47 protein-coding genes and 1 pseudogene (1 of these 48 running past the window's edge) are annotated in these 57,671 nt (G+C 60.3%); 22 read left to right on the top strand and 26 right to left on the bottom strand.

Features of this window, described 5'->3' with window-relative positions:
* The 5 genes from ACPYOI_RS10235 to ACPYOI_RS10215 form a co-directional block, all read left to right on the top strand.
* Positions 1 to 685, top strand: the final stretch of a protein-coding gene (locus ACPYOI_RS10235; protein WP_481417458.1) for a phosphoketolase family protein. 1,772 nt of this gene lie to the left of the window's left edge; 685 of the gene's 2,457 nt are visible here — the last part of the coding sequence; the start codon falls outside the window, past its left edge; its stop codon occupies positions 683 to 685.
* Between the two features lie 165 nt (positions 686 to 850).
* Positions 851 to 2,170, top strand: coding sequence for a glucoamylase family protein (locus tag ACPYOI_RS10230; protein WP_481417462.1), 1,320 nt, complete (start codon positions 851 to 853; stop codon positions 2,168 to 2,170).
* 100 nt (positions 2,171 to 2,270) lie between these two features.
* A complete protein-coding gene (locus tag ACPYOI_RS10225) occupies positions 2,271 to 2,459 on the top strand; it encodes a DUF3008 family protein (protein ID WP_168832428.1) in 189 nt (62 codons plus the stop codon).
* 115 nt (positions 2,460 to 2,574) lie between these two features.
* Positions 2,575 to 2,856 carry a hypothetical protein gene (locus ACPYOI_RS10220; RefSeq protein ID WP_481417457.1) on the top strand — a complete coding sequence of 94 codons (282 nt, stop codon included), beginning with the start codon at positions 2,575 to 2,577 and terminating at the stop codon, positions 2,854 to 2,856.
* 222 nt (positions 2,857 to 3,078) lie between these two features.
* Positions 3,079 to 4,107 (top strand): CorA family divalent cation transporter, encoded by a 1,029-nt coding sequence (locus tag ACPYOI_RS10215; protein ID WP_481417456.1) that lies wholly within the window; start codon positions 3,079 to 3,081, stop codon positions 4,105 to 4,107.
* A gap of 38 nt (positions 4,108 to 4,145) precedes the next feature.
* Here ACPYOI_RS10215 and ACPYOI_RS10210 read toward each other — a convergent pair whose 3' ends face one another.
* From ACPYOI_RS10210 to ACPYOI_RS10200, 3 genes are all read right to left on the bottom strand, one after another.
* The gene (locus ACPYOI_RS10210) at positions 4,146 to 4,625 is read right to left on the bottom strand and encodes an MEKHLA domain-containing protein (protein ID WP_481417455.1); all 480 of its coding nucleotides are present in this window, start codon (positions 4,623 to 4,625) and stop codon (positions 4,146 to 4,148) included.
* Between the two features lie 167 nt (positions 4,626 to 4,792).
* Complete coding sequence (locus ACPYOI_RS10205; RefSeq protein WP_481417454.1) at positions 4,793 to 5,014, bottom strand: hypothetical protein; 222 nt, start codon at positions 5,012 to 5,014, stop codon at positions 4,793 to 4,795.
* A gap of 406 nt (positions 5,015 to 5,420) precedes the next feature.
* Positions 5,421 to 6,059 (bottom strand): response regulator transcription factor, encoded by a 639-nt coding sequence (locus ACPYOI_RS10200; protein WP_481417453.1) that lies wholly within the window; start codon positions 6,057 to 6,059, stop codon positions 5,421 to 5,423.
* Between the two features lie 370 nt (positions 6,060 to 6,429).
* Here ACPYOI_RS10200 and ACPYOI_RS10195 point away from each other — a divergent pair, with 370 nt between their 5' ends.
* Complete coding sequence (locus tag ACPYOI_RS10195) at positions 6,430 to 6,828, top strand: response regulator transcription factor (RefSeq protein ID WP_481417452.1); 399 nt, start codon at positions 6,430 to 6,432, stop codon at positions 6,826 to 6,828.
* Between the two features lie 73 nt (positions 6,829 to 6,901).
* On the opposite strand, the gene ACPYOI_RS10190 is transcribed toward ACPYOI_RS10195, so the two are convergent.
* The 5 genes from ACPYOI_RS10190 to ACPYOI_RS10170 all read right to left on the bottom strand — a co-directional run bounded on the left by ACPYOI_RS10190 (position 6,902) and on the right by ACPYOI_RS10170 (position 13,352).
* Positions 6,902 to 9,589, bottom strand: coding sequence for a PAS domain S-box protein (locus tag ACPYOI_RS10190; protein ID WP_481417451.1), 2,688 nt, complete (start codon positions 9,587 to 9,589; stop codon positions 6,902 to 6,904).
* Between the two features lie 225 nt (positions 9,590 to 9,814).
* Positions 9,815 to 10,696 (bottom strand): substrate-binding periplasmic protein, encoded by an 882-nt coding sequence (locus ACPYOI_RS10185; RefSeq protein WP_481417450.1) that lies wholly within the window; start codon positions 10,694 to 10,696, stop codon positions 9,815 to 9,817.
* A 156-nt stretch (positions 10,697 to 10,852) separates the two neighbouring features.
* Positions 10,853 to 11,740, bottom strand: a complete 888-nt coding sequence (copD, locus tag ACPYOI_RS10180) for a copper homeostasis membrane protein CopD (protein ID WP_481417449.1) — start codon at positions 11,738 to 11,740, stop codon at positions 10,853 to 10,855.
* Positions 11,737 to 12,102 carry a copper homeostasis periplasmic binding protein CopC gene (gene copC, locus ACPYOI_RS10175; protein ID WP_481417448.1) on the bottom strand — a complete coding sequence of 122 codons (366 nt, stop codon included), beginning with the start codon at positions 12,100 to 12,102 and terminating at the stop codon, positions 11,737 to 11,739. Before copC ends, copD begins: the two co-directional genes overlap by 4 nt.
* A gap of 320 nt (positions 12,103 to 12,422) precedes the next feature.
* A complete protein-coding gene (locus ACPYOI_RS10170) occupies positions 12,423 to 13,352 on the bottom strand; it encodes a LysR substrate-binding domain-containing protein (protein WP_481417447.1) in 930 nt (309 codons plus the stop codon).
* A gap of 193 nt (positions 13,353 to 13,545) precedes the next feature.
* On the opposite strand from ACPYOI_RS10170, the gene ACPYOI_RS10165 reads away from it, so the two are divergent.
* A complete protein-coding gene (locus tag ACPYOI_RS10165; protein ID WP_168832440.1) occupies positions 13,546 to 14,013 on the top strand; it encodes an RrF2 family transcriptional regulator in 468 nt (155 codons plus the stop codon).
* On the opposite strand, the gene ACPYOI_RS10160 is transcribed toward ACPYOI_RS10165, so the two are convergent.
* Positions 14,014 to 15,093, bottom strand: coding sequence for an acyl-CoA dehydrogenase family protein (locus tag ACPYOI_RS10160; protein WP_481417446.1), 1,080 nt, complete (start codon positions 15,091 to 15,093; stop codon positions 14,014 to 14,016). It abuts the gene before it with no gap.
* 224 nt (positions 15,094 to 15,317) lie between these two features.
* On the opposite strand from ACPYOI_RS10160, the gene ACPYOI_RS10155 reads away from it, so the two are divergent.
* Positions 15,318 to 16,055, top strand: a complete 738-nt coding sequence (locus tag ACPYOI_RS10155; RefSeq protein WP_481417445.1) for a metallophosphoesterase — start codon at positions 15,318 to 15,320, stop codon at positions 16,053 to 16,055.
* Here the strand turns inward: ACPYOI_RS10155 and ACPYOI_RS10150 are convergent, their stop codons facing one another.
* The 7 genes and pseudogenes from ACPYOI_RS10150 to ACPYOI_RS10120 all read right to left on the bottom strand — a co-directional run bounded on the left by ACPYOI_RS10150 (position 16,056) and on the right by ACPYOI_RS10120 (position 24,489).
* Positions 16,056 to 18,404, bottom strand: a complete 2,349-nt coding sequence (locus ACPYOI_RS10150; protein ID WP_481417444.1) for a polysaccharide biosynthesis tyrosine autokinase — start codon at positions 18,402 to 18,404, stop codon at positions 16,056 to 16,058.
* Positions 18,405 to 18,408: 4 nt separating this feature from the next.
* The gene (locus ACPYOI_RS10145) at positions 18,409 to 19,416 is read right to left on the bottom strand and encodes a glycosyltransferase family 2 protein (protein ID WP_481417443.1); all 1,008 of its coding nucleotides are present in this window, start codon (positions 19,414 to 19,416) and stop codon (positions 18,409 to 18,411) included.
* Positions 19,413 to 20,324 (bottom strand): glycosyltransferase family 2 protein, encoded by a 912-nt coding sequence (locus ACPYOI_RS10140; RefSeq protein WP_481417442.1) that lies wholly within the window; start codon positions 20,322 to 20,324, stop codon positions 19,413 to 19,415. Before ACPYOI_RS10140 ends, ACPYOI_RS10145 begins: the two co-directional genes overlap by 4 nt.
* A 14-nt stretch (positions 20,325 to 20,338) precedes the next feature.
* Positions 20,339 to 21,334 (bottom strand): glycosyltransferase family 2 protein, encoded by a 996-nt coding sequence (locus ACPYOI_RS10135; protein WP_481417461.1) that lies wholly within the window; start codon positions 21,332 to 21,334, stop codon positions 20,339 to 20,341.
* Positions 21,335 to 21,364: 30 nt separating this feature from the next.
* A pseudogene (locus ACPYOI_RS10130) lies at positions 21,365 to 22,534 on the bottom strand (glycosyltransferase family protein); the annotation flags it as partial.
* Positions 22,535 to 22,614: 80 nt separating this feature from the next.
* Complete coding sequence (exoK, locus tag ACPYOI_RS10125; protein ID WP_168832447.1) at positions 22,615 to 23,406, bottom strand: endo-1,3-1,4-beta-glycanase ExoK; 792 nt, start codon at positions 23,404 to 23,406, stop codon at positions 22,615 to 22,617.
* Positions 23,407 to 23,409: 3 nt separating this feature from the next.
* The gene (locus ACPYOI_RS10120) at positions 23,410 to 24,489 is read right to left on the bottom strand and encodes an acyltransferase family protein (protein WP_481422845.1); all 1,080 of its coding nucleotides are present in this window, start codon (positions 24,487 to 24,489) and stop codon (positions 23,410 to 23,412) included.
* Positions 24,490 to 25,059: 570 nt separating this feature from the next.
* Here ACPYOI_RS10120 and ACPYOI_RS10115 point away from each other — a divergent pair.
* Positions 25,060 to 26,019, top strand: coding sequence for a glycosyltransferase family 2 protein (locus tag ACPYOI_RS10115; protein WP_481417440.1), 960 nt, complete (start codon positions 25,060 to 25,062; stop codon positions 26,017 to 26,019).
* A gap of 6 nt (positions 26,020 to 26,025) precedes the next feature.
* On the opposite strand, the gene ACPYOI_RS10110 is transcribed toward ACPYOI_RS10115, so the two are convergent.
* Together ACPYOI_RS10110 and ACPYOI_RS10105 are read right to left on the bottom strand one after the other, a co-directional pair.
* The gene (locus tag ACPYOI_RS10110) at positions 26,026 to 27,036 is read right to left on the bottom strand and encodes a glycosyltransferase family 2 protein (RefSeq protein ID WP_481417439.1); all 1,011 of its coding nucleotides are present in this window, start codon (positions 27,034 to 27,036) and stop codon (positions 26,026 to 26,028) included.
* Between the two features lie 115 nt (positions 27,037 to 27,151).
* Positions 27,152 to 27,430, bottom strand: a complete 279-nt coding sequence (locus tag ACPYOI_RS10105) for an exopolysaccharide production repressor protein (RefSeq protein ID WP_481417438.1) — start codon at positions 27,428 to 27,430, stop codon at positions 27,152 to 27,154.
* A 763-nt stretch (positions 27,431 to 28,193) separates the two neighbouring features.
* Between ACPYOI_RS10105 and ACPYOI_RS10100 the strand changes: the two genes are divergently transcribed.
* From ACPYOI_RS10100 to ACPYOI_RS10085, 4 genes are all read left to right on the top strand, one after another.
* On the top strand, positions 28,194 to 28,874 hold the full coding sequence (locus ACPYOI_RS10100; protein ID WP_481417437.1) for a sugar transferase: 681 nt from the start codon (positions 28,194 to 28,196) through the stop codon (positions 28,872 to 28,874).
* A gap of 121 nt (positions 28,875 to 28,995) precedes the next feature.
* On the top strand, positions 28,996 to 30,216 hold the full coding sequence (locus ACPYOI_RS10095; protein ID WP_481417436.1) for a polysaccharide biosynthesis/export family protein: 1,221 nt from the start codon (positions 28,996 to 28,998) through the stop codon (positions 30,214 to 30,216).
* A gap of 11 nt (positions 30,217 to 30,227) precedes the next feature.
* Positions 30,228 to 31,493, top strand: coding sequence for an O-antigen ligase family protein (locus ACPYOI_RS10090; protein WP_481417435.1), 1,266 nt, complete (start codon positions 30,228 to 30,230; stop codon positions 31,491 to 31,493).
* Positions 31,494 to 31,537: 44 nt separating this feature from the next.
* Positions 31,538 to 32,542 (top strand): acyltransferase family protein, encoded by a 1,005-nt coding sequence (locus ACPYOI_RS10085; RefSeq protein WP_481417434.1) that lies wholly within the window; start codon positions 31,538 to 31,540, stop codon positions 32,540 to 32,542.
* On the opposite strand, the gene ACPYOI_RS10080 is transcribed toward ACPYOI_RS10085, so the two are convergent.
* From ACPYOI_RS10080 to ACPYOI_RS10070, 3 genes are all read right to left on the bottom strand, one after another.
* Positions 32,511 to 35,723, bottom strand: coding sequence for an efflux RND transporter permease subunit (locus ACPYOI_RS10080; RefSeq protein ID WP_481417433.1), 3,213 nt, complete (start codon positions 35,721 to 35,723; stop codon positions 32,511 to 32,513). The genes ACPYOI_RS10085 and ACPYOI_RS10080 overlap by 32 nt on opposite strands.
* On the bottom strand, positions 35,720 to 36,898 hold the full coding sequence (locus ACPYOI_RS10075; RefSeq protein WP_168832457.1) for an efflux RND transporter periplasmic adaptor subunit: 1,179 nt from the start codon (positions 36,896 to 36,898) through the stop codon (positions 35,720 to 35,722). Before ACPYOI_RS10075 ends, ACPYOI_RS10080 begins: the two co-directional genes overlap by 4 nt.
* A 250-nt stretch (positions 36,899 to 37,148) precedes the next feature.
* The gene (locus tag ACPYOI_RS10070; protein WP_481417432.1) at positions 37,149 to 38,690 is read right to left on the bottom strand and encodes a cation:proton antiporter; all 1,542 of its coding nucleotides are present in this window, start codon (positions 38,688 to 38,690) and stop codon (positions 37,149 to 37,151) included.
* Between the two features lie 288 nt (positions 38,691 to 38,978).
* On the opposite strand from ACPYOI_RS10070, the gene ACPYOI_RS10065 reads away from it, so the two are divergent.
* Positions 38,979 to 40,205 (top strand): HlyD family secretion protein, encoded by a 1,227-nt coding sequence (locus tag ACPYOI_RS10065; protein WP_481417431.1) that lies wholly within the window; start codon positions 38,979 to 38,981, stop codon positions 40,203 to 40,205.
* Positions 40,198 to 41,745: a DHA2 family efflux MFS transporter permease subunit gene (locus ACPYOI_RS10060; protein ID WP_481417430.1), complete on the top strand. Its 1,548-nt coding sequence runs from the start codon at positions 40,198 to 40,200 to the stop codon at positions 41,743 to 41,745. The genes ACPYOI_RS10065 and ACPYOI_RS10060 overlap by 8 nt, the downstream gene beginning before the upstream one ends.
* A 60-nt stretch (positions 41,746 to 41,805) precedes the next feature.
* On the opposite strand, the gene ACPYOI_RS10055 is transcribed toward ACPYOI_RS10060, so the two are convergent.
* The gene (locus tag ACPYOI_RS10055; protein ID WP_481417429.1) at positions 41,806 to 42,393 is read right to left on the bottom strand and encodes a DNA-3-methyladenine glycosylase; all 588 of its coding nucleotides are present in this window, start codon (positions 42,391 to 42,393) and stop codon (positions 41,806 to 41,808) included.
* Between the two features lie 50 nt (positions 42,394 to 42,443).
* Entirely contained in the window at positions 42,444 to 43,346 is a 903-nt protein-coding gene (locus ACPYOI_RS10050) for a LysR family transcriptional regulator (RefSeq protein ID WP_481417428.1), read from the bottom strand.
* A gap of 122 nt (positions 43,347 to 43,468) precedes the next feature.
* On the opposite strand from ACPYOI_RS10050, the gene ACPYOI_RS10045 reads away from it, so the two are divergent.
* Together ACPYOI_RS10045 and ACPYOI_RS10040 are read left to right on the top strand one after the other, a co-directional pair.
* The gene (locus ACPYOI_RS10045) at positions 43,469 to 44,209 is read left to right on the top strand and encodes an SDR family oxidoreductase (RefSeq protein WP_481417427.1); all 741 of its coding nucleotides are present in this window, start codon (positions 43,469 to 43,471) and stop codon (positions 44,207 to 44,209) included.
* A 79-nt stretch (positions 44,210 to 44,288) separates the two neighbouring features.
* Positions 44,289 to 45,191, top strand: a complete 903-nt coding sequence (locus tag ACPYOI_RS10040; RefSeq protein WP_481422844.1) for an SDR family oxidoreductase — start codon at positions 44,289 to 44,291, stop codon at positions 45,189 to 45,191.
* A 235-nt stretch (positions 45,192 to 45,426) separates the two neighbouring features.
* Here ACPYOI_RS10040 and ACPYOI_RS10035 read toward each other — a convergent pair whose 3' ends face one another.
* Positions 45,427 to 46,338, bottom strand: a complete 912-nt coding sequence (locus ACPYOI_RS10035) for a LysR family transcriptional regulator (protein WP_168832465.1) — start codon at positions 46,336 to 46,338, stop codon at positions 45,427 to 45,429.
* 154 nt (positions 46,339 to 46,492) lie between these two features.
* On the opposite strand from ACPYOI_RS10035, the gene ACPYOI_RS10030 reads away from it, so the two are divergent.
* The 5 genes from ACPYOI_RS10030 to ACPYOI_RS10010 all read left to right on the top strand — a co-directional run bounded on the left by ACPYOI_RS10030 (position 46,493) and on the right by ACPYOI_RS10010 (position 55,824).
* Positions 46,493 to 47,305, top strand: coding sequence for an alpha/beta hydrolase fold domain-containing protein (locus ACPYOI_RS10030; RefSeq protein WP_481417460.1), 813 nt, complete (start codon positions 46,493 to 46,495; stop codon positions 47,303 to 47,305).
* Between the two features lie 45 nt (positions 47,306 to 47,350).
* Positions 47,351 to 48,538, top strand: coding sequence for an efflux RND transporter periplasmic adaptor subunit (locus ACPYOI_RS10025; protein WP_481417425.1), 1,188 nt, complete (start codon positions 47,351 to 47,353; stop codon positions 48,536 to 48,538).
* A gap of 255 nt (positions 48,539 to 48,793) precedes the next feature.
* Entirely contained in the window at positions 48,794 to 51,991 is a 3,198-nt protein-coding gene (locus tag ACPYOI_RS10020) for an efflux RND transporter permease subunit (protein ID WP_481417424.1), read from the top strand.
* A gap of 138 nt (positions 51,992 to 52,129) precedes the next feature.
* Positions 52,130 to 53,914 (top strand): IlvD/Edd family dehydratase, encoded by a 1,785-nt coding sequence (locus ACPYOI_RS10015; protein WP_481422843.1) that lies wholly within the window; start codon positions 52,130 to 52,132, stop codon positions 53,912 to 53,914.
* 125 nt (positions 53,915 to 54,039) lie between these two features.
* Complete coding sequence (locus ACPYOI_RS10010; RefSeq protein ID WP_481422842.1) at positions 54,040 to 55,824, top strand: putative bifunctional diguanylate cyclase/phosphodiesterase; 1,785 nt, start codon at positions 54,040 to 54,042, stop codon at positions 55,822 to 55,824.
* Between the two features lie 3 nt (positions 55,825 to 55,827).
* Here the strand turns inward: ACPYOI_RS10010 and ACPYOI_RS10005 are convergent, their stop codons facing one another.
* Positions 55,828 to 56,844, bottom strand: coding sequence for an NAD-dependent epimerase (locus ACPYOI_RS10005; protein ID WP_481420179.1), 1,017 nt, complete (start codon positions 56,842 to 56,844; stop codon positions 55,828 to 55,830).
* 3 nt (positions 56,845 to 56,847) lie between these two features.
* Positions 56,848 to 57,671 (bottom strand): UDP-glucose dehydrogenase family protein (locus tag ACPYOI_RS10000; RefSeq protein WP_481422841.1); only part of this gene is annotated, 824 nt, incomplete at its 5' end.

Here is a 57,671-nt window from a genome sequence, read left to right as displayed (position 1 = left end):
GAATGTCGTCGTGGCCGGCAAGCAGCCGGCTCCGCAATGGCTGACCATGGATGAGGCGATCAAGCACTGTGCCCAAGGCCTCGGCATTTGGGAGTGGGCCAGCAACGATCGAGGTTCGGAGCCGGACGTCGTCATGGCGTGCTGTGGCGACGTGCCGACGCTGGAGACGCTGGCGGCCGTGCAATTGATCCGCGAACATATTCCGGAGCTGAAGGTGCGCGTGATCAATATCGTCAATCTCATGAAGCTGCAGCCGTCAAGCGAGCACCCGCATGGGCTTTCCGATCGCGATTTCGACGCGCTGTTTACCAAGGACAAGCCGATCATCTTCGCGTTCCATGGATATCCCTGGCTTATTCACCGTCTGACCTACCGTCGCACCAACCACGACAATCTGCATGTTCGAGGATACAAGGAGGAGGGAACGACCACGACGCCGTTCGACATGGTCGTTCTGAACCAGCTCGATCGCTTCCATCTCGTCGAAGACGTCATTGATCGGCTGCCGCAACTCGGCGCTCGCGCGGCCTACTTCAAGCAGGCGATCCGCGACAAGCTGATCGAGCATCGGCAGTACATCCAGGAGCACGGCGATGACATGCCTGAGATCAGCGGCTGGAAATGGGGTGTCCGAGGACAGTCAGCCAGCCCGCGAGGGACGTCGACGGAAGGCGACAACACGTGAGCCGCCCAGTCGGCTGCTGAGGGGGCGGCTAGGCTGAGTTGCGATGAAACCAGTGCTGATACGCAAGTCACGCCTGACGACGCTCAGGCCGTCATTTGCGTGTTGGCACGGTGACTAGCTGTGTGAAGGCAAAATGGATCGCGAAGCTGTGGAATGGGTGAAGTCATGATCGAGATACCCCCCATCGCGCCACATATGGAGTCCGCGCCGAGCGACCAGGACTTGGCGCGATTGCAGTTAATGACCCTGCTGTACTACCTGCAATGCACCAATCCGGACAATGGGCTGGTGCGCGACAAGACGCAGGACGGTGCGCCGGCGAGCATCGCTGCGATCGGTATGGCGCTTGCCACCATTCCCGTCGTCGTGGAACGCGGCGTCATCATTCGCGAGTTTGCCGTCAAGATCGCCCGGCGTCGGTTGGAATTCCTGATGCATTGCCATCAGGGACCGGAACCTGACGCCTCCGGTTACAAGGGCTTCTTCTACCATTTCCTCGACATCGAGACGGGGCGGCGGGTCTGGCAGTGCGAATTGTCGACGATCGACTCGGCCTTTCTGTTTGCCGGCGCTTTGACGGCCGCTACCTATTTCGATGGGGATACCGAGGACGAGGTGAAAGTCAGGCATCTTGCTGCCTCGCTCTACGAACGGGCAGACTGGAACTGGGCGCGTGACCATGGTGCGACGCTGACGCATGGCTGGCGACCGGAGAACGGCTTCATTCCCTATCGCTGGCGTGGCTATGACGAGGGCCTGCTTCTCTACATACTGGGGCTTGGATCGCCGACCTATCCGCTGCCGCCGGAAAGCTATGCGGCCTATAGGGAGAGCTACGAGTGGCGTAACATCTTCGGGCGTGAACTGCTCTATTCCGGTCCGCTCTTTACGCATCAGCTTTCGCATATGTGGATCGATTTCCGCGACATCCGCGACGAATTCATGGAAGAGCACGACAGCGACTATTTTCAGAACAGCCGCCAGGCCACCTTCGTGCAGCAGGAATATGCGATCCGAAATCCGATGGAATTCGAAGGATATGGCGAACACTGCTGGGGATTTACTGCGTGCGACGGCCCCGGCTGGCGGACTCTAGAAACTGGCGGATTGCGCCGCGAGTTCTTCGATTACATCGCGCGCGGCGCACCGTTTGGCCCTGACGACGGGACAGTAGCGCCCTGGGTCGTCGTGGCATCGCTGCCTTTTGCGCCCGAGATCGTCATTCCAACCGTCCGCAATTTCGCGGGCATGAGTCTGGGGATGAAGCGGCTTTACGGGTTCAAGCCATCCTTCAATCAGACCTTCAAGGATGCGAGCAGTCCGACAGGGTGGTGGATCAGCCCCTATCATTTCGGAATCGATCAGGGGCCGGTGGCGCTCATGATCGAAAACTACCGCACTGGCTTCCTCTGGAATCTGATGCGCAATTGCGAACCCATCGTCCGCGGATTGCGCAGGGCCGGGTTTACCGGCGGCTGGCTGTAACAAAGGATGCGTGAAGGAAGCTCCCGGTGTCGCCAGGCAGCTGGAACATTTTGCCCGTAAGAATGGTTCAGCCCTCGTAGAAAACAGGGGAGTATTTCCTATGCCGGCGAAATCGAAATCACAGCAGAAGGCTGCGGGCGCTGCTCTCGCCGCCAAGCGTGGAGACATAAAAAAGAGCGAGCTGAAGGGCGCTTCAAAGGGCATGGCTGAGTCCATGAGCGAGAAGGAGCTGCACGACATGGCGTCGACCAAACGTAAAGGCAAACCGGAGCATGCCTCGAAATCGTGAGTGAGCGTCGCCATTGCACGCCCATCAAAGCTTGACCGATACAGCTTCAGGAAACGTCCGTCGTTGGGCAGAGGCGAACCATAGGTGTGGCGTACAATTTAGACAGGAGCACACTTTGAACACGGCCAATCTTCAACTCGAAGGCCTCGTCATGGCAATCGCAGCCATGGCGGATGTCATTGTCGACAAGGGCCTGATTAGTCGCCAGGACCTCAATGCCGCCTTGGAAGCGACGGAGAGAGCGATCGCGGAGGACGGCAAGCGCGAACTATCCGATGCCAACCGTGCGGCGGCGCTGTTTCCGATCCGCGTCCTCCTGCTCGCCGGCCAAGATGCTCAGCGGGCGAAACGGTTCACCTTCTCGGATTATGCTGAACTCGTCGGCAGGTCGAGGTGAACACCGGATGTTGACGTATTCACGCCGGCATCGCCGGCTGAATAGCCATTCGCTGCCGGTTGCAAGCGCTGCTTATTCAGCAGTCGTTGCGACAGTATCGGCAAGCGAGATGGCTAATCGGCTTGCCTTGCAGCTTTAACCCAAGCTGATAGAGTGAATTGTATAAGCGCCACGCATTGTGCTGCCTGCATTTTTGTCACCATTTGAATGTGTTGAGGCACAATGGAAGCATTGAAGACTGCGAGTGTCAGCTATGGTGCCGAACCTGGATTGCGCTTTGCCCTGCTGCTTGACGGACAAGGTGGGTGCAGGCAACTGGACATGGCGCAGCTCTGCGCTTGGAGGCCGGAAGAAGGCGTCCTCTGGCTTCATCTGGAGCGCGATCACCCCGCCGCCGCTTCCTGGATTACGCACAAAAGCGCCCTCGATCCGTTTGTGGTCGAGGCGCTTCTGGAAGAAGAGTCCCGCCCTCGCGTCGAACCTGTCGACGATGGACTGTTGATTATCCTGCGCGGCGTGTGCGCCACGTCGCCGGAGGACGCGAAGGAGGCACCGGCGGATATCGACCTTGTGCCCCTGCATCTTTGGGTCGACACAAATCGCATCGTCTCGCTGCGCGACAGCGGTCATTACATTACCGCACTCCGCGACATCCGTTTGTCGCTGGAGAAGAACAAAGGCCCCCAGCGTACCGGCGACCTGCTTGCCCTGATCGGCGACAAACTGGTGCGCGATCTCGAAGCCGTGCTCGACGCCATGGACGAGGAAGTGGACGAACTCGACGAGATGATATTTCACGGTGAGGCGAGCCAGGTGCGCGAGCGCCTCAAGCTGCTGCGTCGGCGCGCCGTGCAACTTCGCCGCTATCTTGCGCCCCAGCGCGATGCGCTCAATCGGATAGAGCATGACGACGCACCCTGGTTGGCCGAGCGCGACAAGCTTCGCATGCGCGAGGTCATCGACAAGCTGATGCGCTTCATCGAATATCTCGATGCGATACGCGATCGCACGAGTATCCTGCACGACGACCTTTCGACCGTTATCAGCGAACGCATCGCCCGTAACTCCAACCGCCTGGCTGCGCTTGCGGCCCTGCTGTTGCCGCCGAGCGTGATTGCCGGCCTTTTCGGCATGAATGTTGGTGGCATTCCCGGCGTCAACGACACATGGGCCTTTGTGATCATCGTTGCATTCGTGACGATCATGGCGGTCGTGACACTGTGGATGCTGAAGCGCATCAACTGGCTCTAGGATCAGACACGAGCTGCATGCCAGCCCGGCCCGGCGCTTTACTCGACGCTGACATCTTTCCAGGTATCGAACGTCGCGGCCTGGCCGAGGCGCCGTCCCTGCCGATCGATGAGTTCCCAGACAATGGCATTTTCGATCCAGAAACGGCGGCCTGATTTGGCAATACGAAGGCCACGGTAGTCGGCAATAAAACCGTTGACTGTCACGGCATTGAGCAATCTTTCGCGCTCGGCCCGATCCGGCGCTTCAGCCGAAAGACGGGACGGCAAGGTAATGAACTCCGCCCATGTATATCCAAAGCAGGCCTGGGCGGCGCGGTTTGCATAGATGAAACGCGGATCGGCTTCACTATTGTGGGCAAGAACCACAGCCGGAGACTGGTTGTACAGCCACTCGGCACCTTGGCCCTCGGGTGTCAGAGGTCGTCCTACGCGGCGTTCAAAGCTCTCGGCCATCAGCGTGTAAAATGCCGGATCGGAGGACAAGTCGAGTCCTGCCATGTTGTAGTCGAATATCATGCCATGCATCCTTCAGCGACGACGAAAGTCGCTCCTTATGCCTGTCTTTTGTGAATTGGAGTCGAAAATGAGGCGCCCATTACCCGATATTGACGGCAGGAGCTGCCGGACGTGGCTTCATGAGGCAATGAGTTGGCCGGCCGGCATGGGCCGACCGCTGGATGCCGTTACCATTGAGCATTCGAGGCCGCTTCGATGGGCGCAGAGGGGGTATCTCCGAAAAGCTCCTGTGGTCTGTGGCCCGGTGAAAACTCGCCACCAAACGGGCCATGCGGTGTGACGAAAGCAAGATAGATCGCGATGGCAAATAGCGAAATCAGATACATGCCGAGCGGGAAGGCGAGGCTGAGGGATTGCGACTTCTGATCCCTATGCTGATGGCGCGTCATTTTTGAGTGCTCCGTGGAACGTCGGGCGTAACAAAAAGTTCTGCAGCGCTTTCCCGTTCGGGTCGGCTAGAGCGGTCGGGGAAAATCTCCCCCTTGGTCCTCGTCGCTTCGGGAAGACCGCCCAGGGCGGCTGGGCGGTCTTGCGGGATCCTGGGACCCGCGAAGCTTCGGGAGGGGATGCCGAAGCTCATTGGTAGCAGGAGAGAAGAGCTTGCTACCCGCCTCTCTTGAGGCTGGAAAAAGTCTAGTGCCAGGCGTGACGAAAGAGAATTATACAGTCGTCTTGTCTCGTCATACCTTCGGATGCGGCAGGAGACTCGTCCAGGAACTGGGCACGCTGCGGTGAAACCTTCGCGAGGCTGAAAACGGATAGTACCGGCTTGGGCTTTTCTTGGCCCTAGAGCCTTTATACGTGCCTCGGCGGCTCTCCAAGCGGCAGCTTCAGCTTGTCCGCCATGCGGGCGAGCTCCGGCAGGGAGGCAGCACGCATCTTCTGCATGACCTGGCTGCGGTGAACCTTCACGGTAATCTCGCTAACGCCCAGATCTCCGGCGATCTGCTTGTTGAGCCGGCCGGTTACTACCAGAGCCATTACCTCGCGCTCTCGCGGGGTCAAGCTATCGAACCGCACGCGCAACGTCTCCAGTGCCTTTTCATTTTCAAGCCATACGCGGTCGCGCGCCAGGCCGACGTAAACGGCATCGAGCAAATCCTGATCGCGGAACGGTTTCGTCAGGAACTCGATCGCGCCCTCCTTCATTGCCTGGACGGACATCGGAATGTCGCCATGCCCAGTGATGAAGACGATCGGGAGCTGCATGTTCGCCTGCGACAGCTGCCGTTGAAAATCAAGGCCGCTTTGCCCTGGTAGCCGGACATCAAGCACGAGGCAGGTCGGCCCGGCTGGCCGCCCAGAATTGAGGAAATCGCCCACCGAGGCGAGGAGCTTCACGTCAAAACCGACGGATCGAAGGAGACTGCCGAGCGCCTCGCGGATCGCCGGATCGTCATCGATGACAATAACGGTTGCTGGCGCCTCGGTCATCGTGAGCGCTCCCAAAGCTGAGCGAGCTCTCGTCGCGCGCTATCTGCGCCCATTATGGCAGCAGGCCGAGGCGGACTCGAAACGCTATAACGCCAAGGTGAACAGAACACTCCCCCTCTCTCCCTCCCGAGTTCCGGCACGCTAGAATGCCCCCTAATTACTTAAGCCACAAGGGCAAATGCGATGTGACCAGTCCGCCGGGTCAGCCGCTTTGCGCCTCCTCGTTGTGATGGTGCCGGCGTTAAACAACCTATACCATCGTATAGGCTCCGATGACTTTGTCGTCACTGCACGCTGTTGTATGTTGTCGCAGACGCTACAACGCTAGAATGCTTCACAACACCAAACGGCGAATTTTGGGGAGGCGGCAGTGCCAACCGTCAAGCCTCTGATTGCGATCGTCGATGACGACGTGTCGATGCGCGAGGCTATCGAAGGACTCATGAGATCGCTGGGATTTGACGCCGAGGCCTTTTCATCCGCGGACGATTTTCTGAGGTTTCCCGATCTCAATCGCACCGCTTGTCTGGTCACGGATATCCATATGCCCGGACTGAGCGGGCTTGATCTGCACCGCCACCTCGTTGCGCTGGGCAAGAATATTCCGACCGTTCTGATTACCGCCTATCCGGACGAAAATGCGCGCGCGCGGGGGTTCGGCCCGGGTATCGTCGGCTATCTGACAAAACCCTTTGGCGAGCAGGATCTCCTTGATTGCATCCGTTCCGCGCTGCCGCCTGGTAGCGACGACGGAGAGATCGATTTATGACTTGAGAGGAAGGCACCCCAGTCGTACAGCCCGGCCATGCTCCGACGAATAAAGCGCCTTCAGCAAGCTGTCGTCAGCTGCTGAACTCCTCCCGTTCCGAAGGCAGGGTGAACTGAAATACCGCCCCGTGAGGCTCATTCGCGCTTGCCCACAACCGCCCTCCATGGGCCTCTATGATCAGCCGGCAGATCGACAGGCCAAGTCCAAGTCCCTCCGCCTTCGTCGTGTAGAACGGCACGAACAGCTCCGCACTTTGCGGGTCGAGCCCGGTGCCGGTATCCCTGACGGCGACGAGCACCGCCGCGGATGCCTCAAGCCGGGAGGTGATCAGCAGCTCGCGCGGCCGGTCCGTCACCCCGCTCATTGCCTCGATGCCGTTCATCATCAGGTTGAGGATCACCTGCTGCAACTGCACGCGATCCCCCGCCACCGGCGGCAAGTCTTCCGCCAGCTCGGTGTGCAGCAGGATGCGCTGGCGGCGCAGTTCGCCTTGAAGCAGACCTACCGTATCCTCGATGAGGGCATTCAGTTCCACGCGCGTCGTGGCTGTTTCCGTCTTCCTGAGCAGCGAGCGCACCCGCCCGATCACCTCGCCGGCGCGGTGACCGTCCCGGACGATGCGCCCAAGCGCTTCCCTGGCTTCGCCGATGTTGGAGGGCTGGCTGGCAAGCCAGCGTAGGGCCGCATTGGCATTGGTGACGATGGCTCCCAGCGGCTGGTTGACCTCGTGCGCGATGGACGAGGTCAGCGCTCCCATCGTCGTCACCCGCGCTACATGCGCGAGTTCCGCCTGCGCCTTCTGCAATGCCTCCTCGGTCCGCCTGCGGTCTTCGATGTCGACGAGGAATCCGTACCATTTAAGGATATTGCCCCCTTCATCCCTGAGTGGCACGGCGCTTTCAAACAGCAAGCGATATTCGCCATCAGCCGCGCGGCGGATGCGCATCTCGGCTTCGAAAGGCTGGCCCGTGGCCAGAGATGCATGCCAGTTTGCGAGGTAAGCTTCGATGTCTTCCGGGTGAAATGGGGCTTCTGCTTCCCAGCTCCATCCCAGGGTTTCATCGAGGGACAAGCCTGTGAACTCCCGCCACCGCCGATTGATGAAATCGACGTGGCCATCGGGCAAGGCGGTCCAAACCATAGCGGGCACAGTCTCGATGACCTGACGAAGCTCTTCTTCACTCCGCCGGGCCGCCTCTTCGGCGCGTTTGCGTTCGGTGATGTCCTCACAGACGATCAGGAGCACGGTGCGCTTCTTCACCACCATCGCCCGGGCCGTCTCGCGGACGCAGAGCATCGAGCCGTCCTTGCGGATCTTGCGCAGTTCCCAGCTCATGGCCCGGCCAAGATGTTCGAGACAAGCGGCCGCATTCCTCTGGACGGCGTCCCGGTCTTCCTCGTGGAAGATGTCCCGTACGGGGCGGCCGATCAATTCGTCGACGGTGTATCCAAGCTGTTCTGCGCCAAAGGGATTGACGGACAGGATGGTGCCTGTGTCGTCGATCATGAAGTACATCGTCGGATTGTTCTCGAAGACCGCTCTCCATTGCTCCTCGCTCTCACGCAGCGCCTCTTCCGCCTGCTTGCGCTCCGTCAGATCAATCACGAAGGCGACGCCTTGATTATCGCTTTCTTCAAAGGTTGCCGCGCCGATCATCACCGGCACGCGGCTGCCGTCCTTTCGAAAGTACTCCTTCTCGATCGGTGGCCGGCTTCCGGTCAGTTTGTGCTCTTGTAACCACTGGACATCGCGCCCGTGCCAGTCCGGCGGTGTCAAGTCGGCCCAGCTCAAGCGCCCGGCGACAAGATCTTCACGCTGGTAGCCCACAATCTGGAGAAAGGCGTCATTGGCCTCGATTATCCGGCCTTCGAAGTCCCAGATGAAAATGCCGATGATATTGGCTTCGACCAAGCGCCGGATACGGGCCTCCCTCTCCCGCAGGACGGCCTCTATTTCGCTGCGGACTGCAACGTCTCGGGCAAGCTGAACATTGGCATTACAAAGACCGTGATAGGCTGTCTGAAGGTCGTCGGACAGCAGATTGAAGGCGGTCACCAGCCGCTCCAGTTCGTCCTCGTGCCGAGGGGGACGCCGCCGCAGCCGTAAATGCGGCGGCGGATCACTGATGCAGTAGGTGCTAACAAAGTTCGCGATAGCAAACAGATGACGCGTGATGAGATAATGAAAAATGTAAATGATGAACAATGATAGCAGTAATATTGTTGCTGCCTGCCCAAGGAAGATTGTCCATGCTCTATTCAGCAGCATACGATATATGCCGGCAAGCGTGGCTTCGATATGAAGTGTGCCGATCGTTTTCTCCTGTCCCTCCACATTGCGGCGTAGCGGATATTCCTGTGCGATGACGGATGAATCGGATGATTTCGCTCCAACCTGCACGGTAAACGGATTTCCGGTCGCGGTAGTCTCGCGGACCTCCACGGCGCTGATATCAGGAAGCTGGAGAATTCCGGTGAGTTGCAGCCGCAGCTGCGTTTGGTCCAAGGTCCAGAGACTTTCAGCCAGGCTGCCGAGATAGCTATTGCTGATCTGCTCAAGCCGTGACTCGAGGGCCGAAACATCGCGCCGGTAATCGATATAGAGCTGAAGCAGCGTCAAGATGAGCGTGATGGACACGCTAAAGAGGAGGACGCTGATCAGAAGGCGCAGCCCCAGGCTGTGGCGTATGCTGGCGGGCACCGCCAAACGTCCGCGCGTATGGGCTGCAAGTGCTCCGAGGACACCCGAATACCGTTTCAAGCGCTCACCATCCTTCGCTCCAGCGGCTCAATCGCCGACGCCCAAAAGGTCAAACGCTATTTCGTGGCGCGCTTAGTGCCCCTGGTTCCAACGGTGGCAGACTGAAGATAGCCGCATTCTTCCCTCGCACGCCGAGTAACGACCGCCGCTGGGCCGGGATCAGTCCGGCCTCTGACAGTATGGCCCTGTTTCCCTTGCTGTAACCGATGAAGATGATCGTCCACGTCAACGATTTTGTACGCTATCACTTGAGCGCCACTCAAGGCGAGGAATCTTTGCCCAGCCCGGCAGGGAAGGGTTCTCGAGCTCGATGACCGTTCGCTGTGAGAAGCGAAACTCGGCAATCGTCCGGGCAAAGTACTTTTCGAAATAACGGTCAAAGCTGCCATCCTTTTGCATTTCCTGTAGCCCGTAGCGGATTCGTTCCGCCAAGCGCGGTGCGGACTTCGAAACATAGGCGTACTGCGCGTAAGGGAAGTGTATGAGCAGATGCTGGTCGGTCGCCAGGTTCGGGTAAGCCTTTGCATCTTCATCATGTATTGCAGCAACCACGGTTGCACCGCGTGGAATCAGGTCGAAGCGTCCGCGTTCCAGCATTAGCATCAGCAACTTGGGATCTGTGGCAGTCACGACCTCCATGCCGTTGTGGCGAAATATCGCCGCCGTCGTCTCGCCTGACGCCCCGATCCGTAATTGCCTGAGGTCGGCGATATCTCGCACCTTTGCCACCCGGCCCTGATCGCTGGCGCGGATAGAGGCGATGCGATAGCCAAAAAGACCCTTGTCCAGCGGGATATCGATCGGGATCAAGTCCTCGTTCAGCGGTTCGAGGACCACGAGATTGATCAGATCACCTTTCACGGCCTCGCGCCTGAGCCTGGCGGTGCTCAGCTCCGTCATGGCAGGTTCGACTCGGTACGGCCCGTAGCGGGCAACGCTGCGTTCCAGCGCGGCATCCAAAAGCTCGTAGGTGTATCTTCGGCTAATCAGTTGCCGTTCGAACTCACTGCGGCGCACCACATCCTGGACCGGAGCCGCTGGCTCCGTGGCCATCACCCGCCACCCGCCTGCTGCAAGACAGCACAGCGCCAACAGCAGGGTGCTCACTAGGCTCGTCATTCGACGATGTGCAACCATGCCGGAACCCTCGGTCGGGGATCGCCAAGCCGCCTGGGCAAGTTCAGTCAAGGAATGCGGAGGCGGACAAGTTGCTAATATACATGAAAGCTTTAACCGGAACAATTTTGGCCGACGCGGGCTGAGTTACGGATATGGCTCAAGCATGCCGAACCACGCGACGAGGCCGATGACGAACAGTCCGAGGATAATCTCGGCTGCGGTCCCGACGGTTAATGCCGAAGTGGAACGGGATCTGCGTGCCAATCGAGGCACGAACACGTAGCGGTTCAAAATCGCCGTCAGCGTCATCATGGCGACCAGCCCGATTTTGATTGCCAGCAGCCGCTGATAGTCGATGGTCCAGTCAGTGGGTAGGCGGCCAAGAATTAGAAGCATGTTGGCGACCCCCGAGAGGACGACGATAGTCACGGCGACATGCCCGGCTGTCGAGAAGCGGATGAGCGCCGTTCTGGCCTCTTGTCTCTTTGAAGGGTCGGCCGACGGCCGCAGGATGATGAGCAAAGGCAGCAGCGCGCCGAGCCAGGCTCCTCCGGCAAGTATGTGGACGATGTCATTTGCCTGATGAAGGGTTCGCAGCCAGCCTTCGTTCATGGCAGCATGCCCCGTCACCGCTTGACTGCAGAGGAGCAAGGCGCACGTCGCTGCAGTTGCAGAAAGTCGGTGGCGAGGCGGCAGGGCGCCCGTGGCAAGAAGCAGCAAAGTAGCGACCACCTGGCACACCCAAGCGGTTCCGACGGTCGTCTCCGATGCGACGCTGGCCAGCATCTCGAAGCTGATCGCGTCCTGCCAGCCTTCTCCGATCGTGGCGGCACGCAACGGAAGTGTGGCGGCGGTCGCGATCGTCACGCACACGATAGCGGTTGTTCGGAATGGATAAAGGCGCGCCCAAACGTTCGACCGCAAACCGCTCGGCACGAGCGTGCACAAATAGACACTGGTGCCCCACAGCAAGAGCGTGGCAGCGTCGAAGAGAAACCGGCAAAGGATGAGCGCGGCGCCGGGACCGATCACGGCTTGACGGTGAAGTTGTAGGAGCCGCTGGTCTTGTGGCCGTCGGTCGAAAGCACGTGCCAGTCGACGATGTAAGCGCCGGGCTTCAGCGGGTCGGAGATGGGTACCATCAATGTCTTGTCGCCGTCCATCAACTTACTGTCGCCAAGCTTGACATCCTGCTGGTCAGGCCCGGTCACCTTGATGCCTGAGAATTTGAGGTTTAGCCCCTCGGTGAAGATCAGGTCAATCTCGCTCGGTGCTGCAACGGAAGCGTTGTCGGCCGGTACGGAGGACGTCAGGTGCGCGTGGGCGAAAGCCTGGCCCGCAAGCACCGCGCTCGCGATTGCGGCATAGGAGAGAAGGCGGGTAAGTCGTGGCATTGGGATGTGCCTTTCGGTTGAGGTTGGGACATGCGATGAACGCCCCGGTATTCCGGCGGCCGCGAATATGACCATCGGAAATGGTAGACATTCGCGGATCGGATTTATTCCGCGGCGTGTAGTCAAATCGCCTTGCCCCGAGTACGGTCGCGGCCTTCGCTGCCTGGAATACCGAGATCGAGCGCGACAGGACCGATGCCGTGGCGTCGGTTTTCCTAGTTGACGAGATCGAGAATCCCAAGCGAATTCCGCTCTGAAATGGCGCTTGCGGCGGATAGGCGCACCAGCACCACTGATACGATCGCGGCGCCGTTGAGGCCTCAATCCGGGCTGCCGGCAAAGCGGGCGGCTAACTTTCTCTTTCGGAACTCCTCGGTAACGAAATCCACGAAAGCGCGGGTCTTTGCGGGCAGGAGCGAACGGGTCGCGTAGTAAAGCGAGATTGGCCCGGCATCGGCGTACCAGTGCGGAACGAGACGGACGAGCTCGCCGCTGTCGAGGTAGGGCAGCGCGTCAGGTTTAGCGATCAACGTCACGCCGAGACCGAGCACCGCGGCGCGGCACATGGCAGCCGGATCGTTGACGACGATCTTTTCCTGAAGCTCGGCCGCCACCTCCTCGCCGGCGGCATTGCGCATCAGCCAGCGGCGAATACGGCCGGTATGCATCGAGCGCATCACGATGCCGTCGAGGCCCGCCAAGCCGGCTGGATCGGCAGGTGGCGTGCGGCTCTGCATGTAGGAGGGGGAGGCGACTGCGATCAGATGCGCGGGGGCAAGCGTGCGGGCGATAACGCCCGGCGTCAGCTCGAAGCCGCCGCCGATCGCCGCGTCATAACCTTCCGCGATCAGATCGACCGGACGGTTCTCGAAGGTCCATTCCGGCCGGATGTGAGGATAACGCGCGATGAAGTCCGGCAGCAGCGGCAAAAGATAAGCGATACCAAAAGTCGGGCTCAGGCTAACCTTCAGGATGCCGGAAGGCTCACCACGATCTGTGGAAATATCCGCGATCGCATCCTGCAGACGCTCCAGGTGGTCGCGGATTGCAAAAAGGAAGCGCTCGCCGGCTTCCGTCAATGTCAGTTTGCGAGTGCTGCGCTGGAAAAGCCGGACGCCGATATTGGTTTCGAGTGTTGCGACATTCCGGCTGACCGCGGCCGGTGTAATCGTCAGCCGGCGCGCCGCAGCCGAGAAGCTGCCGAGTTCGGCGCTGCGCACGAAGGACTCAAGATTCGCAAGCGTTTCCATCGCTTATTTTCAATCCTTGTTGAAGCGATCACGAACTCTTGGGTTGTAACACAAGACTCCGATTTTTGAGGAGAGCCAAAAAGGCGGACTTAAGCTATATAAATCCTAGGTATTTCTTGCTCATTCGTGCTTTCGGCGCTATTTGCATATTAGAGGACAGCAGGGCGCGCGGAGCCCTGTAGGGCAGTCGATAATGTTAACAAAAAAAGGCAAATATGGATTGAAGGCACTGGTCGATCTGGCGCGTCTCGCTCCAGGTGAAACCGCCTTCATCAACGATGTCGCCGCGCGCAACAATATCCCCAAAAAGTTTCTCGACGCGATCCTTCTGGAACTGCGCAATGTCGGCATCCTGCGCTCGAAGAAAGGGCCTGGCGGCGGATATTCGCTGTCGCGGCCCGCATCGGAAATTCGCATCGGTCATGTCATCCGCACGCTCGATGGCCCGCTTGCTCCCATTCGCTGCGCCAGCCGTACGGCATACGAAGCCTGCGACGACTGTTCGGATCCGGAAACCTGCCACGTCCGCAGGTCGATGACCGAGGTGCGGGATGCGATCGCCGATATTCTCGACAGCATGACGCTCGAACAATTCGTCGCAAAGGGCGGCAAAGTTGAAGGCCACGACGACGAAAAGGTCCCGGTTTCCGCCGCGAGTTGATCAGCGATTCTTCCGCAAGTGGTGGGTCGCGGCGCGGCGATGAAGGACATCGAGTGGGGTTCCCAAAGCTCGGATGCGAGCGTTTCGCCAGTGACGATCGAGGTTGAGGCCGATGCTCGCGGTATTTTTCCCGGCCAGTTCGAAAACCAGGCTTGAGGCATTCAACGCTAGTTCGCTCGCTACGGCCCGCGCGGCGGTCGCGGAGAAGTAGGCATCTTCGGCAGCCTGGCCAACGATGTTGATCTGGGCCATGTCGAGCTGGCGGCCGGCCCTTTCGAGAAGAGCGGATGCAGCCTCTGCGCTGATCGCCAGTTTGCCGACGTCACTTTCCTGCGTGGTGCTGACACCCGACGAAAGAACCGCGCGCGCGATCCCCAGATCGACAGCGGCATGCAGCAGTTCGCCGATCGCCGAGGGTGTTTTCGCAGCAGGAGCGATCGCATCCGCATTGACATGCACCTCGTTGGCAACGATCGCGGCCGTGCCATTGGTGCGCTGGCCAAAGCCGTCCCAATCATCGACCAGTTGAAGGCCGTCGCTGTCGCGTGGCACGTAGAGCGTGCTCTGATCACTTCGGATCGCGATCCAATCGACGAAGAGGACGGCAGGAGAAGATGTGCTGCGACCGTTCAGTCGGTGTCCGAGATCATTGGCGCTGGTTGCTGCGGTGTCTGGAAATGAAGCCGCTGCAAGGCGATCGCCGGCAAGTACGCGAGCGAAAAGCAAGCGCTTCAGCTCTTCGCTCGCGTGCTGCCGCAACCCTTCGAGCACGGTAAAGTGGACTTCGAGAAATTCACCGATCGAGGGGTCGCCTTCGGCGATAATCGCAACGATTTCGGCGAGCAGCGAATTGGTGACGTCCAGCCCCTCATATTCGGCAGGGACGGAGAGGGCGGCAAGGCCGGATTGCGAGAGCGCATCGATTTCCTGGTAAGGCAGGATGCGGTTGATGTCCCGCTCGCTCGCTTGCTGTTGAAAGGCGGCGGCAAGGCTGCGGGCCGTATTGATCGCCTCTTCCTCGCTTTCGATGCGCTGTGCAACCGGCCTCGTACGGTCGTGAAATTGCGATACGGTTCCCATCGGTCGGTCTCGTGTTCAGAGATGACAGGAGTGGAGGATTGCCGCCGGAATGATAAGGCCGGCTTTTCTACAAAATTAGTATGGTTTGAATTTTCTTACCAGGTTAAGAGGAAAGGCCACGCTCAACTCCTCACAAACCTGGCATTTCGCACCGCAGCAGCTTTCAGCCGTGCGCGGAATTGATTATGGCTCATGCGTCAGTACCCGCCAAGAGGTTTCCCATAATGCTATCGTCTGCCCGGCAACGCCTTCAGCTCGATTGCGGCGATATGCCTATTTATGCCATCGGGGACATTCACGGGCGTCATGACCTGCTGCAGATGGCCGAACACACGATTGTCAAGGATGCGGCGCGTCTGCCGGGCCGCAAGCTCATCATCGCACTTGGCGACTACATTGATCGCGGTCCCTCGTCGGCGCAGGTGATCTCGCATCTGATGTCGCCGCCGCCGGAGAATTTCGACCGCATCTGTCTGACCGGCAATCATGAAATGATGATGCTCGACTATATCGACGGGAATCTTTCATTTTCCGAATGGATGCGCATGGGCGCCGACGCGCTGCTGCGCTCCTACGGTCTCGATGCCGAGCATCTGCCGCTGATCTTTCCGACGGCTGCGAAACTCGACGGCTTCATCCGGCAGTCGTTGCCGCGCCAGCATATCGATTTCATGCGGGCAATGCCGATCCTGGTCGATACGCAGGACGCGTTGTTCGTGCATGCCGGGATCGACCCCGCCTTCACGCTCTCCGAACAGACGGACGAGGATCTCGTCTTCATCCGCGACCGCTTCTTCAACAGCAGCAGCTTGCTACCGAAGCTCGTCGTTCATGGCCATACGCCGGGTGACGAACCGGAGGTGCAGCCGAAGCGGCTCAATCTTGATACGCGTGCATTCAAAAGCGGAAGGCTGACCGTCGCCCGCCTGTGGCGGGGACGGGTTCACCTCTTTTCGACCTGATCAGGCCTCAGCAGCCTGGCGCTTCTGCGGAACTTCTTCCGTGTAGTAGCTGACATATTTGTGGTGGTAGCGTTCCGTGCCGCCGAAATTGCTGAACTTGCCGAGTTCGGCCATATCCGTCTTGTTGAGGATGACGCCGAGGATCTTCTGCTTGATCTGCGGTTCGGCATTCACGATGTCGCGGACGATGCTCGTCGGTGTCTGGCCCCATTCGGTCACGAACAGGAAGCCATCCACCTGCGGTGCAAAGGCCTTGGCGTCGACGACCGGGCCGAGCGGCGCAAGGTCGACTACAATGTAGTCGAACATCTTCCGGGCATTTTCCATCAGGTTGAACATGCCTTGCGAGGCAAGAAGTTCGCTGGTGTGCATCAGGTGGTCGTTCGTGACGACCGGCAGGATCGCAAGCTTGGTGCGACTGTCGACCTTGACGGCGCTTGCCCACGGCACCTCACCGAGGACTGCTTCCACAAGACCCTGCTGCGGCGGTGACTTCAGCATCTGCGTCAGGCCTGGATTGCGAAGGTCGGCGTCGATCAGCAAAGTGCGCTTGCCGCTGGACGCGAGCAGGGCTGCGAAGTTCGCCGCTGTGGTCGACTTGCCTTCGCCGGGCAGGGCGGAGACGACGCCGATGACACGATCGCTCTTGCCCTGGAACATGACGTCGCTCGCAAGCTTGGCATTGCGCAGCGTTTCGGCAAAGACCGAGCGGGGCGCTTCGAGAACAATACGCATGATGCGTTCGAAGCTTGCGCCATCATCCGGTGCCTCGGCGGTCTGAGGGAGCGGATCCTTACGCGGCTGGAAGACCTTGCGTTCGCGCGGCGGCTTTCCGACCAGCGGCAGATAGCCGAGGAACTTCAGGCCCAAGATGCTGCGCACATCGCCCTCGACACGGAAGAAGCGTTCGCGGAATTCCTGGAACGCGGTCAGCGCACCGCCGGCCATCAGGCCGAGAACGATGGCGAGACCGAGCGTCATCGTTTTCTTCGGGCTCGACGGCGACGTGGGGATACCCGCTTCGGAAATCACGCGTGCCTTCGCGATGGGGAAGGACTGCTGCTGCGAAGCCTCTTCGTAACGGCCGAGATAGGATTCGTAGAGTGTCTTCAAGGCGGTTGCCCGCTGCTCGAGATCGTTGAGCTGTACGATCGACTTGTCCGATTCCGAATTTTTGCCGGTCAGATGCCGGATGTTTTCGCGCAGCGACTGTTCACGCGATTGAGCAACCTCAAACTCGTTGCGATAGCTGGAGGTGAGCTGCTTGAGTTCCTGGAAGATCTGACGTGTCAGGTCTTCCTTCTCACCGCGAAGCTGCACCGCTTGCGGATGGTCGGCGCCGTAGTTGGTGGTGATCTCCTGCTCGCGGCGGCTGACCGACAGATAACGCGTGCGAAGGTCCTGGATGACGGAGTTATCCGTTTGGCCGGAGGAGATTGCGGCGTTGTTGACCGCCGCTTCCGGGCCTTGATCGACGATCGACTTGAACTGGTTGTAGCGAGCCGAGGCGCTTGCGGTATCGGCCTGTGCGACGATGAGCTGCTTGTTGAGGTCGGCAAGCTGCTGGTCAGACATAAGCTCGCCGTTTGCCGAAGTCAGGCCATTCGCGGCCTTGAAATTCGCGACGTCGAGCGCCGCCTGCTGCGAACGGTTGCGGAGATCGGTAAGGCGTTCCTGCAACCAGACCGAGGCGCGTTCGGTTGCGTCGAAATTCGCGTTGAGCTGGTCGTTCAGATAAGCGTCGGCATATGCCTTGGTGATCCTTGCAGCCAGCATCCTATCGGTCGAGCGATAGGAGACCGCGATAACGGAGCTGCGGGAAACGCGCTCCACCCCCAGTGCCTGCTGCAGCATGGCTGCGGCTTTCTGGCGGCGGCCGTTAAGGGCATCTGCTTCGGAGACCGGCGGGCCGCCCGGTGTCAGGGCACTGGCAATAAGCTTTATGCCGGACTTCACGAGGTCGACCGGCGACTGGCCGGCGTCGAGGACTGTGTCGTTATCCGCGAGCTTCTGAGAGTCGACGACCCGCAGCGCGAGTTCGCTCGATTTCAGAATTTCGACGGCACTGGCGATCTGCGTATCCATCTGCTGGGCGTTGGCGGCCGGCGGCTGATCCTCGGCATATTTGGTCATGCTGTCGTCGAGCAGGATTTGCGTCATCGACGTATAGACGGGTGTCGCAAGAAACAGATAGACGGCAGCGAGAGCCACGAACGCAACGACGCAAAGCACGATCGAGCCTTTGCGGCGCAAGAGGATCGCGATCAGCCGATCGATATCGATGAAGCTGTCGGAATCGTCGCCCGCTTTCGGTACGGCGCTGTGCAGGGTCAGGTTTCGTTGATTCATGAGCTCATCCTTTGGGCGAACGCGGTGCGCCGCCGAACGTTGGAATGTCTGTCTTTTGTCCGGCGAGATTGCGGAATGCCGCCGCCATTCTGTTGAGGCGTGCGGCGATCGGCATCTTGAGGTGGCGAAGGGCAGCAGGATCGCGCCATGCCACCCTGATCGCGCCGGAGATCGATCTGTTTTTGATGTTTTCCACCAGGATCAGGAACGACGCCGCCCGTCGCAGACTCTGTGCCCGGAATTTCTGTGCAGCCATGGCATCCGCATCGAGGGTGTGTTTCCCGAGAAAGACCCTGTCTCCCTCCACCATCGCCTCGATATGCCGGAGTTCCAGCACCCGCGAGATGGAGCCCTCGCGGATATTGTAGTTATAGCCGGGGATCGGCTCGATGACGCAGCGCGCACCGAGCGCCAGCGCCGAAGCGAGGAAAACATAATCCTCGCCGATCCGCAGGTTCTCGTCGAAGCGTAGCGCATGCTTCTCGATGAAGGTGCGCTCGAAAACAGGCTTCAGATAACCAAAATTATGTGTCGTTTCGAAAAGCGCGTTGGAGCGAATGAAGTCGGGCAGCGTCAATTCCGGCATGGCCGCCAGAGCGCTTTCGGCAAACATCGTTTCCGGGGGCGAGCCATCGGCGCGGATCACCCGAAGATTATCGACCGCAATCTGTGCACCTGAGCCTTCGGCAAGGGCGATCAGTCGCGCAAGCCGGCCCGGCTCGATGGTGTCGTCGGAATCGAGCACGGCAATCCAGCGGCCGCTCGCCGTGGCTATGGCGGCATTGCGTGCTACGGCCGGCCCGCCATTCTTCTCAAGCGTCAGCAGCCGGACGTTTTTATCCGCGTAACCTCGCGCCACCTCGCCGGTTTCATCGGTCGAGCAGTCGTCAGCAACGATGACCTCGACGGTCACGCCGGTCTGCGCCAGCGCACTGTCGATCGCTTTCGCGAGCGTTTCGGCTGCATTGTAGGCAGCCATGATGAAGCTGATGTCCGGCGGCGCTTTCGTCATGCAGTCCCCTCCGCCGCGCCGTATTGGCGGATCTCGCGCACACCTAGCAGGCCGCTGACGACACCGAGGTGCATCATGCCGCGAAGCGCGTAGCGATAACGCGGGACCGGAACGAGGATGCAGACGAAGGCGACGCCGAGGCAATAACCGGCCTTTGCCGTCGCAAGACCGATCTGCTTCAGACGGTTGAGGCCCTTGTGCTTCTCCTGCAGCAGCCGGCCGTGCGTCTGGCCGAAGCGGAAGCGGCGCTTCGCAAGCCACGAAAGCTCCGCCCGGTTTTCCGGTACCGATTCATAGACGTGCGCTTCGGGGGCATAGGCAATGCGCCCGCCATCCCGGTGCATGTGGCTGAAGAACTCGGTGTCTTCGCCGCCCGTCTTTCCGAGTGCCAGGTTGAAGCGGCGGTTCTTGACATGCGGCGAGCCGAGGCGAAGCAGCACATTGCAGGTGTAGCCGGTGCGGATTTCGCCGCCGACCCAGACCGGCAGGGTCGAATGAAAATCGCCTTCCCGCATCCAGCTTGGCGCCGTCTGGGAGTAGACGCTGCGGACCGGTCCAAGGACGGCGTCTGCTTCCGTCTTCTCAGCCGCACTCAGCAATTCGACAAGCCAGTTTTCCGAGGCATCCTCGTCATCGTCGATGAAGGCCAGGAAGTCGCCGGTCGCGTTTTCGAGACAGGCATTGCGGGCGATCGAAATGTTTGACGCCGGGCAGTGCACATAGGCGATTACGTGCGGGACCCTTGAGCGGAGAGCGTCAACGCGCTCTCGTGCGCTCGGCGTCGCGTCATTGTCGGCAACGATGATGCGCAGTTTTACGTTTTCGGGAACCGCAAGACCGGCAAGCGAAAGCAGCGCCTCATCCAATGAGGCGCGGCGATAGGTGCAAACGCCGATATCGATCTGCATGCGTTGGTCCTTCATCAGGAAGCCTTGCGGTTGCGGAAGCTTAGAAGCTCCATCCAAAAACCTGCCGACCAGGCGAAATGCATCACCATGGCCGAGAGTGCGGCAAGCGGGCCGTACGGGTTGCGCTGGCCGACGGCCATCCAGAAGCCGTAGCCGACGCAGGCGACCGCCCAGAGGCTGAATGGTATGACGGCGATCCAATTCAGCACGGCCAGGAACGCGCCGATAAACAGCGGCACTACGGCAAGCGGCAACATCTGACGAAGCTTCGGCATGCTGCCGTGCTTGAGGATGTTCTTCGCGCGGCCCCGACCATAGCCAAGATATTGGCGGAAAAGCGTCCGGACCGTTGATCTTGGGTAATAGATCATCCGCGTCTTGTCGGTCATCCAGATACCGAACCCAGCCTTTTTCAGGCGGTAATCCAGTTCCGCGTCCTCATTATGGCTAAATGTCTCATCGTATCCGCCGACGGACTCGAAGGCTGCGATGCGCATCAGCGCATGGTGGCCATGATCGGCCCAATGGCCCTTGGCACCCTCGCGGTGCTTGGAGCCGCCATTGCCAAGCTTGGAGTTCTGCGCGAAGGCCGTTGCCTTCTGGAAAATGCCGTGTCCAATCGTCTCCATCGCGACGACGACCGAATCCGCCTGGACCAGCTCGGCTTCTTCGACAAGCCGCTGGCAATAATCCTCCGGATAGTCGCCGTGGGCGTCGATCCGGATCAGGTATTCGTAGTCGCGTCCAAAGGTTTTGACCGCCAGGTTGACGGCCGCGCTTTGAATCCGGCGGGGGTTGTCGAGAAGGATGACGCGGGGGTCGGCTTCGCTGATCCGCGCGACGATGTCACGGGTGCCGTCGGTGCTGCCGCCGTCGGCGACGACGATGCGGGCATTCAATTGATCGAGGGCCGGCCCCAGTCTCTCGATCAGGGGGCCAATGTGCTTTTCTTCATTCAGGCAGGGGATGACGATAAGGCTGGCGACGCTGGAACAAACATCAGTCTTCATTGCAGTCAAACCCTCTTGAGCTGCGGTTGCGGGAGCATAGGAAGCGGTGGACGCCTCTGCGGCGGAGGATACAAGGCGGGACAAGTTATCGACCAAGGCGCGGCAATCGCTGCGATCGGCGAACCAGCTTCTGCGATCCTCGGCTGCGACGGCCGCCGCAAGGGCGCCGTAACGTTCGCCGGTGAGGCCGTCGAAGAGCGCCTCGAGGCTTTCAGGAGAGGCGTCGTGCAGCGTCAGGCCAATGTCCTTGGCGGAGAGGAAGCGGGCTGTTTCGGTGCCGGCGAGCGTGATCGGCACGCTTGCGTAAAGGCAGCCTTCGTAGAGCCGGTTGGGAAGCAGCCAGTTGGAATTGAGACCCTCCTCGAAGAAGTCGATGGCCCAGGAGAAATGGACGTCGCCGTAGATCGCTGAGAGATCTTCCGGGTTCTTGTACGGCCCCTCGAAGCTCAGATAGGGCTCGTTGGCGACAAAGGTGTCGAAATCCTCGAACTCGGAATAGGCGGGCCGGCCGCGCAGCACGATGTTGACGCGACCATCCATGCAGCGGGAGAAATCGGCAAGCAGTTTTAGTGACTTGCGGCAACGGAGCGCCCCGAACCAACCGATCTTCCAGGGCTCGCCGTCCTGCGGCGGCAAGCGGAACGGCTTGGCTTCCGGCATCCCGTCCAGCGCGAGCACCTTGTTTTCGACAAGCATGATCGGCGCCTTGAGAGCAGAGCGCGGAACGAAGTAGTTGGCGATAAAGGCCGGCGAACTGGTCAGGATCAGTTTGGCGTCGCGTCCGAAATGGGCTTCCGCACGGCGGATGGCCTTGCCGGCTACACCGTCGCTCACGAGAAGGCGATGGATGTCGAGGCATTCGTAAACGACGGGCACGCCGCCGAAGAGCCGGCTTGCGCGGTCAGCGACGGCGAGCGATTCCAGATTGCGCCCGATAATCACGTGAGGGCGCTCGACGCCCCTGAGCAGGCGGCGCAGTCCGGCAACGGCCTTTGCGACGGCGGCCATGCGCTGGCCGAATCTGCTGTCGGCGGTCCGCCCGAGCTCGATCGGCGTAAGGCCATCGACGGCGGCGAGGGCATTCTCACCGCGCCGGAAGCCGGCCAGCGTCACCGCCGCGCCGCCCTCCCTCAGCATCAGCACGCGGCGGCGCACAGCCGGATCGGCAAGGTCGTGCGCCAGGTAGAGGACTTTAAGCATCAATACTCCTTTGCGTAGACCGGAATTCACCGGAGTCCGTTCGGTTGGTGCTGTGCAGTGTCTTGGCAGGTTCTGCACGCTCAGTTGAGCGTGCAGGCGATCGAACCCTGGAACTGGCATTTATCGCCGGGCGCCGTGTAGGCGAACCGGTCGATTTCCATCGTCGTGGGTTGTGTGTAGGCAAACTTGCCCATCCAGTTCGCCAGCGTGTCCGATCCCCAGAGGCTGAAGAAAATCTTCTGCGGGCTCTGAGGGATCTTGGATGGATCGGTGACCTCCTGAACGAGTTTGCCGTTCAGGTAATAGCGAAGCCGGGCCGGCTCCCAGACAAAGGCATAGTCGTTGAAACCCTGGTCGGCAGCCTGGCCGACCGGCACGAGCTTTTCGTTACCGCCCTTCGCCTTGATGTACTGGTTCAGCTGAACGGTCGACGTGTCCTTGCCAAGCACTTCGAAATCGATTTCATCGTGCTGCTGTTTGTCGGCCGGGCCGATATAGGTGAAGAAGGCGGAGTTCAGGCCCGGGCCGGTTGCCGCCTTGATCCGCGCTTCATAGGTGCCGTAGCTGAAGCGCTTCTTCGTCTGGATCTCGCCGCAGAGATAATTCCGGTCCTTGGACTTACCCTCCGTGAAGCCTAGGCCCAGCATGCCGCCCTCAGCTTTCACCTCGTTCTTCGACCAGGTGCAGTTCTGGTGAGCGCCATTGTTCCAGCCGTCGGATACGAACCAGACGCTGCGATCGATCTTGTCGAAATCGTCGACGAAGGATTTGCCCGTTGCCTGCTGGGCATGGGCGGGAAGGGCGCCCAGAAACAGGGCGCCGATTGTCAAGCTTTGGCAAAGCAGTCGCGCATGGGCGATTTTAGCCGTCATGTGTCACCTTTGCTGTGGAATGAATTCTGCCGGGATTTCCCGGCGCGAAGCGGGCGAAGACCCTTTCTTCGACCGGCCACCGGTCAGTACGGCGTAGAGACGCGGAGCGGTGTTGCGGACGAGGTTGTTGGAAACCGCAAGCACCGGGAAGAGAACCAGTAGCGAGCCGCAGAAGAAGAGCGGATAGAAATCGATCCCCATCTTTCCCCAGACCATCCAAAGAAAGACGAGCAGCGGATAATGGGCGCAGAAGATCCAGAAGCTCAGGCTCCCGGTTTTCGAAAGACGCTGGCCCAGACGGGTTTTGATGAGCAGGGCAGACAACATCCAGAAACCCGCAGCTCCGCCGATCGCCAGGGCGTTGCGGGAAAGTTCGACCCACGAGGGCATCAATGGACCGGTCGTGTAGATCGCAGTGGCAAGCAGCGCTGAGGCGATAAAGAGAACCGCGACGCCGAGCGGGGCGAAGCGATCAAGCGCCTTGATGTCGAGCTTGTAGAGGCTTGCATAGATGCCGAACGTGAAGCTGAAGAGAATCGAGCGCTTGATCACGATGTAGAGCGACAATTCCGGAATGAGCGCGAGAAGCAGCAGCGCCGACAGCGTCAGCAGCGGAACGCGACGGATGAGCCAGGCAAGCAGCGGCGAAAGCAGGATGCAGACGAAGAGGTCGCGCAGGAAATAGAGCGGGATGTTTGCCGGGAAATCCTCGAGCGCGAACAGCTGGCTGAGAAGCCCACGGACCGATGCTGTCCAAGGACTGATGACGTAGCCATCGCCGATGCCGACACTCAGCATTGCCAGCACGGCGATGAAGAATGCCGTATTCCAGAGGAGAAATGGCAGGAAAACGGTTTGCGCCTTCGTTCGCACGGTCTTCAAGTAATCGAACCCCTCCATGCCGCCACGAAACAGCAGATAGCCGGAAATGGCGCTGAGGCAGGGAACCCCAACACGGAAGAGCGCTTCGCTCAGGAACACCCGCAGCCAGTCGAAGAAACCGTAGTTTCCGTTGAACGGCGTGTTGGCAGGATCAAATGGTATATGGACGAACACGATGCCCGAAATGAGCACGATGCGCATCAGGTTGATCCGAGAGGATATGTTTGTGTCTACGTTCACGTTATCAGTCACCCCTATTCGGCCGCACCTCCCCTTACGGCCGTTTCAACGAGACAGACTCCAGCCCGCGATCCAAAAGCTAGAGTGTTTTCACGGAAGAAAATATGGCGCTGCAGCAAAAATGATCGGGTGTCCCGTCTTGACACAGCCGAGGAAGCTCCGCATCGGCAGCCGGTTTTGTCGCGCACCGGCTTAGAGAAGCGGCTGAACGCCCCATACGACAATGTATTTCGGAATATGATAATAAAGCAGGATTGGGCCGGGCCTGGAGCACGCGTGCAAGAAAAGTTTTTCGCGCTTGGTGAAAGATGTCAGCGGTTTCCGGGGCCACGCAGTCCCGAATTGCGGCGAGAATGTGATTTTTGATATCCTTGGTGCGCCTTTTCAGCACATGCCTCTCTCGAGGCCAAACTATTGGGCTTTGACAAATTTCGGCCCGAATGACCTTCATCATTTCGCACTGCAGCAACTTGTTCGGTGCAGCTCTCGGCTCTATGTGCTCGATCACCGGACGGTCCTTCAGGAGAAAGAATGGCGACCTTCACGATCATCATCCCCTTCTACCAGCGCGAAGACGGCATCCTTCGCCGCGCATTGGCTTCGGTCTTTGCGCAGAGCTTTCAGGACTTCGATGTGATCGTTGTCGATGACCAGTCACCCTATGCGGCCGAAGACGAATTGAAGCCGCTCACCCAAGACCAGCGGGCGCGGATTACGATCGTCAAGCAGCTGAATGCAGGCCCGGGCGGAGCGCGCAATACCGGCCTGGACAACGTTCCGGCCGCTACGCGCTTCGCAGCCTTTCTGGATTCCGATGATCTCTGGACGCCGGCGCATCTGCAAAATGCCCATGATGCCCTGCAGAAGTTCGATGCCGACTGTTACTGGGCGTCAATCCACGGCGGCGAAGAGTTCGATTACCATTTCGGGATCGCCGATCTGGAGAGGAGCGAAAAGGCGTTGCGCCTTTCCGACCATCCGCTGCTGCTCGAGATTCCGGACCTTGCAGGCGTGATGCTGAAGAACTGGGCCTTCCTGCACATGTCATGCATGGTCATCGGCCGGCCGCTGATCGAGAAGGTTCGCTTCGACGCGGCACTTCGGCTCGCGGCGGAAGACGTTCTGTTTTTCTGCGACTGCATGCTCGCGGCGCGGCGGATCGTTCTTTGCGGGGAGGCGGGTGCGCTTCGCGGGGAGGGGATCAACATTTTCCACGGCGTCGACAACGCCTCGCCGGAGTTCCTCAAGCAGCAGTTCATAACCTGGATGGCGCTCGACCGGCTCGAAAGCCGTTTCTCCAAGCGTCCGCAGGAAATCGAAACGATCAAGGCCTACAAGAGCCGGGCACGGAAACAGGCGCTCTGGAGCCAGGCCGGCCTTGTGCGCAGGCGACGGATGCCGGACTTCCGGCTGCTGGCACGATGGGCCTGGCGCGATCCGGCCTTGCTCACGAGCGTGCTTCAGCTCGCCGGCGGAAAACTTTCGAAATAGACAGGCTTACTCCGCAGGCGACGGCAAAAGATATCTGAGGCCACCGGCTCCCTTGGTCGCGATGTCGACGCCGCCGGGGCTGCGGAAGCGTTCCGTCTTGTCCATGAAGATGCCGCCGGCGATTGCGGGGATGGCCAGGGGATGGGTCAGGGCATAGCCCAGGGCTGCACCGGCGCCGGACTGCTTCTTCACATCGAGGAAGTGGCGAAGCTCGTATTTGCCGCGAACGTGGCTCTCGTGCCGGCGCACGGCTGCGGCGGCTTCTGAAGACAGCTTGCAATTGGTCAGAATCGCCTGGTCCGCTTCATAGAGCCTGCGGATATCTTCCGTCCGGTGGCTTCCGCTCAAGGAGTTGCCTCGCACGACGGCGCCATACCCGCAGCTATGGATCACCTTGTAGCGTGCGCCGTTAGCCAGCGCGCGGACGTAGAGATCGTAGTCCTCGCCGAGGCGCATCTCCTCGCGATAGCGCAGCTTGTAAGCATCAAGAAACGCACGCCGCATGACCGGCTTCAGGAAGCCGATTTCCCCGCGCCGCACCCCGCGCTTCGAGATATTGCCCTCGACAAAGCTCACCAAGTCAAGAAACAGCGGACGATCGGGGAAATGGTCGAGTTGCTGCGGCGCGCGCGTGACAGTCTCGGCTTCCACGAAAGCGATGTTATCGGCCACCAGATCCCAATCGTCTTCCGCAAGCATCCGGCTGAAGCGGCCTTCGAAGAAGAAGTCGTCGGCATCGAGAATGCTGATCAGCGGCGCGGAGGAGACCTCGATCGCATGGTTGCGGGCGGCGGACGGACCCCTGTTCTTCTCGAACGAGACGACATTCAAGCGATTGCTGCCGTCATCGGCAGTCCTGGCGACATCGGCCGTTCCATCGGTGGATCCGTCGTCGATCACGACGACTTCGGCCACTTGCTTTTCCCGCAAGGCCGAAGCGATCGCCATACCGATCGTATCGGCCGCGTTCTTGGCGGCAATGATTACGCATATGCTTGCCGTAGCCGTCTCAACCACGTCGTACCCTCCGTTGTTTCGCGCAACAGTTAGGACGTCGCCGCTTCGACGGCAATGCAAAAGACCTTCAAAAGATATTACGAGGCCCGGGGCGTCACGTGCCGGAAGCGTGCTTTCACTGGTTGAAAGGCTCGGAACTTTTGAACGGCGTAACGACAAGCGTTTCCTTGTCGTCGCGAGCCGGCGACATCACCGCAGTCCCCTTGGCGTTACGCGCCTTGCTTTCTTTCCAGACGAGGAAAAGCACGCCGCCAAAGTAGCCGATCTGCAAAAGTACCGCGCTGATTGCTGTGTCGGTCAGCGTATCGACGAGAGAACCGTTTAGGTAATAGGTCGCAATCGCAAAGACCGCCAAAGCGCCGAGCATGCTGACGAAAACACGAGGTGCGTACATAATCCTGCCTCCCCTAAGGAGGTCGTTCAATGAACATTCATTGAATTCGGGCTGCCTCCCTGGGACCCTTTACTTTGTATATTTTAGATAGCCTGTGGTTTCAACCGAACAGAAGCATTCTTTCGTTATCCGTTGCTCGTTTTCTACAGTATTCGGATTAAGGTTTCGTTCCGGCCTTGGATAAAATCGGCGAATGCTCGTTAAGGATTAACTCCGGCCTCCTTCCTTGCGCTCATCCTACCTGAGATTGCGGAAAATTTGGCGTTGCACCTTGTGCGAAGCGCCATATTTCCACATGGTGACTAACGCAGGAGAGGTCAATGCGTTCAACTTTTATTACAAAGTTTTCATCTAAAACGATTTGAGTGTGCGGCGCAAAATCCATGGTGCGTCGCAATAAAATCGGCAATAAGGCAATATAGTTGACCTATTCCCAGTAGTGCCGGGGCTGCATAACCAAATTCGGCGGCAAATCGGCAGAAGGGGTTATTCTTCAATCTTTTTGCGCCGCAAAGCAAACACCAAGATCTTTAGTGCCGCGCAACGAGACTATTCGAAAACATTGCAGGCTCTGCATCTGCACTTAAGTGATGGCTCATAAACGAAAAAGCGCTTGCGGCGCTCCAAAAACGGCCCGTTACACAATCGCCATGAAATTGTGGCTTAAAAAAACAAAATCGGCCCATACACTCCGAACTCGTCAACGCCAGCCTATCGGCCTTGGCATACCGACCAAACGGCAAACATAAGTGGAGTTAACTCTATGAAGTCTGCGACGAGATCGGACAGTACGCCATTCTTTGGCGTGGTTCATGCGAATGTCTTTCCGCCGACCGGCGGGATAATCAAGCGAGCATTCGATATCTCAGCTGCCGCGCTCGGGCTCATTTTCCTGAGCCCGGTGTTTCTAATGGTGATGCTGCTCGTAAAGCTCTCCGACAGGGGACCAGCTTTCTACGGACATCGCCGTATCGGCCACAACGGCCAGGAGTTTCGTTGCCTGAAGTTCCGAACCATGGTCGTCGATGGCGACAAGGTTCTGCAGGAGCATCTGCGCAACAATCCGAAGGCAATGGAAGAGTGGCGTTCAACGCGCAAGCTTCAGGACGATCCGCGGGTCACCGCTGTCGGAAGCGTGCTGCGCAAGCTCAGCCTTGATGAACTGCCGCAACTCATCAACATCCTTCGCGGCGAAATGAGCGTCGTCGGGCCGCGGCCGGTGGTGCATGACGAACTGGAACTCTATGAGTCTTCCGCCGTCTACTATCTTCAGGCTCGCCCTGGGCTTACCGGCCTTTGGCAGATCAGCGGACGTAATGACGTGTCCTATGCCACGCGCGTTGCTTTCGACACCCACTATGTCGAAAACTGGTCGCTCACCCGCGACGTTATGATCATTGCCCGGACGATCCCCGCCGTCTGCATGCAGCGCGGCAGCTACTGAGAACGCCGCTTCCAAATACACCAGTGACGTACGGTATAGCTTTTGGCTTGCCGTGCCGATTTATGGGAAAGACTGAATGAGAGAAATCCTGTTACGCCGTAACCTGCTTGGAAACTCCTTTATGACTGGCCTCGCTTTCGTTGCGGGGTTTGGCATATTGGTCGGCTCTTCTAGCTTTGCAAAGGCTGATGACTACAAGCTGGGCACGATGGACAAGTTGCGCATCCGCGTTGCCGAATGGCAGACGGCGGAAGGATCGATCCGCGACTGGTCGGTGGTCAGCGGCGACTATACGGTCGGCCCCGCAGGCAATCTCTCGCTTCCGTTCGTAGGCGACCTCCCAGCCTCCGGAAAGACGGCGGATGCGATCGCGCAGGAGATCGGTGTCGCGCTGCAGAAGCAGTTCGGCCTGAAGGACCGGCCCTCCGCATCCGTCGAACTTGCCGAATTCCGGCCCGTCTTCCTGACAGGCGACGTCGACAAGCCGGGCGAATATCCTTTCGCACCGAATCTCACCGTCGTGAAGGCTGTCAGCCTCGCCGGCGGGCTTCACCGCGCAGACGCCGGCCAGCGCTTTGCCCGCGATTTCATCAACGCCAAGGGTGATGCAGTCGTCTACACGACGGAAAAGAATCGCCTGCTCGCCCGCAAGGCACGGCTGCAGGCCGAGATCGCCGGCCAGGAGACGATCGACATGCCGAAGGAGCTGAAGGATCTGCCGGAGGCAAAGGCGCTGCTTGCCAGCGAAACAGCATTGATGTCGACGCGCAAGAAGCGGCTCACGCTGCAGCTCCAGGGGCTCGAGGACTTGAGATCTCTGCTGCAAGCCGAAATTGAGTCTCTCGCCAAGAAGACAGAGACGCAGACACGCCAGCTCGAGCTTGCCAAGGAAGACCGCGATAAAGTGGAAAACCTTGCCGAGAAGGGGCTTGCGCTCAGCGCCCGCAAGATGGCATCCGAACAGCGCGCAGCCGATATCGAGGCCACTCTTCTCGACATCGACACCAATTCGCTGCAGGCCAAGCAGGACATCAACAAGGCCAATCAGGACGAGATTACGCTCCGCAACGACTGGGACGCCACGCTGGCGCAGGAACTGCAGGACACCGAAAGCGATCTGGATACGCACAACCTGAAGCTTGCGACCAGCGATGCGCTGATGTCGGAAGCTCTGGCGCAATCGAATGATGCCGCACGGTTCGACCCGGACAATAGTGCCAGCATCAGCTACTCGATCGTGCGGGAAGTCGACGGCCAGTCGAAGGAAATTCCGGTGCAGGAAAACACCGCACTGCAGCCCGGCGACCTGATCAAGGTCACCGCCGGGGTCGCAATGAGATAGCGGAGACCCGCATGCGGATCGCCAAATCGGTGCTGATAAAACCAGCTGAGAACGAAATCTACGCCATTCCGGCGGTAGCGCTTTCGCTCTTCTGCTTCGCCTATTCGCTCCGTTTCGGACAGCCGGCGATCCTGCTTTACTATGCGTTGTGGTTGCCGCTCATCGCAGTCGATTATCGTAAGGTGCTGGGCAGCTACAGCCGGTTCATCTGGATTTTTGCCTTTGCCGGTTTCGCATTTCTTTCCGTCTTCTGGTCGCAGGTCCCGAGCGTCTCGATGCGGGCGAGCATCCAATTACTGACACAGGTGGCCTGCGCGCTGATCGCCGTTCGCGTGGTCGACGTCCGGACCCTGACGCTTGGGATGGTGGCAGGCACTGCCATTGTGCTCCTTTATTCGATCCTCTTCGGCTTCTACGAATATGACCCGATCGACGGGACCTACAGTTTCGTCGGTGCTTTCGCGTCCAAGAACCAGCTTGCCTTCTACGCATCCCTGGGCATCATTTTCGCATATGCCGCCGTCTTCATCTACGGCGAACGCCGTCTGTGGATGATAGCCTCCGTCATCGCCGGCCTTATGTCCGCCTATTGCCTGCACGCCGCGCAATCCGCGACCTCGGTCATCACGACGGCAGCTATCGTCGCCCTGCTGATTGGCTTACGCGTCGTGCTCATGCTGTCGCCGGATAATCGTAAACTACTGGTCGTCGGTGGCGGGGTTGCGGCAATCGTGCTCGCCGTCGCGGGTGTCTATCTCGGTGCCGTCGATGCGGTCCTCGGCCTTTTCGGCAAGGATTCGACCCTGACCGGGCGTACCTATCTGTGGCAGCAGGGTATTGCCGCAGCGACGCAACACCCGGCCTTCGGTGTCGGCTACCAGGCTTATTGGGTGCAAGGTTTTTCCGAGCCGGAGCGGCTATGGAAGGAATTCTTTATCGGCTCGAGAAGCGGCTTCCATTTTCATAACACCTACATCGAGACGGCAGTCGAACTCGGCCTGACCGGTGTGCTCATTCTGGCCGCCACAATCATCGCAACGCTGTGGGGGCATCTGCGCCGGCTGCTGGAGGATGTGCGCAACGATGAATCCTATCTGCTGTTCGGCATCATCGTGCTGCTTCTGTTCCGCTCGTTCGTGGAAATCGATATTCTGACACCTTATAACGTCGGTACGTTCCTTCTTTACTTCACCGCGGGAAAACTTGTCGGCGCGCGACAACGTTCGGCGATGGCCGCCCTGCGACGTTATCAATCCGTTTCGCCTGTCAATTCCTGATCATCTGCATCTACGCCGCGGGAGCGGAGTAAACGGGGAAATGCATGAAGACCCTCTACGGGATCCAGTATTTGCGTGCCTTCGCGGCACTTGCCGTCGTCGTTTTTCATGCGGCGGAGAGAAGTAGCGAGCATTTCGTCATCGGCGCTGCCGGCGTCGATGTCTTCTTCGTCATCAGCGGATTCATCATGTGGGTGATCAGCGAGCGCAAGCCGTTGACGCCGCAGCGCTTCCTGCTCGACCGAGTCCGCCGCATCGCCCCCTCATATTGGCTCGTGACCATGATCATGATCGCCGGCGCACTGGCAGGGCTGTTTCCAAACCTGCGGCTTGCTGCCGGCCACGTCCTGGGTTCGCTCTTCTTCATTCCTGTGCATTCGCCGAGCACGGGCGAGATTTGGCCAGTCCTGGTTCAGGGCTGGACGCTGCAATTCGAGATGTTCTTCTATGTCGTTTTTGCCGGTGCGTTGTTCCTGCCGCGCCAGTGGCGGCTGCTCTTTCTCGCAGCGGCGTTCGGGCTTTTCGTCGTCATCGGCGCGATCTGGCATCCGTCCTCGCCGATGCTCGCCACCTACACCCGCCCGATCATCCTGGAATTCCTGGGCGGTGTATTCATCGCCGAACTGTGGCTGCGCCGCTGGATCGCGGGTCACAGCCTCGGGCTCGCCTTCGTCGGCGCAGCACTCTGCGGCTTTGCGGTGATCTATCTGAGCGGAGCGGAATTCGACGAGTTCATCTGCGGCCCGCTGGCGATGGCGCTGGTGTACGGGATGGTGTCGCTGGAGGCGGACGGCAGCATCGGCCGCGTGCCGGTGCTCACCTATTTCGGCGACGCTTCCTACTCCATCTACCTCTGGCACACGCTGGCGGTGTCGGTTGTCATCAAGGCCTCCGGACTTGCCGGGATCCCTGATACTCTTACCGTGGTTGCGGCCACTTGCGCGGGAACGCTCCTGGGAGTCGCCGCCTACGAGATGATCGAAAAGCCGATGCGCAAGCTGCTGTCGGGCGACACGTTCAAGCGCCGCCCGCTCGAACGTCCTTCGTAGTCTCAGCGTCCAGTTCATCGACAGACGCTTGCTCCGCAACCGCCGTCTTACGCCAGCGGGCGCGCAGCACGACGTAAAAGACCGGAGTCAGGAACAGGCCAAAAAGCGTGACGCCGAGCATGCCGGAGAAGACGGCCGTGCCAAGCGCCTGGCGCATCTCCGCGCCTGGGCCTGTTGCGATCATCAGCGGCACGACGCCGAAGATGAAGGCGAATGCCGTCATCAGAATGGGGCGAAGGCGCAAATGGCTGGCTTCAATCGCCGCTTCCACCGGCGTCTTGCCTCCCTCTTCCGCCTGTCTCGCGAATTCCACGATCAGGATTGCGTTCTTCGCCGCAAGTCCGATCAGCACGATGAGGCCGATCTGCGTCAGGATGTTGTTGTCCATGCCGCGGAAATGGACGCCAAGCAGGGCCGCGAGAATGGCGAGCGGCACGATCAGGATGATGGCGAGCGGCAGCACCCAGCTTTCATACTGGGCGGCCAGTGCCAGGAATACGAAGATGACCGACAGCGCGAAGATATAGATCGCGGTGTTGCCGGTGCCGCGCTCTTGGAAGGCGAGCTCGGTCCAGTTGAACGTCGTTCCGGGGGGCAGTACCGAGGCTGCGATCTTCTCCATGCTATCGAGGGCGGTGCCGGTCGACACACCCGGCGCCGGATTGCCCTGCAGCGGTACCGAGACATACATATTGTAGTGCTGGACGAGCGCCGGCCCGCTCCTGTCCTGAACTTCGATGAGCGTTCCCAGCGGCACCAGCGCGCCGGTCGCCGAACGGACCTTCAGGGCAAGGATATCGTCCCGTTCGAGGCGGAATTCCTGGTCGGCCTGCGCTCGCACCTGATAAACCCTGCCGAAAGCATTGAAGTCGTTGACATAGGACGTGCCGAGGTTGATCGAGAGCGTATCGAATATGTTCGAGATCGGGACGTTCAGCATACGGGCCTTGTCGCGATCGATATTGAGGAAGAATTGCGGGCTGGATACAGAGAAGGTGGTGAAGACGCCTGTCAGCCCCGGCGTCTGGTTGGCGGTGCCCATCATCTGATAGGCAAGGGCCAGAACCCGCCGCATGTCGCCGCTTTCGAGGTCCATCAACTGCATTTTGAAGCCCCCGGAATTGCCAATACCCCTGACGGAGGGGGGCGGGATGGCAATGATGAAGGCTTCCTGGATGCCCTGCAGGTTCTGGTAGAGCTGACCGATGATCCGGCCGGCGCTCAGACCCTGCTCAAGCCTGTGTTCGAACGTGTCAAAGGGTGCGAAGACAACGCCTTGATTGGACGCGTTGGTGAAGGTGGCACCGCTGAAGCCTGCAAAGGCCACCGAGTGAGAGACGCCAGGCGTTTTGCCGATGATTTCCGCCGCCTGCTGCACGACGGCGTCGGTTCGGTTGAGCGAGGCGCCCTCGGGCAATTGAATGACGACGATTGCGTAGCCCTGGTCCATGTTAGGGATAAAGCCGCTTGGGACGATTCGGCCCATGTAGTAGGTCGACGCCAGCAGTGCCGCAAATACCAGCAGCGCACAAAACACGGCGGTCCTTGTCCCAACGATGTGGCGAACAAGCCATGAGTAGCCGTGGCTCATCCGGTCGAAGCCGCGATTGAAGCCGTTGGCGAGGCCGCGGCCCAGTCGCGTGAGCGGATTTCGCGTCTCTTTCGCATGTTCTTCGTGCGGCCGCAGCACGAGCGCGGCGATCGCTGGCGACAATGTCAGCGAGTTGATCGCCGAAATCGCCGTTGCGACCGAGATCGTCACCGCGAACTGCCGGTAAAACTGGCCGGTAATGCCGGGGATGAAGGTTGTCGGGACGAAGACGGCGATGAGGACAAGGGAAATGGCGATGACCGCCGTTCCGACCTCGTCCATGGTGACATGCGCCGCTTCCCTCGGCGTCATGCCCTTGGCCAAGTTTCGTTCGACGTTCTCGACGACGACGATCGCATCGTCCACCACGATGCCGATGGCGAGCACGAGCCCGAAGAGCGTCAGCATGTTGAGCGAGAAGCCGAACGCGAGCAGCAAAGCGAAAGTGCCGATCAGCGACACGGGGATCGCCACGATGGGGATGATGGCCGTGCGCCAGGATTGCAGAAAGACCAGCACGACAATTGCGACCAGCAGGGCTGCTTCGAAAATGGTCTTGTAGACCTCTGATATGGACTCCGAAATGAACTCGGTCGGATTGTAGACGATGTTATAAGCCAGCCCCGGAGGAAAGTCCTTGGCGAGCCGTTCCATGGCCGCCTTGATTTCGGCGGCGCCAGCCAGCGCATTCGTGCCTGGACGTGAGAAGATGCCGAGCGCCACCGCCGGCTTGCCGTCGAGGTAGCTGTTGGTGACGTATTGCTTGGCGCCGAGTTCGATGCGGGCAACGTCTTGCAATTGTACGAGGCGGCCGTCCGCTGTCGCTTTCACGATGACGTAGCGGAACTGCCGCGCATCGGAGAACCGGCCCTGCGTCGTCACGGTGTATTGGAATGCATTTGTGCCGGCCGCCGGCGGGCCGCCGATCGAGCCGCCGGAAACCTGCACGTTCTGCTCGCGCAAGGCAGCCACCACATCGTTCGGGGTCATGCTATAGGACGCCAGCCTCTGCGGATCGAGCCAGATGCGCAGGGCATACTCGCGCTCGCCGAAGATGGTGAGATCGCCGACGCCGTCAAGGCGCACGAGCACATCGCGGATGCGGCTACGGGCATAGTTCGAGACGTAAAGCTGATCGTAGCGGCTGTTTGGAGAGAGGATGTGCACGACCATCATAAGATCGGGCGAACTCTTCGTGGTGGTGACCCCGGTGCGGCGAACCTCCTCGGGCAGCCGCGGTTCGGCGATTGCTACGCGGTTTTGGACGAGAACCTGTGCCTGATCCAGGTCGGTGCCGAGCTTGAAGGTGATCGTCAGGGACATCGACCCGTCGTCTGTCGCATAGGAGGACATGTAGAGCATGTTCTCGACGCCGTTGATCTCTTGTTCGATCGGCGTTGCGACCGTGTCGGCGACGGTCTGGGCGTCGGCGCCGGGATAGTTGGTGCGCACGACGATGGTGGGCGGTGCTATTTCGGGAAACTGCGCCACCGGCAGCTGGAAATAGGCGAGACCGCCGAGAATGAGCAGAACTATGGAGAGAACGGACGCGAAGATCGGCCGGTCCACGAAGAAGTGCGCAAACCTCATTGGGCCAGCTCCATGCTTGCAGCTTCCGGCGGGATATCCTCGCGGCTCTGCGGCAGTTCTGTCATCTGCGGCGTGACCTTGCTGCCCGGGCGGGCGCGCATCAGGCCGTTGACGACGATCGTCTCGTTGCCGTCCATGCCTTCGCGGATGGCGCGGTAGCCGTAAAGCCGCGGACCAGTTCGGACCGGTTTCGTCGAAATGGTGCCGTCTTTGCCGACGACATAGACGACGCGCTGGTTCTGGTCGGAGCCGATTGCGTCGTCCGGCACGAGAATGGCCCTATAGACGTTCGACGCCTCCACTTGCACCCGGCCGAAGAGACCGGGCTGAAGCACGAATTTCGGATTGTCAAAGCGGGCGCGGACCCGCATCGTGCCGGTCTGGCTATCGACCCGGTTCTCGGCGAAGTCGAGTTTGCCTGTGAACGGCTTATCGTTGGAATCCGTGATGCGGACCTTAACTTCGAGACCGCCGCCACCCTGCTGAAGCTCGCTGCCGCGTTCACGCGCAGTCTGCGCGAAGTTCAGGAGCCGGCGTTCATCGACGTCAAAATAGAAATCGATCGGGTCGAGTGAAACGATGGTCGTCAAAACCGATTGATCGGCCTGAACGAGATTGCCCACGGAAATCAGCCGGCGGTCGATGCGGCCGCTGATCGGGGCGGTAATCGTCGTATATTCCAGATCGAGCTTTGCGCGGTCGGCCGTTGCTTGAGCGCCTCGGAGATTGGCTTGAGCGGAATCCCATTGGCTGCGACGTTCTTCGAGCAAGGAAATCGACTGGCTGCCGCTGGTCGAGAGCGATGCCGTTCGCTTGTACTGCGCATCGGCATACGTCAGCGTCGATTTCGCCACTTCCAGCGCAGCATTCGCTTGGTTCAGGGCAGTGATGAACGGCCGCTGGTCGATGACGAACAGCAGGTCGCCTTTCTTGACCAGAGAGCCGTCGGTGAAGTGCACCTCCTGCAGGTAGCCGCCGACGCGCGATCGCACGGAGACCTCGTCGACGGGCTCGAAGCGGCCGATGAATTCGTCATTATCGACCACGTCCCGGACGACGGGCTTGGCGACCGTGACGGACGGGGGAGCCGGAGGGGCTTGCTGTGCCATTGCAACGATCGGCGCAAGCGCTGCAAAGCCAACAAATGTCAGGATGTTACGAAAAGAGTAAGGCATAGCAACCCCCGCTGCTGGGCGGCCGTTATACCGCCGATCTTACACTGTAACGATGCGATTCATATCTGCTGATTTGGAACCCGGTTTCCCGTGCTCGTCTTCCTGTCTCGTCACGCGGCTGGTCGCCGCGCCTGGTTTTTCGAAGAGGCAGAGGTTCGTCCCGGGCAAACCTCTGGCATAGGAATATAGACGCCAGTGGACGAAAATTGCAAACGCCAACCGCTCGCCGTTTTGAGATTTGCGTGAGGCCTTAACCCTCGACGATCTGCTCGCTCTCGGGCGACGACGCAGCGAGCTCGGCCCAATCGAGTTCCTGCTCCAGGATGTGGAACATATCGTCGTCGATGGCGTCGGCACGGCGCATTTCGGCGAGTTTTTCCCGCTTGGCAGCGATGATGTTCCGCCGCAGTTCGTCCATTTCACCCACCTCTCGCGGATGCTCGCCACTGCGCGCGATCTCGCGCTCCGAAGCGTAGACATCGCGCAGGATTTTTGCCGACTTTCCCTGCTTGGTTTCGAGTTCCTTGAGCGCGGTTTCGATCAGTTCGACGCGGGCCTGCGACAGATCTTTCCCCCATGAATGGTCGGGCTCGAAGCGGAGAAAATGGATAAGCGGGCCGAGCGTAAGACCCTGTATGATCAAGGTGCCGAGAACGACGGCGAGCGCGGCAAGCAGAATGATATCGCGGGACGGAAAGTCGAAGGGCAGAGCAAGCGCGGTCGCCAGAGTCACCAGCCCGCGCATGCCGCACCAGCCGGCAACGAGGCTCATGGCCAGCGTCGGCGCCTGCTTCGTGGCATGGCGCGACGGGAAGAGAGCCATCGTGCGGTTATAGAGGAGTTCCCAGAGCATGCGTACGACGACGACGGTAATGAAGACGGCAATGGCGACGGTTATCGCGAATGTCAGCCGGTCCGGTTCCATTTCGAGGAATATCTGCCGGGCCTGAAGGCCCATGAGCAGGAATGCCAGGACGTTCAGAAGGAAAACCGCTGCCTCCCAGACGGAATAGGAGTGAATGCGATGACGGGCGCTTTGGCGCTCCGGCATGTAACGGGCAATGACCATCGCATAAGCGACGATCGCCAGGATCGCCGAGAGATGCAGATGTTCGGCGATGATCCAGGTGCCGAAGGTGGCGACGAATTCCAGCAGCGTCCCGCCGAGCGTGCCTGCGAGCTTGATGCCGATCAGCATGTAGGCGCGGCCTGCGAGATAACCGAAGATGAGTCCGCCGGGAACGGCAAATGCAAGCAGCGGCAGGACGCTCGCGAAGAAACTGGGGCTGGCGGCGGCCGCGACTGCGGCGCTGAAGATGAGCAGCGAGACCGCGTCGTTCAGCAGGCTTTCGCCTTTGAGAACGACGTAGGTTTGGCGCGGCAGGTTGAACCTTTCAAGCATCGCTGTCGCGGCCGCCGCGTCGGGCGGGGCGACGATGGCACCGAGCGCGATCGCTGCTGCGAGCGGAAGGCCCGCGACCGTCACACCGACGAAGGCGACTGCGGCCGTGGTCAGCATGACCGCGATAGCGGCGAGCGAAACGAGCGGCAGCCAGTTCTGCCTCAAGGTTCTCGGCGGCAGATCATAGGCCGCGTCGAAGAGAACAGGGGCAATGAACAGGGCGAGCGCCAGCTGAGGGTCGATGCCGATTTCCGGCGCCCAGGGAACAGCGGCGACGATGACCCCGGCGATCGCAAGCATGGTCGGATAGGGGATCAGAAATTTCCGCGAGAACTGCAAGAACACGATCGCGACCAGCAACAGGCTCAGCATGCTCTCGAAAAACGCCATCGATTTCCCCATCGCCATCAGTGTTTGAACAAGAACTAGCGCGGCGGCGGCGCTTGCATACGGCGCCCTGGTGCTCGAGAAGCGAATGCTTAACTATGGCCTGCGACATTTTGGCCGCAGTCGCAGAATTTCCGGCGGCTGATCTTGTTCCGCGAACGGTCAGAACGTATTTGCAAGATCATAAGTATGCTTATAAATAGCTGGCATATCTTGAGTGCCCATCCTATCTCATGAAGTCAAACCTAGTGCAGGCGTGCCCGACACCGGTCGCCGAGAATGAGCTGAACCATGGCTGACAAATCCTCCCTGCGCGTCGTTGGTGACGCCAGTGCAAAGAACCTCACCGAAGACAAGAAGATCTCCGAAACCCAAGAAACGGTAGCCGAAGCGCCTTCATCCAATCCAGCGCCGGTTGCCGCCGTGGCTGCGCCCGACGGTACCAAGGTCCGCCGTCGGCGCAGCCTCACACGTCCCGTGCTGTTCGCGCTCCTGCCTGTCGCCCTCGTAGTCGGCGGCTATTACTACGTGAACGGCGGACAGGTGATGTCGACCGACAACGCCTATATCCAGGCCGATATGGTTGGCCTGACGACGGACGTTTCCGGCATCGTCGACCAGATCAACGTACACGAGAACGAAGCCGTCAAAGCGGGGCAGGTGCTCTTCAGCCTGAAGCCTGACAGCTTCCGGATCGCGCTCGACGGCGCAAAGGCGCAGCTCGGCGCGCAGCGCAACCAGATCGAAAACCTGAAGGCCAGCTATCAGCAGTCGCTCGCGGAAATCACGCAGGCGGAGGCAGACATCCCATATTACCAGGCGCAGTTCGCCCGTCAGCAGAATCTCATTAACAGTTCCGCGGCGACGCGTTCGGCTTATGACGAGGCAAAGCACGACCTCGATGCCGCGCTTCAGAAGGTTGCCGTCGCCAAAGCGCAAGCCGCGGCCACGCTCGCCCAGCTCGGCGGCGACGCCGGCCAACCGGTCGAGCAGAACCCGCTCTATCTCGAGGCCAAGTCGAAGGTGGACGATGCGCAGCGCGAACTCGACCACAGCGTCGTCAAGGCACCGTTCGATGGCATCGTCACCAACGTCAACGCGCTGCAGGTTGGCTCGTACCTGCAGGCCTCCCAGCAGGCTTTCTCGCTGGTCGCCACCAACCATCTGTGGATCGCCGCAAGCCCGAAAGAGACCGAGCTTACCTATGTGAAGCCGGGCCAGGAGGCGGCCATCTATGTCGATACCTATCCGGGCGTTGAATGGAAGGGCCAGGTCGAGAGCATCAGTCCGGCATCCGGTTCCAGCTTCTCGCTGCTGCCGGCGCAGAACACCACCGGCAACTGGGTAAAGGTCGTCCAGCGCATTCCGATCCGCGTCAGCATCGAGGATGCTGCCGGTAAGCCGCCGCTGCGCGTCGGCATGAGCACGATCGTCGATGTCGATACAGGCCACGCCCGTGGGCTGCCTGATTTCGTCAATAATCTGTTGGGCCGTTCCGGCGGCAAGGACCATGAGTAACGCTGCAGCATCTCCGGCCGCGCCCGTTGCCAATCGCGGCGCGATCACGGCCTGCGTCATTCTCGCCGTTATCATGCAGGCGTTGGACACCACCATCGCCAACGTGGCGCTGCCCTATGTGCAGGGCAGCGTTGCGGCGAGTGCCGACCAGATCAATTGGGTTTTGACCTCCTATATCGTCGCGGCTGCCATCATGACGCCGCCGTCGGGCTTCCTGGCTGCCAAGTTCGGCCGCAAGAACGTCCTGCTGACGGCGATCGTCGGCTTCGTCGTGGCATCGGTCCTTTGCGGACTGGCGCAATCGCTGAACCAAATCGTTGCGTTCCGCCTGTTGCAGGGCCTGTTCGGCGCCGCTCTCGTTCCACTCTCTCAGGGTATCCTCCTCGACATCTATACGGTCGAGGAGCGCGGCTCGGCTATGGCCTTATTCGGCGTCTCGGTCATGGTCGGGCCGGTCCTGGGCCCGGTCATCGGCGGTTGGCTGACGGACAACATCAGCTGGCGGTGGGTGTTCTACATAAACGTGCCGATCGGTGCGCTGGCGTTTGCCGGGATTGTCATCTTCGTGGCGGAAACGAAGCGGGATGCTCTGGCGAAACTCGACTGGTTCGGCTTCGGCATGATGAGCCTCTTCATCGCCGCGCTGCAGCTGTTTCTCGATCGCGGCGAGCAGCTCGACTGGTTCTCGTCCTGCGAAATCATGATCGAGGCGATCGTCTGCGCGGCTGCCTTCTATCTGCTCTTGGTGCATACGCTGACGGCCGAGAAATCCTTCGTGAATCCACGATTGTTTCTCGACCAGAACTTTGCGGTCAGCATGGTGTTCATCTTCGTGGTCGGCGTCACCTATCTCGCTTCGCTGGCGCTGATGACGCCCTATCTGCAGACGCTGATGGGTTATCCGGTGACAACCGCCGGGATCGTCATGGGCCCGCGCGGCATCGGCACCATGCTCTGCATGTTCATCGTTGGCCGCCTAATCGGCAAGGTCGATACCCGCTGGCTGCTTCTGGCGGGCCTCGGCCTGACCGCATGGGCGATGTATGACATGACGGGCTGGACGCCGGACGTTTCGCAATGGACGATCGTTTCCGTCGGCTTCATCCAGGGTGCGGGTCTCGGCTTCCTCTTCGTGCCGTTGACGACGATCGCCTTTTCGACGCTGCCAGCGCATATGCGCGGCGATGGTACGGGCCTCTACAACCTGTCCCGCAACATCGGCTCCAGCGTGGGCATTTCGATCGTCTCGGCGCTGATCGTCGAGAATACCCAGAGCAATCACGAGTCGATCGCCGCCTATGTCACGCCGTTCAACCGGGCCTTCGATGCCGCCGCTGCACAGTCGCTCAGCCCGCTCACCGCGGCAGGCCGGGCGTCGCTCAATGAGCTCGTCACGCTGCAATCGACGATCATCGCCTATATGGACGACTTCAAGCTCCTGATGCTGATGTCCGTGGCCGTGATGCCGCTGGTGCTGCTGCTGCGCAAGCCCAAGGCCGCTTCCGCCGCCCCATCCGATCACAGCGCCGTCATGGAATGAGGTTCCGGGCGTTCGCGCCATTCCGGACGGAAGGCCGCTTGGTACGTTTCCGGAATTGCTCTAGCGGAACGGCTTGCTCAGATACCGCGAACCCTGAATGCCGAAGCGCCACGGCGCTTCGGCATTTTTCGTGATCCCGATCCTTGTGCCCGCGACGATCGGAACCGGCGCGGAGGGTGAGATGGAATAAGGCGGGTGATCGAGCAGCCGATCGTTGAGTGCGATATCGATGCCGAGCGCCTGGCAGAGCTTGCCCGGGCCGCTGCAAAGCCGGGTCAGAACATCGGTACCGCGACGCTCGGTCATCGCAGCGATCCCGCTTTCTGGTTCGAGGGCGCGGATCAACACGGCTGAGCCGGGCGTGCAGACGAAGTTCAGGCACCAGTACATGCCGTAGATACGGTAGATATAGACGTTGCCCGGCGGGCCGAACATTGCGCCGTTCCGTTTCGTCGGGCCGCGGAAACTGTGCGAGGCCTCGTCGTGCGGGAAATAAGCCTCTGTCTCGGTGATCCGCCCGCCCGCACCGTTGACGAGCAGATGGCATCCGATGAGATCGCGGGCGACGGCGATCGCATCGCGCTCGAAGAAGCTTCGAAGTTCATTGCCGGTCAAAGGACCGCTTCCGATGGCGCCCGTGTTCGTCATTCAAATCCCGTTCTCTGATTTCGGCCGATATCACCGCGTGCCGGGCGCCGCTACCCGAAACTTGGCGGCTGCTGTGCGAAGACTTTCACCAGCCAGTCTATGAAGACGCGAACACGGGGCGAGAGCTGGCGGTTGCGTGGATAGAGGAGCGAAACCGGCGTTTCGGTCAGCGGAAAATCCGGCAGCACATGAATAAGGGTGCCAGCGGCCAGGTCCTTTTCGGCGTGGTAGCGCGGCACCTGTATCAAGCCCAGGCCGAGGCGGGCGGCCGACATGAAGCTCTCGGCGGCGTTGACGGTGACCGTCGCGGGCAGGGTGACATTGCGGATGCTGCCGTCGACCAGGAATTCCAGTGGCATTACGCCGCCGGTCGCGGTCGAACGGAAGCCGACCATGCGGTGGCCGTCCAGCTTGTCCGGATGTTCGGGAATGCCATGGCGCTCGAGATAAGCGGGCGAGGCGAGGGTGATCTCCTCCAGCATGGCCACACGCCTTGCGATCATGTCGCTATCCTGCGGAATGCCGACCCGCAGCACACAATCGATGCCCTCGCGCACCAGGTCGACCAGCCGGTCGCCTTCGCTCATGTAGAATTCGATATCCGGGTACGTCTCCAGAAATGACGGCAGGCTTGGCAGGACGAAATGCCGGGCAAGCGTGCCGTGCACGTCCACCCGAAGCGTGCCTTTCGGCTTGGCGCCGGCAAAGGCGCCTTCGGCATCCTCGATGTCGGCGAGGATCGACAGGCAGCGCTGGTAATAGGCTTCCCCGTCGAGAGTCGGGCTGACATGGCGCGTGGTGCGCTGAAGCAGGCGAACGCCAAGCCGGGCTTCCAGCTGTTTCACGGCGTCGGTTACCGTCGAGCGCGGCAATCCTATATCTTCGGCTGCAAGGGTGAAGCTGCGCCTCTCCACAACGCGGGAGAAAACCCGCATGGCATCGAACCTGTCCATCGTATTTGTTCGTCATTTCCGCATAGTGATGCCGAAGAATGCATGATTATCCGCAAAGTGAAAAGGGGCATCTTCTTCTCATAGGAACGCGCTGCGGCGCAAATGACTGAAGGAGAAAGAAAATGGCTAACAATAACGATAAGGTTGCTCTTGTCACCGGCGCTTCCCGCGGCATCGGGGCGGCTGTCGCCGAGCGTCTCGCCCAGGACGGCTTTACCGTCGTCATCAACTACTCCGGAAATGCCGCTCCCGCGGAAGAATTGGCTCGGAAGATCGAGCAGTCCGGCGGCAAGGCTCTGACGGCGAAAGCCGACGTCAGCGACGCGGAAGCCGTGCGCCGCATGTTCGATGCCGCAGAAGCAGCGTTTGGCGGCGTGGATGTGCTCGTCAACAATGCCGGCATCATGATGCTTTCGCCGATCGCCGACGCGGACGATGCCCATTTCGACCGTCACATCAGCGTCAACCTGAAGGGTACCTTCAATACGCTGCGCCAAGCCGCCAAGCGCCTTCGTGATGGTGGCCGGATCATCAATTTCTCGACGAGTGTCGTCGGCCTCAAGCTCGAGACCTATGGCGTCTATGCCGCTACCAAGGCTGCCGTGGAGACGCTGACGGCGATCATGTCGAAGGAAATGCGCGGCCGGAATATCACCGTCAACGCAATCGCCCCCGGCCCAACCGCCACAGACCTCTTCCTCAGCGGCAAGTCCGAGGAACTGATCGGCCGTATGGCGAAGATGAACCCGCTGGAGCGTCTCGGCACGCCGGAAGACATCGCCGCCGCGGTCGCCTTCCTCGCCGGTCCAGACGGCAGCTGGATCAACGGCCAAGTGCTGCGTGCCAACGGCGGCATGATCTGACGTCCAGCCGGGAGGCGGTCATCCGTCTCCCCTTTCTCCCCGAATATTCACCGATCTGATTTGAAGAAGGAGCAGCACAATGAGCAAGCAAGTTATCGTCGTCACGGGTGCATCGAGCGGCTTCGGTGCGATGACCGCACGCGCCCTCGCAAAAGCAGGCCATACCGTTTATGCCGGCATCCGCGCCACGCAAAGCCGCAATGCCAAGGCCGTTGCCGATGCGGCAGCGTTCGCTAAGGAAAACAACGCCGATCTGCGCAGCATAGAGCTGGATGTCACCGATAATGTCTCGATCGAGCAGGCGGTCGAAAAGATCGTTGCCGAAAACGGCCACCTCGACGTCATCGTCCACAATGCCGGTCATATGTCCTTCGGCCCGGCCGAGGCCTTTACGCCGGAGCAATATGCGGAACTCTTCGATATCAACGTGCTCTCCACGCAGCGCCTCAACCGCGCGGCCCTGCCGCAGCTGCGCAAGCAGGGTAGGGGCCTGATTGTCTGGGTCTCGTCCTCCAGCACCCGCGGCGGCACGCCGCCCTTTCTCGCGCCGTATTTCGCAGCCAAGGCCGCGATGGACTCGCTGGCCGTCTCCTATGCCAGCGAACTGACCCGCTGGGGCATCGAGACCTCGATCATCGTTCCCGGCGCCTTCACCAAGGGCACGAACCACTTCGCGCATTCCGGCTCTCCGGCCGATACCGGACGCGCTGCCGAATATCTGGAAGGTCCTTACCAGGGCGTTTCGGACAAGGCGCTGCAGGGGCTGGCAGCACTTGAGCCTGCCGATGCCGATCCTGAAGAGGTTGCCCGCGCCATCGTCGACGTCGTCGGCAAGCCGTTCGGCAAGCGTCCGTTCCGCGTCCACGTTGATCCGTCGCAGGACGGTGCCGAGATCGTCAACGGCGTTGCCGATCGCGTCAGGGCCGAACTCTTCTACCGCGTCGGTCTGGAGGACCTGCTGAAGCCCTCGGTGATCGACTGATGCGGGCTTGATTGTTGCATTTTTGCGAACACTGCTATGAGAATCAAACGCCTTACAAAGTTCGCATTAGGGCGTATCTCTATTCGGCAAGGGGCGACGGGAAGTCTCCGTCCTGCCGCCCACCTCCAAGGTCCGCCGGGCCATTTCCCCTGGTGACGCGGTGGACCTCGAAATTCAAAGTTGATCCGATCGCGGCCCGTCGAAGGTTTCCCTGCCTTCCGGGCCGCTTCCGTCTTCAGGGCTCGTTGAGCTTCGCGTCGGCAAGCAGCTTCACCAGCCAGTCGACGAAAACGCGCACCTTGTTGCTCAAGTGCCGGTTCGGCGGATAGACGACGTAGAGCGGCAGCGGCTCGCGGCTCCACTCGGGCAAGACTGGCACCAGCTCGCCCTTGGCAAGGGCGTCGCCGATCATGAAGCGTGGAATCTGTGCAATACCGAGACCATTCAGGACAGCCGTCACGTACGTCCGGCTGTCATTGACGGCGACGATGCAGCGCGGATTGACTTCGAGCTCTTCGTTGCCCTTGCGAAACTCGAAGGGAAAGGCGCGGTTGGTTTGAGCGCGGAAATAGCTGACCGAATAGTGGTCGGCTTCCAGTTCCTCGGGCCGGCCCGGGATGCCGAACTTTTCGATATAGCGCGGGGCAGCGCAGGTTATCATTTCGACCTCCGAGACGCGCCTTGCGATCAGAGATTGATCGGCTGGCGTACCGCCGCGAAGGGCACAGTCGACATTCTCTGCAAGGTAGTCGACGTTGCGGTCGCTGACGCCCAGATCGATGCGGATTTCAGGATATTTCTCGTAGAAATCGCAGAGCGCCGGAACAACAATGGTATCGGCAAAAGCACCTGCCATTTCAACGCGTAAGCGGCCGCTCGGAAGGCTCTGCGAGTTGGAAAGGCTGCCGTCGAGTTCTTCGAGCTCGGAGACGATCTGAGAGGCGCGTTCGTAATAAAGCGCGCCGTCTGTCGTGACCATGACGCGTCGCGTCGTCCGGTTGAGCAGCTTGGTGTGCAGATGCGCCTCCAAGCCCTGAATGAGATTGGTGATTGTCGCCTTGGGCATTGAGAGCGTCTCGGCCGCTCGCGTAAAGTTGCCCGTCTCCACGACGCGTATGAACGCGCGCATTGCCGAGAGTTGGTCCATTGGAGATCTCCACAGTGTGCACTGCGATATTATTCGAAAATCGGAACAGTGTAATCGTAATAGACCTTCTTATTCCGCGATGTGAATAACAATATGTTTTTTGGTAGATTGGCAAGCCATAGCTGTTTGCGCCGACCAAATGAAAGCCGGAACGATGGCGATGCAGGTGAAAGACATAGTGCTGGAGAAGGTGGCCACTGGCCCCGTTTCCGCACGCGTCTATCAGGGCGCCGAGTTTGGCAAGGGGGCGCCGATCGTTCTGTTCTTCCACGGCGGTGCCTTCCTGCAATCTGGCATCAAGGAAAGTGCTGTTGCCGAGAGCATGGCGAAAGCCGGCGCGATCGTTGCGATCCCTGATTACAATGCGCCGCTCGGCAACGTCTTTCCGAAGCCGCTCGAAGTCGGCTATTCCCTCTTTTCCTATCTTGCCAACAAGCGCGCCTCGGGCATCGGCGATCGCAATTCGCTGCTTCTGGTCGCCGGCGAAGAGGCTGGCGGCAATATTGCGGCCGGTGTAGCGCTGAAGGCGCGCGATCATTATGCCGATGCGCTCGATGGCCAGATACTCATTTCCCCGCTTCTTGATCCGTTCATGGGTACGGCCTCCATCCGGAAAGCGGATGGTATCGGCATGCGTCAGCGCTGGACGGAAGGCTGGAGCCATTATCTCAGCGGCGGCGGGTGCCATCCCTACGCCGCGCCCTGTCTCTGTTCGCGCATCGCCGGTGTTGCTCCGGCTCTCATTTTTACGGCGGAGGACGATCCTCTGCGCGATGAGACCGTCGGTTACGGCGCCCGCCTCAAAACGGCCGGCGTCGCAGTTCGCCAGCACATCCTCCCCGCCCGGGCAGGCTGGCCTTCGATTTATGGCGGGAAAACGGACGGCACTTCGAATTGGCAGGAAAACGTCAGCCGCGAGTTCGAAAGTTTCCTCCGAGAGTTAAGCGTTCAGCAGCAATTGCATTGAAGACAACCTGTTTTGCCGGCCGTAGCGGCCGGAAGGAGAGTACCAATGACGTCCAGAAAGAAACGCTGGGCCCTGGTGGGCGCCGGCATAGGTGTTGTTGCGTCTGTTTCGGCGGCCGCTATCTTTTTTGAATTGCCGATGAGCACGGCTGCGACCGCCGCTTCGGAACCCGCGCAGGCTCCCGCTGTGCCGGTCACCGTTGCCGTGGTCCAGAGCCGTGACGTGACGGCCTGGGAAGACTTTTCGGGCCGCCTGGAAGCGGTAGACCGCGTTCAGGTCCGCCCGCGCGTTGCGGGTGCCATCCAGTCCGTGCATTTCCGCGAAGGCGCGCTGGTGAAGGCGGGCGATCTGCTTTTCACCATCGACCCGGCTCCGTATGAGGCTGCAGTCGCGCAGGCGCAGGGCCAGGTCGCTTCGGCCGAAGCCAAGGTCGGCCTGGCGCAGACCGAACTCGACCGCGGCCGCAAGCTTTCCGACAACCGCACGATCTCGCAGAGCGACCTCGATCAGCGTCAGAGCACGCTTGCCGAGGCACAAGCGGGCCTTCGTTCGGCTCAGGCGGCCCTTCAATCCGCCCAGCTCGACCTCGACTACACGCAGGTGCATGCCCCGGTTTCCGGCCGCATCGGCAAGATCGAGGTCACCGTCGGCAACCTTGTCGCTGCTGGCTCCGCCTCGCCGGAACTGACGACGCTCGTCTCCGTCGACCCGATCTATGCGAGCTTCAATGCAAGCGAAGAAATGGTGACGAAGGCGCTTTCGGAGCTTCCGGCAACCGACGCCGCGCTGCCGGCCGTCGAACGGATCCCGGTTGAAGTCGGCACGCTTGCCGATGACGGCACGCCGATCAAGGGCAAGCTGCAGCTCGTCGACAACGAAGTCGATGCGGCAAGCGGCACCATTGCGGTCCGCGCCGTCTTCGACAATCCCGGCGGCAAGCTGATCCCCGGCCAGTTCGTACGGGTCCGCATGGGGCAGCCGAAATCCGAGAACAAGATCGTCATCAACGACCGCGCGGTCGGCACTGATCAGGACAAGAAGTTCGTCTTCGTCGTCGATGGCGAGAACAAGGTCAGCTACCGGCAGATCCAGCTCGGCTCGCTGTTCGACGGCCAGCGGGTGATCGAAGGCGGCCTCACTGCCGGCGAGAAGATCGTCGTCAACGGGCTGCAGCGTATCCGTCCGGGCGCAGTCGTGGCGCCCCAGATGGAAGAGAAGGTCGCGACCAACTGAAAAATTCCCTTCTCCCCCACGGGGAGAAGGTGGCCCGAAGGGCCGGATGAGGCGGCGGGTGCGGCCGGGACGGCCTCGCTTTCGCTCAGCCGTTCGCTCCTTCGTCGCTCACCCCCTCATCTGTCCTGACGGACATCTTCTCCCCGCTGGGGAGAAGGGGATGGGCCGCAATCCAAAATATACCACCCGCCGGCGGCCTCCCATGCCGCCGGAGAGGGACCTTATTTCCATGTTCACCCCGGAGAGGGCTTTGATATGAACATCTCCAGATTCTTTGTCGACCGCCCGGTGTTTGCCGGTGTTCTTTCGGTCCTCATCGTCGTCGCCGGCCTGATCGGCCTCAGGGCGCTGCCGATTTCGGAATATCCGGAAGTCGTGCCGCCTTCCGTCGTCGTGCACGCCACCTATCCCGGCGCCAACCCGTCCGTCATCGCCGAAACGGTGGCGACGCCGCTCGAAGAGCAGATCAATGGCGTCGAGGGCATGCTCTACATGTCCAGCCAGGCGACCTCCGACGGCGCTCTTAACGTCACCGTGACCTTCCAGCTCGGCACCGATCCGGACAAGGCGCAGCAGCTCGTGCAGAACCGTGTTTCGCAGGCCGAGCCGCGTCTTCCGGCGGAGGTGCGCGCGCTCGGCATCACCACGGTCAAGAGCTCGCCCGACTTCATCATGGTCGTGAACCTCGTCTCGGATGGAGACAATCATGACATCACCTACCTGCGCAACTACGCGACCCTGAACGTCAAGGACCGGCTTGCCCGCATCCCGGGTGTGGGCCAGGTGCAGGTCTTCGGCGCCGGCGACTATTCGATGCGCGTCTGGATCGATCCGCAGAAGGCCGCCGAGCACAATCTTGCCGCCAGCGACATCAGCAATGCGATCAATTCCCAGAACGTGCAGGCCGCCGCCGGCATCATTGGCGCGTCGCCGAGCCCGACGGGCGTCGACCTGCAGCTCAACGTCAATGCCCAGGGACGTCTGCGCACACCTGAGGAATTCGGCAACATCATCGTCAAGACAGGCGCCAACGGTGAAATCACCCGCCTTCGCGACGTTGCCCGCATCGAACTTGGTGCCGCCGACTATAGCCTGCGTTCACTGCTCGACGGCAAGCCGGCCGTCGCCGTCGCCGTCCTTCAGGCGCCGGGTTCGAACGCGATCGAGATCGCAGACAACGTGCGCGCCACCATGGACACGCTGCAGCAGGCGATGCCTGATGGCGTCAAGTACGAAATCGTCTACGATACGACGAAGTTCGTCCGCGCCTCGATCGAAAAGGTCATCGATACGCTGCTCGAGGCTATCGCGCTCGTCGTTCTCGTCGTCATCCTCTTCCTGCAGACATGGCGTGCCTCGATCATTCCGCTGATCGCCGTTCCGGTATCGATCATCGGTACGTTCGCGGTCATGTATGTCCTGGGCTTCTCGATCAACGCGCTCAGCCTCTTCGGGCTGGTGCTGGCGATCGGTATCGTCGTCGACGATGCGATCGTTGTCGTTGAAAACGTCGAACGCAATATCGAGAACGGGCTTAGTCCGCGCCAGGCCACCTATAAGGCCATGAAGGAAGTGTCCGGCCCAATCATCGCGATCGCGCTGGTGCTGGTCGCGGTCTTCGTGCCGCTCGCCTTCATCTCCGGCCTGTCGGGTCAGTTCTACCGCCAGTTCGCGCTGACGATCGCGATTTCGACCGTAATTTCTGCCTTCAACTCGCTGACGCTCTCCCCGGCGCTTGCCGCTCTTCTTCTGAAGGGGCATCACGCACCGAAGGACTGGCTGACGCGGTTCATGGACGCGATCTTCGGCTGGTTCTTCCGCGGCTTCAACCGCGCCTTCGGTGTCGGTTCCAGCTACTACGGCAAGGGCGTGGGCGGTCTCCTGTCGCGCAAGAGCATCGTCATGGTGGTCTATCTTGCCCTGGTGGGAACGACTTACAGCCTGTTCACCACGGTTCCGGGCGGCTTCGTGCCGTCGCAGGACAAGCAGTATCTGATCGGCTTCGCACAGCTGCCGGATGCCGCAAGCCTCGACCGCACCGAAGACGTCATCAAGCGCATGACCGATATCGCCCTGAAGCAGCCGGGTGTTGACCATGCGATCGCCTTCCCGGGCCTGTCGATCAATGGCTTCACCAACTCCTCGAATGCCGGCATCGTCTTCGTGACGCTGAAGGACTTCGACGAGCGCAAGACGCCGGACCTTTCGGGCGGCGCGATCGCCATGGCACTGAACCAGAAGTTCGGCGCCATCCAGGATGCCTTCATCGCCATGTTCCCGCCACCGCCGGTCAACGGTCTCGGCACGACGGGTGGATTCAAGCTGCAGATCGAGGATCGTGCGGGTCTCGGCAACCAAGCGCTCGACGAGGCGACCAAGGCAGTGCTCGGCAAGGCCTACCAGACGCCTGAGCTTGCCGGTCTGTTCTCCAGCTTCCAGGTCAACGTGCCGCAGCTCTATGCCGATCTCGACCGCGCCAAGGCCGAGCAGCTCGGGGTCTCCGTCACCGACGTCTTCCAGACGCTGCAGATCTATCTCGGCTCGCTTTACGTCAACGACTTCAACGCCTTCGGCCGCACCTACAGCGTCCGCGTCCAGGCCGATGCCAAGTTCCGGGCACAGCCGGAAGATATCGGCCAGTTGAAGGTCCGCTCGGCATCGGGCCAGATGATCCCGCTTTCGGCGCTGCTGAAGGTGGAGCCGAGCACCGGTCCGGAGCGTGCGAACCGCTACAACGGCTTCCTCGCGGCCGATATCAACGGCGGTCCGGCACCGGGCTTCTCGTCCGGCCAGGCGCAGGCGGCAATCGAGAAGATCCTGAAGGAGACGCTGCCTCCGGGCATCGACTTCGAATGGACGGATCTGACCTATCAGCAGATCCTTGCCGGCAATTCGAGCGTCGTCGTCTTCCCGCTCGCCCTACTGCTCGTCTTCCTCGTGCTGGCTGCCCAGTATGAGAGCCTGACCCTGCCGCTGGCGATCATCATGATCGTGCCGATGAGCCTGCTGGCCGCACTGACCGGTGTCTGGCTCACGGGTGGAGACAACAACATCTTCACCCAGATCGGCTTCGTGGTCCTTGTCGGCCTCTCGGCGAAGAACGCGATCCTGATCGTGGAATTCGCCCGCGAGCTCGAATTCGAGGGCAGGACGCCGGTCCAGGCCGCAATCGAGGCAAGCCGCCTGCGCCTGCGCCCGATCCTGATGACCTCCATGGCCTTCATCATGGGCGTGGTGCCGCTCGTCACCTCGACGGGTGCCGGTTCGGAAATGCGCGCCGCCATGGGTGTCGCCGTCTTCTCGGGCATGATCGGCGTGACCTTCTTCGGCATCTTCATGACGCCGGTCTTCTACGTGCTCTTGCGCAGGATGACGGGCAACCGTCCGCTGATCCAGCACAACGACAATCATCCTCGGGATGAAGAAGAGCATGTCCGGGTCGCCGCCGAATAAGCGGGAGCTCGACGAGCAAAAAAACGAAGGCGGGACATCGGTCCCGCCTTTTTCATTTGCGCGCAGGCGTCATCTGTCTATGTTTTTTGACGAACGTACATCGCATGCAGGGAGCAATCCCTCGCTCGGGAGGAAGGAATGACCGACAATGAAACGCCGAAACGTCGCCTGCGTTCGCAGGACTGGTTCGACAATCCGGACCATATAGACATGACGGCTCTCTACCTCGAGCGCTTCATGAACTACGGCATCACACCGGAGGAGCTGCGCTCCGGCAAGCCGATCATTGGCATCGCCCAGAGCGGCAGCGACCTGACCCCCTGCAACAGAGTGCATATCGAGCTCGCCAAACGCGTGCGCGACGGGATTCGGGATGCGGGTGGCATTCCGATCGAGTTTCCGACACATCCGATCTTCGAAAACTGCAAGCGGCCAACGGCGGCGCTCGACCGCAATCTCGCCTATCTCGGCCTTGTCGAAATTCTCTACGGCTATCCGCTCGATGGCGTCGTGCTAACGACCGGCTGCGACAAGACCACGCCTTCGGCGATCATGGCCGCCTCGACCGTCGATATCCCGGCCATCGTTCTTTCCGGCGGGCCGATGCTCGACGGCTGGCATGAAGGCGAGCTGGCGGGCTCCGGCATGGCGATCTGGCGGTCGCGGCGCAGGCTCGCGGCGGGCGAGATCGACGAGGAGGAGTTTCTGCAGACGGCGCTCGATTCCGCACCGTCTGTTGGTCATTGCAATACGATGGGCACGGCGTCGACGATGAACGCCCTTGCGGAGGCGCTCGGCCTGTCGCTGACAGGCTGCGGCAATATCCCCGCCGCCTATCGCGAGCGCGGCCAGATGGCCTATCGCACCGGACGACGCGCCGTCGAGATCGTTTTCGAAGATCTGAAGCCGTCGGATATCCTGACGCGCGAAGCCTTCCTCAACGCCATCCGCACCAATTCGGCAATCGGCGGCTCCACCAATGCGCAACCGCATCTGGCGGCGATGGCAAAGCATGCCGGCGTCGAGCTTCATCCCGACGACTGGCAGGTCCACGGCTTCGATATCCCGCTGCTTGCGAATGTCCAACCGGCCGGCGCCTATCTCGGCGAGCGCTATCATCGCGCGGGCGGCACGCCGGCGATCATGTGGGAACTGCTGCAAGCCGGAAAGCTCGACGGGAACTGTCGGACGGTGACCGGCAGGACGATGGCCGAGAACCTGGAAGGCAGGGAGGCACGCGACCGCGAAGTCATCCGGCCGTTCAACGAGCCACTGAAGGAGCGGGCGGGTTTCCTCGTGCTCAAGGGCAATCTCTTCGATTTCGCGATCATGAAGATGAGTGTGGTCTCGGAGGATTTTCGCAAGCGCTACCTGCAAGAACCCGGCCACGAAGGCATATTCCAGGGCAAGGCGGTCGTGTTCGACGGCTCTGAGGACTACCACAAGCGGATCAACGATCCGGCGCTCGACATCGACGAGAACACTATCCTCGTCATCCGCGGGGCAGGCCCGATCGGCTGGCCGGGATCAGCCGAGGTCGTGAACATGCAGCCGCCGGATCGTCTCCTGAAACGCGGTATCCGCAGCCTTCCGACGATCGGCGATGGCCGACAGTCCGGGACTGCGGACAGCCCCTCGATCCTCAATGCCTCGCCGGAGAGCGCGGCCGGCGGGGGTCTCGCGTGGCTTCGTACCGGTGATATCATCCGCATCGATTTCAATCAGGGCCGTTGCGACATGCTGGTCGATGTGGCCGAGATCGAACGCCGGAAAGGGGATGGCATTCCACCGGTGCCGCCGGACGCCACACCATGGCAGCGTATCTACCGCCGGTCGGTCAATCAGCTTTCTGAAGGTGCGGTTCTTGAGGGAGCACCGGAATTTAGGGGGATTGCAAAATTTCCACCGCGCCACAATCATTAGACGCAAGCGTTAAGGAATTGGGCACCCTATAACCAATTCGATAGTCCCAAAGTATATTCGTTAATGTGGGTTTGAGACGGTACTATAAGTCATCGCATCTGCTTTAAGGCTGAGACCGACTGCCTATGACGAAAACGACCCGGTCGGAGCAAGAATTCCAGGATCTCCTGAGGCGCCTCGAGCTCGCGCTCGACGCGTCGCAGATCGGCGTTTGGGACCATAATGTGCGCACCAATGAGATTTTCTGGGACGCGCAGATGCACCGGCTCTACCAGACCGGCCTGAGCATGCGGGTCATTCCGGCATCACTCTGGATGGACGCCATTCATCCGGAAGACCTACGGCGGGCAGTGGATGAGTTCGACGAGGCGGTTGCCCGGCGCGGTCCTTACAATTCCGAATTCCGCATCATTTTGCCGAATGGTGAAATCCGGCATTTGCGTTCGCGCGGCCATTTTTACGTCAGCGAGGAGGGCACTCCCTCCTTCATCGGCGCCGAATGGGACGTCACGGCTGACGTGCTGCTGAATGCCGAGGTGGAGCGTCAGCGGCAGGTTGCTGAAGCGCGCGCAAGGGCGCTCGAAGAAAGCAATGCGCGCATCGAATATGCATCCGAGCACGACTACCTGACCGGGCTGCCCAACCGGCGCCTGTTTGATAACCGGCTCGCTGCCCTGCAGGCCGACAAGTCGATCTCGACGCTCGCGGTCCTTCATCTTGATCTCGATCAGTTCAGGCAGATCAATGACAGCTATGGTCATGCGGCTGGCGACGGCGTGCTGCGTGCGGCAGCACTGCGGATCACCGCCGCCATCCCAGCAAATAGCATGGCTGCGCGCGTCGGCGGCGACGAGTTCGTGATCCTGCTGTGGAATTTCGGAACGGTCGAAGCGCTCAGGCGCATTGCGGCGGATGTCCAGCAGCGCCTGCGCAAGAAGATACGCTTCGGTCACGAATTGCTGCAATCTGGCGCCACGGTCGGCGTATCATGGAGTGCTGGCCGGCGAACGCGTAATCTGTTCGCGGAATCCGATCTGGCGCTTTATCAGGCCAAGAAATCCGGGTTGAACCGCATAGAATTCTTTTCCCGGCAGCTGCAGGATGACTTGCTGAGCAAACGCCACCTCGCCGAGGAGTTAAAGCGCGGGCTGGAGCGCGGCGAGATCATTCCTTACTACCAGATGCAGTTCGACGCCAAGACGCGTGAGATTTCAGGTCTTGAAGCGCTTGCCCGCTGGCTTCACCCGGAAAAAGGCCTGCTATCACCCGCCGTATTCATGAATGTTGCGGCTGGAAGTGACCTTTTGGCCGATATCGATGCCGCAATCCTGAAAAGGGCTCTGGAAGATCGCAAATACTGGCTGCGCCGGGGGGCGGTTGTTCCACGTATAGCGGTGAATATCTCCGGCCCGCGGCTCTTCGACCCGACGCTACTGGATAGCCTTCGGGCAATGGAAATTCCTCCCGGGCAATTTGCTTTCGAGCTGGTGGAGACGATTTTTCTCGATGACCCCGACGACAGATTGCTGCGCAACATCGATCAAATCAAGCAGATGGGCATCGACATCGAGATCGATGATTTCGGTTCGGGGCATGCCTCGCTGATCGGTCTGGCGCGGCTGCGCCCGAAGCGGCTGAAGCTCGACCGCCAGCTGGTGATCGATGTCGTCGAATCCGAGGAGCAGTACCGAATCGTCAGTTCGATCATCGACATTGCGAAGGCGCTCAATGTCGGCGTGATCGCGGAGGGCGTCGAGACCGAGGGGCATGCTGAAGCATTGGCCCGGCTTGGCTGCGACACGCTCCAAGGCTTTGCGCTCGGCTCTCCGGTTTCTGCGGTGGAGATCGACCAGCTTATTTCGCCGGCGAGCCGGATCGAGGTCAAACCAGGCGCGGCAGGACGACTCTAGCGATTACGGCTCCAGCTCGCGGCGGGCTTCCAGATACCATTCCACAAAGGCTCTGACGCCGGTTTCCAGCGTCGTGTCCGGCTTGTAACCGGTCAGGGCGGCAAGTAGGTCCGGGCTGGCGAAGGTGCGCGGCACATCGCCCTTCTGCATCGGCAGCATCTTGCGCTGCGCCGGCTTCGCGAGCGCCTTTTCGACCGTCTCGACGAAGTCCATCAGGCTGACAGGCTGACCGCCGCCGATGTTGACGATGCGGAACGGTGCCTGATGCGACAACGTCTCGACCTTCTCGTCGGCAACGCGGTTCTCCTCCGAGGGCGCAACGCCGGAAAGCCGGACGATCGCTTCCACGAGGTCGTCGATATAGGTGAAATCGCGGCTCATCTTGCCTTCACCGTAGATTTCGATCGGCTGATCCTCCAGCATACTCTTCACGAACTTGAAGAGCGCCATGTCCGGGCGGCCCCAGGGACCATAGACCGTGAAGAAGCGGAAGGCGGTGGTCGGCACGTTGTAGAGATGCGCGTAGCTGTGCGCCATCAGTTCCATCGACTTCTTCGTCGCGGCATAGATGGTCAAAGGCTCATCGGCCCTATCCGTCTCGCGGAAGGGAACGGACGGATTCGCACCATAGATCGACGATGTCGAGGCCAGCATCAGATGCTGTACCTTGTGGCGCTCTGAAAGCTCAAGGATGTTCCACGAGCCTTCGACATTCGAGCTGAGATAGGCACGCGGATTTTCGAGGCTGTAACGAACCCCGGCCTGGGCGGCGAGGTGGATCAGGATATCCGGCTTTGCCGCGCTGACCGCATCCGCGAGGGCCTTTTGATCTTCAAGCATGGCGATGACCGGCTTGAAGGCGGGGAACTGCGCCAGAGCTGCGTGCCGCATGTGCTTCAGCTTGACATTGTAATAGGGCGTCAGGCCGTCGAAACCGGTGACGCGATGCCCGTCCTGCAACAGGCGCCGCGCAAGGTGAAAGCCGATGAAGCCTGCGGTGCCTGTTATGAAATAGTGCATTCTCTATCTCTTCTCGGTCTTCTTCCCGACGGCGAAGTAGCTGAAGCCATGACGGGTGATTTCGCCGACGGGATAGATATTGCGCAGATCCACGACGACAGGGTTCTTCATCGTCGTCTTCAGGCGCTTGAAGTCGAGGGCGCGGAATTCATCCCATTCCGTAACGATCACGATCGCGTCGGCGCTTTCAGCGATCTCGTATGGATCCTTGCCATAGGTGACCGGACCGAGCATTTCCTTGGCGGCTTCCATGCCTTCCGGATCATAGGCATGAACCGTGGCCCCACCGTCGAGCAAGGCTTGAACGATGGTGATCGACGGCGCATCGCGCATGTCATCGGTGTTCGGCTTGAAGGTCAGGCCGAGGACGGCGATCTTCTTGCCGCGGACGCTGCCGTCGCAAGCGGCGATGACCTTGCGGCCCATAGCCCGCTTGCGGTTGTCGTTGATCGCGACGGTGGTTTCGATCAGGCGCATCGGGCTGTCGTAGTCCTGAGCGGTCTTGACGAGCGCAAGCGTGTCCTTCGGAAAGCACGAGCCGCCGTAGCCGGGACCGGCATGCAGGAACTTGTCGCCGATGCGCTTGTCCATGCCGATGCCCTTGGCAACCTTCTGCACGTCCGCACCGATCTGTTCGCAAAGGTCGGCGATCTCGTTGATGAAGGTGATCTTCATGGCGAGGAAGGCGTTAGCGGCGTATTTGATCAGCTCCGACGTACGGCGCTCGCAGAAATAAAGCGGTGCTTCATTGAGATAGAGCGGCCGGTAGACTTCGCGCATGACTTCCGTCGCGCGCGGGTCTTCCGTGCCGATGACGATGCGGTCCG

Source organism: Rhizobium sp. SVR5-2C (assembly GCF_056755115.1).
The sequence above is the reverse complement of the archived record's forward strand: the minus strand, read 5'-3'. Positions and strand labels throughout refer to the sequence as shown.

What these genes read in the sequence shown, in the direction of transcription:
- ACPYOI_RS10165 (WP_168832440.1), top strand. Translation starts at nt 13,546, where the DNA reads ATGTTAACAAAAAAAGGCAAATATGGATTGAAGGCACTGGTCGATCTG.
- ACPYOI_RS10010 (WP_481422842.1), top strand. Translation starts at nt 54,040, where the DNA reads ATGACGAAAACGACCCGGTCGGAGCAAGAATTCCAGGATCTCCTGAGG.
- ACPYOI_RS10135 (WP_481417461.1), bottom strand. Translation starts at nt 21,334, where the DNA reads ATGAAGACTGATGTTTGTTCCAGCGTCGCCAGCCTTATCGTCATCCCC.
- ACPYOI_RS10105 (WP_481417438.1), bottom strand. Translation starts at nt 27,430, where the DNA reads ATGTACGCACCTCGTGTTTTCGTCAGCATGCTCGGCGCTTTGGCGGTC.
- ACPYOI_RS10090 (WP_481417435.1), top strand. Translation starts at nt 30,228, where the DNA reads ATGCGGATCGCCAAATCGGTGCTGATAAAACCAGCTGAGAACGAAATC.
- ACPYOI_RS10200 (WP_481417453.1), bottom strand. Translation starts at nt 6,059, where the DNA reads ATGACCGAGGCGCCAGCAACCGTTATTGTCATCGATGACGATCCGGCG.
- ACPYOI_RS10035 (WP_168832465.1), bottom strand. Translation starts at nt 46,338, where the DNA reads ATGGACCAACTCTCGGCAATGCGCGCGTTCATACGCGTCGTGGAGACG.
- ACPYOI_RS10025 (WP_481417425.1), top strand. Translation starts at nt 47,351, where the DNA reads ATGACGTCCAGAAAGAAACGCTGGGCCCTGGTGGGCGCCGGCATAGGT.
- ACPYOI_RS10100 (WP_481417437.1), top strand. Translation starts at nt 28,194, where the DNA reads ATGAAGTCTGCGACGAGATCGGACAGTACGCCATTCTTTGGCGTGGTT.
- ACPYOI_RS10225 (WP_168832428.1), top strand. Translation starts at nt 2,271, where the DNA reads ATGCCGGCGAAATCGAAATCACAGCAGAAGGCTGCGGGCGCTGCTCTC.
- ACPYOI_RS10155 (WP_481417445.1), top strand. Translation starts at nt 15,318, where the DNA reads ATGCTATCGTCTGCCCGGCAACGCCTTCAGCTCGATTGCGGCGATATG.
- ACPYOI_RS10070 (WP_481417432.1), bottom strand. Translation starts at nt 38,690, where the DNA reads ATGGCGTTTTTCGAGAGCATGCTGAGCCTGTTGCTGGTCGCGATCGTG.
- ACPYOI_RS10065 (WP_481417431.1), top strand. Translation starts at nt 38,979, where the DNA reads ATGGCTGACAAATCCTCCCTGCGCGTCGTTGGTGACGCCAGTGCAAAG.
- ACPYOI_RS10020 (WP_481417424.1), top strand. Translation starts at nt 48,794, where the DNA reads ATGAACATCTCCAGATTCTTTGTCGACCGCCCGGTGTTTGCCGGTGTT.
- ACPYOI_RS10120 (WP_481422845.1), bottom strand. Translation starts at nt 24,489, where the DNA reads ATGCGCATCGTGCTCATTTCGGGCATCGTGTTCGTCCATATACCATTT.
- ACPYOI_RS10085 (WP_481417434.1), top strand. Translation starts at nt 31,538, where the DNA reads ATGAAGACCCTCTACGGGATCCAGTATTTGCGTGCCTTCGCGGCACTT.
- ACPYOI_RS10205 (WP_481417454.1), bottom strand. Translation starts at nt 5,014, where the DNA reads ATGACGCGCCATCAGCATAGGGATCAGAAGTCGCAATCCCTCAGCCTC.
- ACPYOI_RS10080 (WP_481417433.1), bottom strand. Translation starts at nt 35,723, where the DNA reads ATGAGGTTTGCGCACTTCTTCGTGGACCGGCCGATCTTCGCGTCCGTT.
- ACPYOI_RS10045 (WP_481417427.1), top strand. Translation starts at nt 43,469, where the DNA reads ATGGCTAACAATAACGATAAGGTTGCTCTTGTCACCGGCGCTTCCCGC.
- ACPYOI_RS10095 (WP_481417436.1), top strand. Translation starts at nt 28,996, where the DNA reads ATGACTGGCCTCGCTTTCGTTGCGGGGTTTGGCATATTGGTCGGCTCT.
- ACPYOI_RS10015 (WP_481422843.1), top strand. Translation starts at nt 52,130, where the DNA reads ATGACCGACAATGAAACGCCGAAACGTCGCCTGCGTTCGCAGGACTGG.
- ACPYOI_RS10055 (WP_481417429.1), bottom strand. Translation starts at nt 42,393, where the DNA reads ATGACGAACACGGGCGCCATCGGAAGCGGTCCTTTGACCGGCAATGAA.
- ACPYOI_RS10040 (WP_481422844.1), top strand. Translation starts at nt 44,289, where the DNA reads ATGAGCAAGCAAGTTATCGTCGTCACGGGTGCATCGAGCGGCTTCGGT.
- ACPYOI_RS10230 (WP_481417462.1), top strand. Translation starts at nt 851, where the DNA reads ATGATCGAGATACCCCCCATCGCGCCACATATGGAGTCCGCGCCGAGC.
- ACPYOI_RS10030 (WP_481417460.1), top strand. Translation starts at nt 46,493, where the DNA reads ATGGCGATGCAGGTGAAAGACATAGTGCTGGAGAAGGTGGCCACTGGC.
- ACPYOI_RS10215 (WP_481417456.1), top strand. Translation starts at nt 3,079, where the DNA reads ATGGAAGCATTGAAGACTGCGAGTGTCAGCTATGGTGCCGAACCTGGA.
- exoK (WP_168832447.1), bottom strand. Translation starts at nt 23,406, where the DNA reads ATGACGGCTAAAATCGCCCATGCGCGACTGCTTTGCCAAAGCTTGACA.
- ACPYOI_RS10170 (WP_481417447.1), bottom strand. Translation starts at nt 13,352, where the DNA reads ATGGAAACGCTTGCGAATCTTGAGTCCTTCGTGCGCAGCGCCGAACTC.
- ACPYOI_RS10115 (WP_481417440.1), top strand. Translation starts at nt 25,060, where the DNA reads ATGGCGACCTTCACGATCATCATCCCCTTCTACCAGCGCGAAGACGGC.
- ACPYOI_RS10005 (WP_481420179.1), bottom strand. Translation starts at nt 56,844, where the DNA reads ATGCACTATTTCATAACAGGCACCGCAGGCTTCATCGGCTTTCACCTT.
- ACPYOI_RS10060 (WP_481417430.1), top strand. Translation starts at nt 40,198, where the DNA reads ATGAGTAACGCTGCAGCATCTCCGGCCGCGCCCGTTGCCAATCGCGGC.
- copC (WP_481417448.1), bottom strand. Translation starts at nt 12,102, where the DNA reads ATGCCACGACTTACCCGCCTTCTCTCCTATGCCGCAATCGCGAGCGCG.
- ACPYOI_RS10140 (WP_481417442.1), bottom strand. Translation starts at nt 20,324, where the DNA reads ATGCAGATCGATATCGGCGTTTGCACCTATCGCCGCGCCTCATTGGAT.
- ACPYOI_RS10050 (WP_481417428.1), bottom strand. Translation starts at nt 43,346, where the DNA reads ATGGACAGGTTCGATGCCATGCGGGTTTTCTCCCGCGTTGTGGAGAGG.
- ACPYOI_RS10210 (WP_481417455.1), bottom strand. Translation starts at nt 4,625, where the DNA reads ATGATATTCGACTACAACATGGCAGGACTCGACTTGTCCTCCGATCCG.
- ACPYOI_RS10145 (WP_481417443.1), bottom strand. Translation starts at nt 19,416, where the DNA reads ATGACGAAAGCGCCGCCGGACATCAGCTTCATCATGGCTGCCTACAAT.
- ACPYOI_RS10150 (WP_481417444.1), bottom strand. Translation starts at nt 18,404, where the DNA reads ATGAATCAACGAAACCTGACCCTGCACAGCGCCGTACCGAAAGCGGGC.
- ACPYOI_RS10160 (WP_481417446.1), bottom strand. Translation starts at nt 15,093, where the DNA reads ATGGGAACCGTATCGCAATTTCACGACCGTACGAGGCCGGTTGCACAG.
- ACPYOI_RS10075 (WP_168832457.1), bottom strand. Translation starts at nt 36,898, where the DNA reads ATGCCTTACTCTTTTCGTAACATCCTGACATTTGTTGGCTTTGCAGCG.